This is a genomic window from Streptomyces sp. NPDC006326, from assembly GCF_040612915.1.
In the GTDB taxonomy this organism is placed as follows: domain Bacteria; phylum Actinomycetota; class Actinomycetes; order Streptomycetales; family Streptomycetaceae; genus Streptomyces.
Genome location: NZ_JBEXRC010000059.1, coordinates 1 through 40,937 on the forward strand (window position 1 = coordinate 1; position 40,937 = coordinate 40,937).

Consider the following 40,937-nt stretch of genomic DNA (forward strand, 5'->3'; position numbering starts at 1 on the left):
CGCCGCCTCCCCGGAACACCCCGCGTCCCCCGGGGACGCCGGGCTTTCCGGGGAGGCGGCGCCTGCGCGGCCCCCGGCCGTCGCGGGTCCGCCCGCCGCCGGGCACGAGGGTGGCCGGTGGCCCCTGCACGCCGAGGTCACCGGTTTCAACCGGCTCAGCCTGTCCGCCGAGCCGGGCACCACCATCGCGGTCGTCGGGGAGAACGGCGCGGGCAAGACCACCCTGCTGCGCGCCCTGCTCGGCCTGACTCCCCGCGCCCACGCCGTGCTCCGCCTGGGCGACACCGACGTCACCGCACTGCCCCCGCACCGGCGCCAGGTCGCCTGGGTCCCGCAGGACGGGGCGCTGTTCCCGCACCTGACGGCCCTGGCCAACACCGCGTACGGGCTGCGCGCCCGCCGGGTGCCGCGCGCCGAGGCCTGCCGCGAGGCGCAGCTCTGGCTGGACCGGCTCGGGGTCGGCCACCTCGCCGCGCGCAAGCCCGCCCAGTTGTCCGGCGGACAGGCCCAGCGGGTGGCGCTCGCCCGGGCGCTCGCCGCCCGGCCGCGGCTGCTGCTGCTCGACGAGCCGCTCGCCGCCCTCGACCAGACCACCCGGGCCCACGTGCGGCACACCCTGCGCACCCATCTGGCGGGCTTCGGCGGGGTCTGCCTCGTCGTCACCCACGATCCGGTCGAGGCCGTGTCCCTGGCCGACCGGGTGCTCGTGCTCTGTGACGGGCGGGCCCTGCAGGACGCCCCGCCCGCGGAGGTCAGCCGTCACCCGCGCTCTCCGTGGGTGGCCCGGATGCTGGGCCGCAACGCCTGGCCCGGTACCGCTTCGGCCGACGGGCTGGCGCTGGCCTCCGGGGGGAGGCTCGTGGTGGCCGAGGCACTGCCCGAGGGGGCCGAGGCTCTCGCGATCATCGCGCCCGAGGCGGTGTCCCTGCACCGGGACCGCCCGGCGGGCAGTCCGCGCAACGTCTGGCCCGGTGCGGTACGGGAGATCACCGCGGTCGGCAGCCGGCTGCGGGTGCTGGTGGGCTCGCCCGAGGCGCCCGACCTCGTTGCGGAGATCACGCCGGAGGCCGCCGCCGAGCTGGGCCTGGCCGACGGCACGAAGGTGTGGACGAGCGTGAAGGCCACCGAGGTCACCCTCGTACGGCTGTAGCGGCTCCATTTGGCCGACGGGCGGCGGGCTGACATGGTTCGACCAGGCTCCGCCGCAGGTCAGCGGGCCGCAGATCCAGTGTCGTCCGTTCCCTGGGGGGTAGCTCCGCATGGCCTTCGCCGCACCACCGAACCAGCCCGCACCACCGCACCGGCCCGCACCCGTACCGCAGCCCGCGCAGGTGCCGCAGCCGGGGCAGCCCGCTCAGCCGGCGTACCCCGGCTGGTCGCCCGACGGTCTGCGCCCCGCCGCGGACGTGCTGCGGTCCCCGCACGCTCTGGCCCTCGCGCTGGTCCTGCTGCTCGCCCTGGCGGCGCTCGTCAACCTGTTCTCCGCCGGTGTCAGCGCCTGCCTCTTCTCGCTCACGCGGGACGCCGCCGCGGCCCCGGCCGCGGCGGCCGACGGCACGCCGCTCGCGGACGTCCTCGCCTCCGTCGCAGGCATCCTCCAGACGCTGAGCCTGCTCGCCACCATGGTCGTCTTCATCCTCTGGTTCCACCGGGTGCGCGTGAACGGCGAGGTCATGCGCCCCGATGCGTTCACCAGGACCCGGGGCTGGGCGATCGGCGGCTGGTTCATCCCCGTCGGCAACCTGTTCATCCCGTTCCGGATCGCCAAGGAGATCTGGGCGGCCAGCACCCAGCTCGGACCGGACGGCTCCTACCGCCACGTCTCCACCGCGCCCGTCACCGCCTGGTGGACGGCATGGGTCGCCTCCCTGTTCGCCGACCGCGTGTTCGACCAGATGTTCAAGCGGGCCGACACCGCCGCATCGCTGCGCGACGCCTGGGCCGTGGGGCTCGTCTGCGACCTGCTCACGGTGGCCGCGGCCGTGCTCGCCGCCATCTTCGTCCGCAAGCTGACGTCCCTGCAGCACACCAAGGCGATGCAGGGCTTGTACGCCCGGGCCTGAGCCTTCACCGGGCGGCCCCGACCGGCGGGACCGCCGCCCGGGCCGCCGGGACGGGCACGGTGAACTCGCACCACACGCACTTCCCGCCGCCCCGGGGCTCCACCCCCCACTCCTCCGCCAGCTGTTCCACCAGCAGCAGGCCCCGCCCCGACAGCGACCAGTCGTCGGCCTCGCGCCGGTGCGGCAGGGCACTGCTGGAATCCTCGACCTCGATCCGGATCCGGCCCTCCGCGGTCATCCGCATGCCGACATGACCGCCGCCCTCGGTGTGCACGAGGGCGTTGGTCATCAGCTCGTCCGCGGCCAGTTCGATCTCGTCGGCCCGCTCCCGCGCGCCCCAGGCGGCCACCGCCGCCCGGATCAAGTGGCGGGCCGTCCTGGGGCCCTGGGGGTCGCCGGGTGCGAGCCGCAGGCGCAGCGGGCCGCCACCGCGCGGGGAGGGGGTGCCCCGGCGGCGGATCAGGAGCAGGGCCATGTCGTCGCCGCCACCCACGTCCCCGACCAGGTCGCACAGGACGTCGGCGAGTTCCTCGACGTCGACCGGGCCGGCACAGACGGCGTCCATCAGCTCCCGCATGCCGGTCTCGGAGTCGCCCCGGGGCCGTTCGATCAGCCCGTCCGTGCAGAGCACCAGGGTGTCGCCCGGATGCAGTTCGAGGCTGGTGACGGGGTAGCCGGCGCCCGGGTGTTCCCGCTGGGCCAGCCCCAGGGGCAGCCCGCCGGCCACGTGGAGGCGGTGGCAGCTGCCGTCGCCGCGGCGGACCACCGGGTCGAGGTGGCCGGCCCGGACCATCTGCACCGCGCCGGTGTTCAGGTCGAGCTCCGCATAGGTGCAGGTGGCGAAGCGGTCCGTCTGCAGTTCGCGCAGGAAGTCGCAGGCCCGCGCCATGGCGGTGCCGGGGGTGTGCCCCTCGGTGACGTAGGCGCGCAGCACGATCCGCAGCTGGCCCATGACGGCGGCGGCGTCCGTGTCGTGTCCCTCGACGTCTCCGATCATCACCCCGACCCGGCCCTCGCCGAGCGGAACGACGTCGTACCAGTCCCCTCCGATGTCCCGGCCCATACGGGCGGCCCGGTACCGTACGGCGATCCGGGCGCCCGGGATGTCCGGGATCCGGCGCGGCAGCATGGCGCGCTGGAGTCCCTCGGCGAGGTCGTGCTCCTGCTCGAAGAGGATCGCGCGCTGGAGGCTCTGGGCGATCCCGCTGCCGAGGGCCATCAGCAGGTTGCGCTCCTCGGCGGTGAAGTCGCCGTCCCGCCGGTAGAGCAGTCCGAGCGCACCGATGGCCCGGCCCTGGGCGATCAGCGGCAGGTAGACACCGCTGCGCACGGCGAGCGGTTCGATGTACGGCCACAACTCGGGGTAGCCCAGCTCGAACTCCTCGCGCGAGGCGATGAACACCGGCTGGAGGGTGCGCACGGCCTCGCTCATCGGCAGCCGGGCATCGATGCGGGTGTATTCGATCTCCGGGACGTACGTGCCCAGCTGTCCCTCGGCGACGAGGTGGATCCGGCCGCCGTCGACGACGCCGAGCATCACGCTGACCGCGCCGAGGTGGCCGAGGGCCTCGGGGTCCTTGAGGACGTCGGTGACGTCGTTGACGGTGCGGGCGTGGGCGAGGATGGCGGTGGTCCGCTCGACGACGCCGGTCATCCTGCGGCGGCCCTCGCTCTGCTCCCCGGTGGCCCCGGGCTCGTCGGGGTCGTGGGCGGCGTCGCGGACGATCCCGATGATCCGGTGCGGGCGTCCGTTCGCGTCCCGGAGGATGTGGCCCTGGATGTGGGTCCAGGCCGGGGTGCCGTCCCGGCGGCGGCGCCGGAAGTACGCCCCGTAGTGGCTGCGGCCGTCCTTGAGGGCCTGGGCGACGCGGGTGTCGAGCCGGGCCTCCTCGGAGGGCGGGACGCGGTCGCGCAGCCCTTCCGGGGTGCCGCTGAACTCCTCGGGGAGCAGGTCGAAGACCTCAAGGGCGGTGGGGTCCAGATGCATCTGGCCGCCCTCAAGGTCCCAGTCGAAAGTGCCCATGCGGTTGAGCGCGAGGCTCGTGTCGGGCCGCGCGGGCCACTGGACCTCTGGGCTTCCCCGTTCGGCCATGCAGCCAGGGTCTCACCGATCGGCGCCGCGCGCGGCGGTGGCGGGCGCGGGCCGCCCAGGGTGCGGGCGGGTGACGGAGCCGACGCGTCGGTACGGTGCCTCGCCGGGAGGGCCCCGCGACGCCGGTCAGTTCACACGGGCGGCGCTGAGTACGGCGGGGACGACGGCGGAGAGGACGGCGGAGAGGAGGGCGGGGACAAGGGCGGCGCCAAGGGCCGATAAGGCTCCTCCGAAGACGGGGGCGGGGACGGCGGTGCGGACGACGGCGGGGACGGGGGCGGGGGTGGCGGGGACGACGGCGGGGACTCCGCCGGCGAGACGGACCCTGCGCCCGTGTGCTTGTCCGTGGGGGGCACGGCGGGTGCCTGCACGGGCTGGTCGGGCTTCTTCTGGCCGGTCTCGCGTGCGTACCAGCGGCCCTTGGTGTGGTCGTAGATGGTGATCCTGGTGAGGGAGTCGACCGACGGCTGGATCACCACGACGTTCTGCGGCCGGTACTCCGCCCACGTTTCGCCCCGCCGTTCGTAACCGGGCTTCAGCGCCTTCGGCTCCCCCAGCGGGTTGCCGCACGCGCAGCGCACCCGGGGCACCCCGTGGTTGTCCACCATCACGGCCGTCCCGGCCTGGAGGACCGCCTGGTACGCCGTCGGGCGGCCGTCCCGGTAGCCGTGGTTGGTGACGCGGGTGTCCTTGCGCAGCGTGACGGAGGTCAGGGACTGCAGATAGCCCTGCACCATCGTGGCCTGGATGCCCAGCGCCTCGGCGAAGGCCCGGTTCACGTCCGGCTCGGCGGCCAGGAAGCGCGCCTGCTTCTCGCTGTCGCAGCCGGCGACGTCCGCGGTTCCTCCGTACAGGGTGGGGGACGAGCCGGGGACGGCCTGGGTCGTGATGGTGCCGGTCGCCGGTGCCGGGGGCAGGGCGGAGGGCGCGGGCGGCGGGGCGGCGGGTTGATTGGCGGTGGACTCGGTGAAGGGGTCCCGGCCCTGGGCGGCGGCCGGCTGGAGGAACACCTCCCCGCCCCCGGTCGTGCCGGTGGGCCGGGTGAGCACCATCGCGAGGACCACGGCTGCGGCCAGGGCCGTCACGGCGGCGGCCACCCGGGGTACGGAGCGCCACCACCGCCTGGCAGGCGCGCCGGACGGCCCCGAGGGCTTCGACGGCTCGCCGCCGGGTTCCCCGGGGCCTTGGGGCGGCGGCCCTTGCGAAGGCGGACCTTGGGGAGGCGGCCCCTGTGAGGGCGGGCCCTGGGGAGGGCCCGGGGGCGGCGGTGGCGGAGTGCGTCCCGGCCGGCCGCCCGAGAGCGGCCCGGCGGGCGGTCCGGTGGGGCGCCCCGACGACGGTGTCCCGGGTGGCTGCGTGGTCACGGGCGCTCCTGTTCCGCTTCCGCTGTCCGCATTCCCTCTGCGTTTAGTAAGTCTTGGCCCCTCCCGGCCCATGTGCCGATCCCGGTCACTCTCCCGGGCCATGGCGTGCGCCCGTCCGGCGGTGCCCGCGAGCCGGGTCGCGAGGGACGCCGCGAGCCGGGTCGCGAGGGGCGAGGAGCCCGGCCTCGCCGGGCAGCCGCCGGCGGTGACCGGCCGCGGCTACCGGTCCAGGGGGCGGAACACCGGCTCGGCCCAGCGCGGGGGCGGCGGGGCGGGACCGGGATCCGCCGTCGACGTGCGGCTCGGCCGGCGCGGGCCGGCGCCCGCCCCGGCCCGGGTGCCGGCCCGGCGCAGCGCGCCGGTGAACTCCAGGCAGCTGCTCCACCGGTCCTCCGGCGACTTCGCCAGCGCCTTGGCCAGCACCTCGTCCACCGCCTGCGGCAGATCCGGGCGGTGCGAGGTCAGCGGGGGCGGCGGATCGTACTGGTGGGCCCACAGCAGCGCCATGTCGTCGTCGCGCTGGAACGGCGGGCCCCCGGCCAGGGTTTCGTACACGACACAGCCCAGGCTGTAGACGTCGCAGCGTCCGTCGACGGGCTTGCCCGCGATCTGCTCCGGAGCCACGTAGTCGAGGGTGCCCACGAACTGGCCGACGCTCGTGAATCCCGTCAGCGACAGGGATTTCTTCGTCAGCCCGAAGTCCGTGAGGTAGACGTGCTCGGGGTGGTCGCTGTCCGTGCCCTCCGCGACCAGGATGTTGCCCGGTTTGACGTCGCGGTGCACCAGGTCGTGCGCGTGGGCCGCGTCGAGCGCCGAGGCGACCTGTCCCGCGATCCGGGCCGCCGAGTCGACCGGCAGCGGGCCAGTGCGGTCCAGCAGGGCCCGCAGGTCCTGCCCGGCGACGTACCGCATGGCGATGTAGAGCAGCCCCTCCGTCTCCCCCGCCTCGAAGACCGGCACGATGTGCGGGTGGTCGATCGCCGCCGCCACCCGCGACTCGTGGGCGAAACGCTGCCGGAAGGTGTCGTTGCGGGCGAGCTCCGGCGCCAGCAGCTTCAGTGCCACGGTCCGGTCCAGCCGCAGGTCCCGCGCCCGGTAGACGACCGCCATTCCGCCGCGCCCGATCTCGCACTCCATCAGGTATCCGGCGATCTGCTTCCCGCTGAGGTCGGTGGGGCGGCCGCCCAGGGACTCCGAGGACATCAGCCCTCCCTGGCTTCGGGCGGCATGACGACCCTGGTCGGCTCACGGTCGTCCACCTGGGCTGCGCGGCCCGCCCGGTCCGCCCCTTCGGTCCCGGCCGGCCCGCCGGCGGCCGCCCCGCGTTCCGGTTCCGCCGCCGGGGACTGCCCGGAGCCGCCGGGTCCCGTGACCACGGCGTAGGTCACCAGGTGCCCGCCGTCCCCGTACATCCACCGGCCGGTGGACTCGTCGTAGAGCCAGACGGACTCCCCGTCGATCACCACCCCGGCCCGCAGCCCCCTGGTGCCGTCGCGGAACCTGCCGGGGTCCACGAGACCCGAGGCGAGCTCTTCCGCGGCCTGCCGGTAGCGGGCCAGCACGTCGGTGCTGCGGGCGAGCAGCGGGCGCGGGTCCTCGGCCCGGGTCGGCTGCCCCCCGCCGGCGGGCGGCGGCTGCGGTACGGAGACCAGCAGGCGGCCGTCCACCCAGGCGGACCACCCGTTGGAGCAGAGGATCTCCGCCCAGGCGCCTTGCCGGGACAGCAGCTGGACGGGCAGGAAGGGATCGAGGGGCGCGGTGGGCCGGGACACGTCGGGCGCCTCCCACGCGGGCAGTCCCTCCTGCGGGACCACGTGCGTGGGGTGGAAGTCGGTGCCGGACTCCGTGGGACTGGTCATCGCGTCCACTTCCGCCGTTTCCGCTGTTTCCGCTGTTTCGGCACGATCGCGGGCTTGTGGCGGCGCAGCAGCCGCACGGTCGGCACAGCGGAGCGCTGGACCATGAGCAGATTTTCCCACGATCCGACCGGGCGGGCATAGCCGCAGGTCAGGGCCGTCTTATGGGGAATGACAACGGTCCCCGTTGCAGCCTTTGCCCATTGCGCCGCGGTGCGCTTCACTTCACGCGTCGGAACCGAACAAACGGGGGAAAGTGATGGCTGTGCACGACCACGATCACGATCACGACGACAGCCGGGCCCTCGACCACGACCACGGCCACTCCCACGGCGGTCACAGCCACGGGGTCGCCGCGGACGCGGACCGCCGCTGGCTGGCGATCGCTCTCGGTCTGATCGGCGCCTTCATGGCGGTCGAGGTGACCATCGGCATCCTGGCCCACTCCCTGGCGCTGATCTCCGACGCCGCCCACATGCTCACCGACGCCGTCTCGATCGTCCTGGCGCTGATCGCGATGCGGCTCGCGGCCCGGCCCGCGCGCGGCGGCTTCACGTACGGCCTCAAGCGCGCGGAGATACTCTCGGCGCAGGCCAACGGGCTCACCCTGCTCCTGCTCGCGGTCTGGCTAGCCTACGAGGCGGTCCGGCGGCTGGTCGAGCCGCCGCCGGTGGCGGGCGGGGCGGTCCTGGTGACCGCGCTCGCGGGCATCGTGGTCAACGTGGCCGCGGCCTGGTGCATCTCCAGGGCCAACCGCTCCTCCCTCGCCGTCGAGGGCGCCTACCAGCACATCCTCAACGACCTGTTCGCCTTCGTCGGCACCGCCGTGGCCGGTCTGATCGTGCTCACCACCGGTTTCGTGCAGGCCGACGCCATCGCCACGCTCGTGGTCGTCGTCCTGATGGTCAAGGCGGGCTACGGCCTGGTCCGCGAGTCCGGCCGGATCTTCCTGGAGGCCTCCCCGGCCCACCTGGACCCGGACGCGGTGGGCGACCGGCTCGTCGGGCACCCGCCCGTCACCGAGGTCCACGACCTGCACATCTGGACCATCACCTCCGGGCAGGCGGCGCTGTCGGCGCACGTGCTGGTCGAGCCGGCCGGGGACTGCCACGCCGTACGCCGCGATCTGGAGCGGCTGCTCTCCAAGGAGTACGGCATCACGCACACCACCCTCCAGGTGGACCACGAGCAGGAGGCCCTGCTCACGGTCGGCCGTCCGGGCGAGGAGGCGGCCGACGACCCGCACTGCGCGGACGCGCACGGCCCGGTCCACCGCCAAGGCCCGCACGCCCACTAGCCGGCCCCGCCCCGGCGGGGGCCGCCCCCGGGCCGGCGGCCCGGCGGCCCGGCCTGCCTAGGAGGCGTTCCGGCGGGGCAGGGATCCCCCATGACACAGAAGCGCAGCGCCGGACTGCTCCTGTTCCGCCGTACGGGCGGGCCCGCCCCCGGTGTCGAGGTCCTGCTCGGGCACCTGGGCGGGCCCCTGTGGAGTGCACGGGACGCCGGCGGCTGGGGCATCCCGAAGGGGGAGTACGGCCCGGACGAGTCCCCTCGGGACGCGGCGCGCCGGGAGTTCACCGAGGAGATCGGGCTGCCGCCGCCGGACGGCGAGCACCTGCCGCTCGGCGAGGTGGTGCTGAGCAGCGGCAAGCTGGTGACGGTCTGGGCGGTGGAGGCGGACCTCGACCCGGGGCTGATGGTGCCCGGCACCTTTTCCATGGAGTGGCCGCCGCACTCGGGGAACGTGCAGGAGTTCCCCGAGCTGGACCGGGTGGCCTGGTTCACCCCGCAGGTGGCCGAAACCAAGCTGATCAAGTCTCAAGTTCCCTTTCTGGAGAGGCTGTTGGGGCTCCTGGAGGGTTGACCCGACCTTGACTTGCCAACGAACCCCAGCTGCGTGGACATTGCACCTATGACGAACGTCGTGCTGGTGGGAACCCTGGACACCAAGGGTGTCGAGTACGGCTGGCTGCGCGAGAGGCTGCTGCGGGCCGGCGTCGAAGTGATCACGGTCGACACAGGAATCATGGGCGAACCCCGGGTGCCCGCGGACGTCCCCCGGGAAGCGGTGGCCCGGGCGGCGGGAGCGGAACTGTCCGCACTGCGGGCGGCCGCCGACCGGGGCGCGGCCGTCACCACGATGGCCGGCGGCGCGGAGGCCGTCCTCTTACGCCTGCACGCGGAGGGCAGGCTGCACGGGGTGCTCGCGATCGGCGGCAGCGGCGGCACCTCCATCGCCACGCGGGCGATGCGCGCCCTGCCGCTGGGCGTGCCCAAACTGATGGTCTCGTCGATGGCGTCCGGCGACGTGGCCCCGTACGTCGGCTCCTCGGACGTCACGATGATGTACAGCGTCGTGGACATAGCGGGGATCAACAGCATCTCCGCTCCCGTGCTGGCGAACGCGGCGGAGGCGATCGCCGGGATGGCCAAGGCCTTCCAGCGGTCCTCGACGGACCTGCACCGCCCGGTCCGGCTGGGTGCGGGCTCCCGCCCGCTGATCGCGGCGAGCATGGCCGGGGTGACCACGGCCGGGGTGGACGCCGCCCGTGAGCGGCTGACCGAACTGGGCTACGAGGTGCTCGTCTTCCACGTCAGCGGCACCGGCGGCCGCACCCTGGAGACCCTCGCCGGGCAGGGGGTCTTCGCGGGCGTGCTCGACCTCACGCTCAGCGAGATCGCCGACGACCTGTGCGGGGGCATACTCACCGCCGGCCCGGACCGGCTCAGCGCGGCGGGCCGGGCCGGGGTTCCGCAGGTGGTGAGCCTGGGGGCGCTGGACATGGTGAAGTTCGGGCCGCCGCAGACCCTGCCCGAGCGGGTCCGCTACCGGCGGGTCCGGGTCCACAACCCGTCCATCACGGTGATCCGTACGACCGAGGCCGAGTGCGCCGAGCTCGGCCGCCGGGTCGCCGCCAAACTCCGTCGCGCGACCGGCCCCACCGCGGTGTGCGTGCCTTTGCGGGGACTCTCCACACTCGGCGCGCCCGGCGGCCCGTACCATGACCCCGTCGCAGACCGGGCCCTGTTCTCGGCTCTGCGCGAGGGGCTGCGGGGCAGCGCCGCCGTACTGCACGAGTACGACACCCACATCAACGACCCGGTCTTCGGCCGGTCGGCGGCCGACCGGCTGCACGCCATGATCGGCGCGGTGCGGGCAGCGGCCTGAGACACGCCGGGGTGGGGAACCAGCCGTGGCGGAAACCGTGTCCCTGGGGTTGGCCGGTCGTGCAGCACGACCGGTGCCGGTGCCGCGAGGCCCGGGACACGGCGACGCCACGGAGGGGGCAGGCGATGGGTAAAGCATGGGCGGTGCCCGGCTACACGGAGGTCCGGGAACTCGGCTCGGGCGCCAGCGGCCGCGTGGTCCTCGCCGTGCACGAGGCGACGGGCACGGCGGTCGCCGTCAAGTACCTCGCCGAGCGGCTGCGTGAGGACCCCGCGTTCGTCGGCGAGTTCCGTGCCGAGGCCCGGCTGCTCGGCGGACTCGACTCGCCGTACGTGGTGCGGCTGTACGAGTACTGCGAGTACACCGCAGGGCCGGGCGGCGCCGCCATCGTGATGGAGCTGGTCGACGGGATCTCCCTGCGCGCGCTGCTCAAGCAGGCCGGGCAGACCGGCCCCGAGGCCGCGCTGGTGGTACTCAAGGGATCCCTGCTGGGCCTGGCCGCCGCGCACCGGGCGGGCGTCGTCCACCGCGACTACAAGCCGGAGAACGTCCTCGTCGCCGCGGACGGCTCCTCCCGGCTCGTGGACTTCGGGATCGCGGCACGCCGCGGTACGACGCCCGGGGTGGCCGGCACCCCCGCGTACATGGCCCCCGAGCAGTGGCAGGGCCGGCCGGCCTCGCCCGCGGCCGACGTGTACGCGGCGACGGCGACCTTCTTCGAGTGCCTGACCGGGCGCAAGCCCTTCGCCGGGGAGAACTTCGCGGAGCTCGCGGTGCAGCACATCGAGGCTCCGGTGCCGGAGACCGAGGCCCCGGAGCCGGTACGTCCGCTGATCCGGCGGGGCCTGGCGAAGGCCCCGGATCAACGGCCGGAGAACGCCGAGGCCTTCGTCGCGGAGCTGGAGGGCGTGGCGCGCAGCGCGTACGGGCCGGACTGGGAGGAGCGCGGTCAGCGCAAGCTCGCGGCGCTGGCCGCGCTGCTGCCGCTGCTGTTCCCCTCCTCGGGCGGCGCGGCGGCGGGCACGACCGCGGTGGCGACGACGGTACTGAAGCCGCCGCCCACGGGCTGGCTGCCGGGCCGGCGCGGAGCGGTGGCCGCCGGCCTCGCGCTGGTGCTCGGGGCCATGCTGGTGTTCGCCTCGCAGGCGGCCGGTGAGCAGCCGGACGGGGCAGCGGCGGTGAGCGCGTTCGCCACGACGAGCCCCGCCCCGGGCGGCGGCTTCCCGGCACCCGGGCCGAGCTCCTCGGCCTCGCCGTCGCCATCCGTGTCGGCGTCGGTTTCGCCGTCGGCCTCGCCGTCCGCGTCCGGGAGCGCGTCCCCGTCGCCCTCGTCGAGCCCGGGATCCTCCCCGACGCCGACGCCCACGGTGATCCCGCCGACCACTGCGCCGCCGGTCACGCCGTCCCCGAGGCCGACGGTGGTGGTCGGGGCGGTCAAGGTGGACCTGCGGCAGGCGGACTTCACGGTGGGGGTGGCGAGCATCTCGATCGACGCGAAGGGAACCGCCCCGGTGGCCGTCACCGTGGAATGGTTCAGCAGCAACCAGTCCGGCGTGCTCGGCGCGGCGGACGGCCGCGCGGACACCCTGACGTACCAGCCGGGCGGCGGCGCGCTCGTGCGGCGGCACACCTTCTCCGGCCAGGGCTGCTACTGGGGCGTGCGCGTCACCACCAGGCCGGCCGCAGGCAACGGCTCCCAGACCGCCCAGGTCTGGCTCACGAAGTGCATGATCCGATGAGCGAAGACGAATACAGCGCCACTGTCCTCGGCAGCCACTGGTTCAGCGGTCCCCCGCAGCCCGAGGACGCCGTGCCCGACCGGGTCGAGGGGTCGGTCCTGCGGTTCGGGCCGGGCGTCACCGCGGCCATGCCGGCGCCGTTCCCGGTGACCGCCCCGCCGGCCGTGCAGCGCCGCGGATCCGGCGGGTGGCGCCGGTACACGCTGGCTGCGGTCGTGCTGCTCGCGGTCCTCGCCTACCTCGGCTGGCAGCGGTACGGTCCGTCCCTCGGCGTGCGGGACGTGGCCGTGTCCGTCGCGGACCCGAAGGGTCCGGGCTGCGACGCGACCGCCGATGTGGTGGCCGTCGTACGGACCGACGGGCGCCCCGGAACCCTGGTGTACCGGTGGGTCCGCAGCGACGGCACGCAGTCGCAGGAGCTCACCGAGCGGGTGCCGCGCGGCAGGAAGGAGGCCCGGCTGCACCTGCTGTGGACCTTCCACGGCACGGGCGGCTACGACGCCTCGGCCAGGCTCCAGGTGCTCTCGCCAGGCGGGCAGTCGGCCGCCACGCAGTTCACGTACCGCTGCGATCGGTAGGGCGCGTGTGTCCGCGTGGGTGGCCCGCAGCCGCTTCGGGGAGGGGCTGCGGGCCACCGCGGCGACCTGTCCGTGGCAGGTCGGTCAGAAGCGGGCGTGGGCGGTGATGTCCGCCTCGAACTCGCCCGTCATCGCGGGGGTCACGGTCGGCCTGCACTGTGCGATCGCCGACAGGTAGTCCTGCGTGGAGGCGCCCAGCTGCGCGGCCGCGGCGCCCCGCGCACCCACCGCCTCCAGGTCGCGTTCGAAGGACACCTGCGCCGCGATCCGCGCCGCGTGCTCGATGTCGGCCGGGGTGAACAACTCGCTCGCCGCCACCAGGGCCGCCACGTCGACGTCCGCGCGCCCCGCCGTGTAGCGGGACCAGATCGCGGCGCGCGCCCCGGCGTCCGGGGTGCCGATCGGAATCAGGTAGTCGAAGCGCCCCGGCCGCAGGAAGGCCGGGTCCAGGGAGCGGATGGAGTTGGTGGCGCACACCAGCAGCCGTTCGCCGCCCTCCCGGAAACCGGGGATCAGCTTGAGCAGCTCGTTGGTCACCCCGTGGATCCCGCCGGGCTGTGCCGGCTCGGTGCGCACCGGCGCGATCTCCTCGACCTCGTCGATGAAGACCAGCACCCGCTCCAGTTCGGCGATCCGGGCGAACGCGTCGCGCAGTGCGGCGGCGAGGTTGCCCTCGTCGGCGAGGCGGGACGGCAGCAGTTCCACGAACGGCCAGCCGAGCCGGGAGGCGATGGCGCGGGCGAAGGTGGTCTTGCCGGTGCCGGGCGGCCCGAAGAGCGTGATGGCGCGCGGCGGCTGCACACCGTGCGAGGCGGCCCGTTCGGGCTCGGCGAGCGGCAGCACGACCCGCCGCTCTATGAGGTCCTTCTCCTTCTCCATGCCGGCGACCTTGGCCCACAGGTCGTTGGGCAGGAAGCGGCCGCCGAGGTCGTCGAGGAGTCCGGCCGCAGGGCCGTGCAGCGGCTCGGTCTTCTCGAAGTAGGCGACGGCGGGCTGGCGGGTGTAGCCGGCGTTGAGCAGGCCCTCGCCGAGCAGGTCCTCCTCGGGCAGCACGTACGCGATCCGGCCGACGCGGGCGGCGATGAGCCGCCGCTCCAGCTCGACGAGGAGGGCGCTGGCCAGTCCCCGGCCCCGCCAGCCGGCGGCGATGGCGATCCGCATCACCCAGGCCCGCTCGCCGGTGACGCAGGCGAGGGCGGCGCCGATCGGGACGCCCTGGTGGACGGCGACCACGCACGGCTGCCGGTCGGTGAGGGCGCTGATGCACTCGGCGAGCGAGAAGACCGACTCCTGGCCGAGTTCGGCCGTGCTGTCGATCAGGTGGACGACAGCGGCGAGATCGCTCTCGCGGTAGTCGTGGATGAGCCAGTTCACCGGGTACCGCCCCTCGTTCGTGCTCCTGCGGCGAGGCTAGGGGCGGCGGGGCCCGGCGCTCACGCTCCGCGGTGCACAACAGCCGCTCGGGAACCCCTCCGTGTCGTCCATAGACTGGTGCCTTCCGCCCGAACCGCCCGCCGACGACCCGACCCGCTTCGTGGTTTCCGACACACCGGGCTGCACCGGATGCCGGTGCACGGCCTGTTCGAGGTCCTCTGGGCGCGTACGACCACGCTGCGGCTGCCGTCGGTGCCGGCGGCGGCCGCCGCGGCCGGCGTACGCGCTCGCGGGTGTGCGCACCGCTGAAGGGCCGGGGGGCGGCGCGGCGCCGGTGAGGGCCAGGTGGGAGGGCCCGTGGAAGCGCCCGCGCGAACGGTTCACAGCAGGTCCACGATTCACAGCGGATTCACACGGAATTTCTGGCTCCGGACACAGTTTCGGCGGGCAGGCTCGGTGCATGATCCCGCCCATGCCTCCCCGACCCCGCCCGGCGCACCGCACCCGCGCCGCCCGGCGCACGTCCCGGATCCTGCTGGCGGTGGCCGCCATGGCCACGCTGGTGAGCGTGGACCTGCCCGCCGCCGAGGCGGCACCGCCCCTGGGCGTCACCGCGCAGGCGCAGCCCGGCGCACCGGCGAACCGGGTCGGCGCCCTCTTCGCCGGCAACCTGGACGGCGGCCACTTCTGCACCGCCGCGGTGGTCCACAGCGACGGCCGCGACGTGATCGCCACCGCCGCGCACTGCGTGGGCGACCCGCAGAACACGGTGTTCGCCCCCGCCTACCGCGACGGCCGGGCCCCGTACGGCCTGTGGCGGATCACCAGCGTGTACGTGGCGCCGGGCTGGACGGACGGCCGGGACCCGGACGCCGACATCGCCTTCGCGACGGTGACCCCGGTCGCCGGCGGGCAGCCCGGCTACGTCGAGGACGTGGTCGGCGGCTTCCGCGTGGCGGCCGACCAGCCGGCCGATGCGACGGTCACCGTCCTCGGCTACCCGAGCAGCCTGGAGGCCCCGCTGCGCTGCGCCAACGCCACCACGCTGTTCTCCGCCACCCAGCGCCGGATCGACTGCCCCGACCTCAGCAGCGGCACGAGCGGCAGCCCGTGGCTGGTGGACGGAGCCCTCGCGGGCGTACTCGGCGGCCACGAGGACGGCGGCAGCGTGCCCGAGGTCTCGTACAGCGCGGTGATGGACGACCAGGCGGTGGAGCTGTACCGGGAGGCGGCCGAGGCAGGCTGAGCCGCCGCCGGGGCCCCTGGCCTCCTACCGGCCCTGGCCCGGGACCGGACACGGCGCCTCGGCCGCGTCGCCGTCAGGGAGCGCGGCCGGGGCCTCGAACCAGGTCGGCTCGTCCCGCAGCGCCCGGTGGATCCGGTCGACGGCGAACGGCTCCAGCGGGGGCAGCGCGTCCACCTCGAACCAGGCAACCTCCAGCGACTCGTGATCGTTGGCCCGGGCCTCCCCACCGACCGCCCGGCAGCGGAAGGTGATGTCCTGGAACTGGCACACGTCCCCGTTGGGGTAGGTGATCGGCGCGAGCATCTGCACGAGCACCACCCGCTCCGGGACGCAGCGCACCGCCGTCTCCTCGTACACCTCGCGCACCGCGGTGTCGGCGGGCTGCTCCCCCGGTTCGGCGATCCCGCCGACCACGGACCACCGTCCGGTGTCGGAGCGGCGGCCGAGCAGCACCCGCCCCCGGTCGTCGAGGACGATGGCGGTGACACCGGGCAGCAGGAGCAGCTGGTTCCCGGCCGTGGCGCGGATTGCGCGGATGAACTCAGGCGTGGTCATCCTCCGACCCTACGAGGCGTGGCGTACGCCTCCCGTCAGGCGGCCCGGCGGGCACGCGTCCGGCGTACGAGCACCCAGCCGAGCCCGGCTGCGGCGAGCGCGAGCAGCCCGTACTCCGGCAGCGGCCCGAAGCGGGTCGCAGGGGTCTGCGTGGAACGCAGGGGGATCTCGGCGACCAGCGCGTCGGCCGTGAACATCTCGGTGTGCCGGACGACCCTGCCGTCGGGGCGGATGACCGCGCTGACCCCGCTGGTGACGGGGACGAGGACGGTGCGGCTGTGCTCGACGGCGCGGACCCGGTCCATGGCGAGCTGCTGGTAGGTCATCTCGGTCCGGCCGAAGGTGGCGTTGTTGCTCGGTACGGCGATCACCTGCGCGCCGTCGCGGACGGTGGAGCGGACGGCGTCGTCGAAGGCGGCCTCGAAGCAGGTGACCATGCCGACGCCGCTGCCGGCCATGTCGAAGACGCCCGGCTCCTTGCCGGGCCCGAAGTCGCGGCTGACCCGGTCCACGTCGGCGCTGAAGATCCGGACGAAGGAACGCATGGGGATGCGCTCGCCGAAGGGCTGGATCTTGCGCTTGTCGTACGTGCTGGTCGGGCCCTTGACCGGGTCCCAGAGGATCATGGTGTTGCGCAGCGGGCCGGTCTCGGGGACCAGGACGGAGCCGATCGCGACGGGGACGCCGATGGCCTTGACCGCGCGGTCGATGACGCCGTAGGCGTCGGGCTCGTTGTACGGGTCGATGTCGGAGGAGTTCTCCGGCCAGACGACGAAGTCCGGCTTGGGCACCCGGCCGGCCCGGACGTCCTCGGCGAGCTGCAGGGTGCGGTTGGCGTGGTTGTCGAGCACCGCGCGGCGCTGGGCGTTGAAGTCGAAGCCGGCCCTCGGCACGTTGCCCTGGACCACGGCGGCGACCGCGGTGCCGTCCTCGGCGGCGTCGGAGACCAGCGGGCGGGCGGCGAGGGCCGCGCCGAGCGGGGCGGCGACGCTGAGGGCGGCGAGGGCGGCGGTGGTCCGGCGCGGGTGGTTCAGGGCGGTGCGCAGGGCCTCGTACAGCCCGAAGCCGCACAGGGCCACGGCGAAGGAGAGCAGCGGTGTCCCGCCGAGGGCGGCCAGCGGCAGGAAGAAGCCGTCGGCCTGCCCGAAGGCGAGCTTGCCCCACGGGAAGCCGCCGAAGGGGGCGCGGGCGCGCAGCGCCTCGCCGGCGATCCAGACGGCGGCGCCCCACAGCGGCCACAGGGGCAGCCTGGAGACGAGGGCGATACCGAGGGCGGTCAGCCCCACGAGGAGGGCTTCGACGGTGGCGAGGGCCAGCCACGGCACGGGGCCGACGCCCTCACCGGTCCAGACGAGCAGGGGCAGCAGGAATCCCAGGCCGTGCAGGAGACCGAGGCCGAAGCCGGCGCGGGCCCGGCGGCCGTGGAGGACCCCGCCGAGCACGGCGAGGGCGAGGGGGGCCAGCCACCACAGGGTGCGGGGCGGGAAGCCGGTGTAGAGCAGCACACCGGAGCCGACGGCCAGCGCGGGGCGCAGGAGCCGGGCGGCGGGTCCGCGCAGGCGCTTCCCGTCGCCGTCCGCCGGGGCGTGCGGGGCGGCTTCCGGCCCGGGGTGCGGTGCGGTGGCGTCGGGCTCTCGGATGACACTGCTGCTCATCTGGCGGAGTGTACGTCCCCCGTCCGCACGCCCCCACATGCAAGACCCCGGCCCGGGGTCAGCGGGCGAGGGCACGCAGGTGGGTGCGGATGACCCGGACGGCGTTCTCGGCGTCGTCGACGGTGACCGTGAACACCTTGCCGTCCCCGAGCCGGAGCTCCAGCCCCTCACCGCGCCGGACGATGACGGCGGTGCCCTTCTCGGGGCGCCAGCGGTAACCCCAGCCACCCCACTGCTGGGGGGTGATCCGGGGGACGAACTCGGCGGAGGACACGTCCGCGAGCCGGATCGTCCGCCGGGGCAGCCCTATGTGGCCGCAGCGGACCACCAGGGTCTCGGAGTCGACGGTGACGGCGACGTGCACGAAGGCGAGGGTGCCGTAGAGGATCAGCAGCCCGGCGGCGAGGCAGCCGATCACGGACATGAGGAGCGGGGCGATTCCGGCGGTCCAGGAACCGTGGACGGCGAGCTCGATGCCGAGCGCGAGACAGGCCGCACCGGCCGCCGCGAGCAGCCACTGCCCGCGGTTGGAGGCTCTGCCCGTCCACAGCGGACCCGGGGGGTGAACCGTCATGTGCAGCAGCGTACTCACGTACCGCATGCGTGCCACCAACCTCTCGTCCACTCGGCCCCTACCCGTCCTTGACCTCAAGTGAACTTGAGGTCCTACGGTCGCGGACATGACTTACGACACGAGGTCCGACATGACGTACGACGAGGCAGTGAAGACGGTCCCGGAGCGCTACCGCACCGCGGTGGTGCCGCACATCATGGTGACCGACGCGGCCGCCGCGCTCTCCTTCTACGGGCGGGCCTTCGGAGCGGTCGAGGAGTTCCGGCTCGACCACCCGCAGGGCGGGGTGATGCACGCCGAGGTGCGGATCGGCGCGGCCGTGCTGATGCTCGGCGACGTTTCCGAGGGCCCCTTCACCGCCCCGCCCGCCCTGGGCGGAACCTCGGCCGCCCTGCACGTGTTCGTACCGGACGTGGACGCTCTCGTCCGGACGGCCGCGGCCGAGGGCGCGGAGGTGGTACAGGCGCCGGCCGACCAGTTCCACGGCGACCGGACGGCCATCCTCCGGGACCCTTACGGGCACCTGTGGGTGTTCCTGACCCACCTGGAGGACCTTTCCGGGGAGGAACTGGAGCGCCGGCTCCGGCAGAGCACGGCCGGATAGGCGCACGGGGAGGCAGGACGGGCGCACGCCGGGGCCGGGTCGACGGGGGTGACCCGGCCCCGGGCGGCCGCGCCGGGGCCCGTTCAGCCCGGCAGCAGGCCGAGCAGCGCGTCGCGCAGGGCCGGGCGGCGGGTGGTCGCGAACCGGTGCAGGGTCCGGGACCCGAAGGCGACGCGCTGCGCGCTGCGGCGGCGCTCCCGGTCGTAGGCCCGCAGGGCGGAGGGCAGGGCGGACCGGCCGTGGGCGGCGACCGCGCGGCTCAGCGCCTCGGCGTCGAGGAGTGCGGTGCAGGCTCCCTGGCCCAGGTTCGGGGTCATGGCGTGGCCGTGGAACGCGGCGCGGAGCTCTTCGGCGGTGGTGGCCTCGGGCGCGGTCGCGTACCAGTTGGTGCGGCCCGGCTCGATGGGGGTCATGCCGAAGAAGCGGCCCGCGCCCCAGGTCTCCCCGTACACGCCGGTCTCGAATCCGGCGATTCCGATCCAGGCGACGGTGCCGACCGGGCGCGGGGCGCTCGCGGCGGCGAAACGTACGGTGCGGACGGCGCTGTTGATGCCGTCGGCGCCGACGACGAGGTCGGCGTCCAGAGAGTCGAGCTCGTGGCGACCGCCGAGCCGCCGCCCGTAACCGATCCGCGTGCCGCCGAGCCGGTCGAGTGCGGCGAGCAAGGCGTCGATCAAGTACGGCCGGGAGACGAGCAGTTCGGGCCGACCGGCCTTGCGTTCGATCCGTTCGAGCGGCAGGGAGGCCAGGACGGCGCCGTCGGGGCGGCGGATCTGCCCGCCGCGGTACGGGACCGCGCGGGCCCGGAGGGCGTCGCCGAGGCCGAGCCGGTCCAGGGCGGCTTGCGCGGTGGGGTGGATGCCGAAGGCGGTCCCGTACCGCTCGGGGGTGTGGCGCCGCTCCAGGACGTCGACCGACCAGCCGGCCCGGCGCAGCCCGAGGGCGGTGGCGAGCCCGCCGACCCCCGCTCCGACGACGACGGCCCGGCCGGCGCCGCGCCCGCACCCTTGCCCCGGCCCGTGATCGCCCATCTGGTAACCACCACAACCGTGGTACTACATTTGTGGTACCACGACCGTGGTTAAGCTGTCACGGTGAATCAGGACCGGAGGAACCGGCTGCGCGATGCGGCCGTCTCCGTGCTGGCGGACGCCGGAGGTCGGGGGCTGACGCACCGGGCCGTCGACGCGGCGGCCGAGGTACCGCTGGGCACGGCCAAGAACTACTTCCCCACCCGCGACGCCCTGCTGCGGGCCGTGGCCGAGCGCTGCCTGGAGCAGTACCGGGCACTGGCCGCCGCCCTGGCCGGAGCCGGCCCCGGCCCCGGTGACCGGGACGGGCTCGCGGCCCTGCTGGCCGGGCTGCTGCGGGACGTGGCCGGGCCGGGGCGACCGCGCGTCCTCGCCTATCTGGAACTGCAGGCCGAGGCGGCCCGGCGGCCCTGGCTCGCGGCGCTCCTCGACCCCATCGGGGCGGCCGACTTCGCCGCGTACGGGCACCTTCTGCACGGCGCCGGGCTGGACGGCGGGCCGGCACGGGCCCGCGCCCTGACGCTCGCGCTGCACGGCGCGATCCCCCACCTGCTGACCGGCGCCCCGGACACCCTGGCCGCCGCCGGCCTCGACGACCTGGACGCCTTCACCCGGGGGGTCCTGGCCTTCGTGTGCCCCGAACCACCCGAGCAGGAACGGTGACCACCCGACTCGACCGCGCCGTGGGCGCCGTCCTGGGCTCGGCCGCCGGTGACGCGCTCGGTGCGCCCTACGAGTTCGGCCCCGCAGGGGAGTTGAGTGCGCGCGGCCGCGAAATGCTCGGGGGCGGGGGCTGGGATCCGGGCGAGGCCACCGACGACACCCAGATGGCGGTCCTGGTCGGCGAGGCCCTGCTGGAGCACCACGGCCAGGAACTCCTCGACGTCCTCCCGGACGTCTTCGACCGCTTCCGGCGCTGGGCGGCGGCCGCACCCAAGGACATCGGTCTCCAGACCGAGGACGTCCTGACCAACGGCCATCCCTGGGACCTGGCCGCGGCCCGGCACTTCCAGCTCAACGCGCGGGCGGCGGGCAACGGTTCCCTGATGCGGGCCTCCACCTCGGCGGTGTACTTCGCCCCGGCCGGACGGGAGGCGACGATGGACGCCGCCCGGCGCCTCGCGGCGCTGACGCACGGCGACCGGGCCGCCTGGGAGGGCACCGCGATCCTGCACGAGCTCGTACGGGTGGCGCTGGAGGGATCCGACCCGCTCGCCGCCCTCCCCGGGACCCTGGGGGCGGTGCATCCGGACCACCGCGAACGGTACGCCCGCGTCCTCGCCCCCGACTGGGAGCCCGGCCTGGCCACCGAGTTCAACGGCGCGGTGTGGCCCTGCCTCGGCTCGGCGGTCTGGGCCCTGCGGACGACCACGGGGTTCGCCGAGGCCGTACGGGCCGCCGTGGACCTCGGCGGGGACACCGACACGGTGGCGGCGGTCACCGGCACACTGGCCGGCGCCCGCTACGGGCAGGCGGCGATCCCGCCGGAGTGGACGGCGCCGCTGCACGTGCCCCTGCCCGGGTTCGGGGAGCGGGTGCTCGACGCGGAGGGGCTGCGGGAGCTCGCTCAGCGGCTCGCAGAGGGAACGTAGCCCTCGGCGGACAGTTCCCCGCCCGCCAGCAGCCGACCCTCGGCGTACCCGAACGCGGCGGGCAGGAGCGCGCCTTCCCGGCCGCTGAGCAGGACGGTCAGGGTGCCGGTCGCCGGCAGGTCCGGCTCGGGCCGGGCGCCGATGCGGCGCAGCGCCTGAAGGGCGACGGGCTCGGCGGAGCCGTGGAAGGTGAACGCGTCCGACCCGGTCCGCTCGTTCAGGGCGGCCCGGATGGCCTCCTCGACCAGCTCGTAGTGGGTGCAGCCGAGCACCACGTCGGTGACGTCGGCCGGGGTCAGGGCGGCGGCGGCCGCAACCGCCGCGGCGACGGCCGTCTCGTCGGCCGCCTCAACGGCGTCGGCGAGTCCCGGGCAGGGCACCTCGGTGACGCGGACCCCGGCGGCGAAGTCGCGGATCAGCCCGCGCTGGTAGGAGCTGCCGGTGGTGGCGGGCGTGGCCCAGATCGCCACGCGCCCGCCGACGGCAGCGGCGGGCTTGATCGCCGGGACGGTCCCGATGACGGGGATCACCGGTTCCAGCTCCGCGCGGAGGGTGGGCAGGGCATGCACGGAGGCGGTGTTGCAGGCCACGATCAGCGCGTCCGGGCGCTGCGCGGCGGCGGCCCGGGCGACTCCGAGCGCCCGCTCGGTGAGGTCGGCGGGGGTCCGGGGCCCCCACGGCATCCCGTCGGGGTCCGAGGACAGGACGAGGTCCGCGTCCGGCCGCAGCCGGCGCATCGTGGCGGCAGCCGCGAGGAGGCCGATTCCCGAGTCCATGAGCGCGATCTTCACCCGGCCACTTTAGTCGACGCCCCTCCGACGGCGGCCCCCGGCGGGCCGGGCGGGGGTGTGAGCGGGGGGCCGGCCGGGCCGAGGGGTGGGCGGAGGGCCTGCGCGGTGCTCCGCCGCACCGGGCCGCACCGGCACCGGGCCACTCCGGCACCCCGGCCCGCCGCCCGCCACCCCGCCGAAATCCGCGACAGGCCCCGCAGGTTTCGGCACACTGCCCGCATGGGCCTTCTCAGCGCCGCCTGCCTCTCCCTCGCCGTATGGCTCTGGCTCACGCTCGCCCAGGGGATGTTCTGGCGGACCGATGTACGGCTGCCCCCGCGGAGCGCGCCCGCCCGCTGGCCGTCCGTCGCCATCGTGGTCCCGGCCCGGGACGAGGCCGGGGTGCTGCCGTACAGCCTGCCCTCCCTCCTGGCCCAGGACTATCCGGGCGAGGCCGAGGTCATCCTGGTCGACGACGGGAGCACCGACGGCACCGCCGCCCTCGCGCTGCGGCTCGCTCGGGAGCAGCCGGGGCTGCCCCTGTCCGTCGTCTCGCCCGGCGATCCCGACCCGGGCTGGACCGGCAAGCTCTGGGCGCTGCGCCACGGCATCCGGATCGCCCGCACCTCCCACCCGACCGAGCCCGACTACCTGCTCCTGACCGACGCGGACATCGCGCACGAGCCCGACAGCCTGCGGGAGCTGGTCTGCGCCGCGACCTCCGGCGGGCTGGACCTCGTATCGCAGATGGCACGGCTGCGGGTCGCCTGCTTCTGGGAACGGCTCGTCGTACCGGCGTTCGTCTACTTCTTCGCCCAGCTCTACCCCTTCCGCCGGGTCAACCGCCCCACCGGCCGGACCGCCGCCGCGGCCGGCGGCTGCGTCCTGCTGCGGACGGAGGCCGCCGTGCGGGCGGGCGTGCCCGAATCGATCCGGCAGGCCGTCATCGACGACGTCTCGCTGGCGCGCGCCGTGCAGCGCTCCGGCGGCCGGATCTGGCTGGGGCTCGCCGAGCGGGTGGACAGCGTGCGCCCCTACCCCGCCCTCGCCGACCTCTGGCGGATGGTTTCGCGCAGCGCCTACGCGCAACTGCGCCACCGGCCACTGCTGCTGGCCGCGGCGGTGGCCGGGCTCGTGCTCGTCTATCTCGTCCCCCCGGCCGCCCTGTGCGCGGGGCTCGCAACCGGGCGGCCGGCCACTGCCTGGGCCGGCGCGCTCGCCTGGCTGCTGATGGCGGCCACGTACCTGCCGATGCTGCGGTACTACCGGCAGTCGGCGCTGTTCGCGCCGCTGCTTCCGCTCACGGCGCTGCTGTACCTGCTGATGACCGTCGACTCGGCCGTGCAGCACCACCGGGGCCGGGGGGCGGCGTGGAAGGGCCGTACCTATGCCCGTCCGAGCGACGCCTGAAACGGCAAACTGCCGTCCGGGACAACGTCATCCGAGGTCACCGCGTTGTGACGGTGCGTCAACACCAAGTCGGTGCAACAGCCAACCGTCCGGCACGAGTAGGAACAAGCCGGGGTGGAAGTGGCGAATCGTGCACCTGAACGTGAAGTGAAAGCTGTGGCGCTGACCTGCGAATATGCAGGTCAGCGGGGGGTTCGTCACACCTCGCTATGGACCCGGTGAAGTCGTGGGCTTAACTTAGGTCCCATGACCTCCCCCCGCTCCACTTATGGCGGCGGTTACTACTCCGCGCCCTCCTTCCCGGACACCCCCATCTACGACTCCCTCGTCGCCGAACGCGGCACTCCGCAGATCGCTCCGATCCGCGTTCCGGCCGCGTACGACTCCCCGAGCGCGGGCTACCAGAGCGGTGGGTACCTCCCGGCCCTTCCTTCCGCTTTGCCCGCGCTGCCCCCGGCCTCGCCGCAGCAGCAGCCGGCGTACGGGTACCCCCCGTACCAGCAGCAGGCCGCCCAGCCGATGCCGCTGCAGAACGCGCCCGCGCCGTTCATCCCGCAGCAGCAGCCGGCCGGGGCCCGGGCGGGGTACGCCCCGCAGCTCCAGCCGCAGCAGCCCCGCCCGGTCGCCACGGCCACCGGGTACGAGTCCATGCGCCCGGCGGCGCCGCGTCCGATGCAGGTTCCGGCTCCGGTGCCGGCCGCCTCGTACGAGGACCCGTACGGCCGCCCCTACCAGGGGCGCGGCTACTGAGCGGGCGCTGACGCCCGCTGGGGTGGCGGTGGGAGCGCCTGGCAGGATGCTCCCATGGCGAACTTGTATGTCCAGGCACTCCACGTACATCCCGTCAAGTCGGTAGCGGGGACAGCTCCCGACGAGGTGGCCGTGGAGCCCTGGGGCCTGTCCGGTGACCGGCGGTGGGCCCTGGTGGATGCCGAGGGCACGGTCCTCACCCAGCGCCAGCAGCCGCGTCTGGCTCTGGCGCACGCCCGGCCGCTGGGGGGCGGCGGGGTGGCGCTGGGGGCGCCCGGTATGGCCGATCTGGTGGTGGAGGTTCCCGAGCCGGGGCCGCTGGAGCCGGTCGTGCTGTTCGGCAAGAAGATCGAAGCCGTGGTCGCCGCGGGAGCCGCGGCCGACTGGTTCAGCGCGTACCTCGGGACCGGGGTGCGCCTGGTGCACATGGACGACCCTGCCGTACGGCGGCCCGTGGACCCGGATTACGCACGGCCGGGCGAGACGGTGAGCCTGGCCGACGCCTATCCCGTGCTCCTCACCACGCTCGCGTCGCTGGACGCGCTCAACTCCCTGATCGCGCAGGGGGACCATCCCGAGGAGGGTCCGCTGCCGATGAACCGGTTCCGGCCCAATGTGGTGGTCGCCGGGGCGCAGCCCTGGGCGGAGGACGGCTGGCGGCGCATCGCGATCGGCGACGCCGTCTTCCGCGGGGTGCGGGAGTGCGGGCGGTGCATCGTGACGACGACCGACCAGCGGACGGCCGAGCGGGGCAAGGAGCCCCTCAAGACGCTCGCCAAGCACCGGAGGATCGGCAAGTCGCTGGCCTTCGGCCGGCAGCTGGTGCCGGTCCGGACGGGCACAGTACGGGTCGGCGACGAGGTCCGCGTCCTGGAATGAGCCGACGCGTGAGCCCCGCGGAATGACACCTTCGAGGGGCTCTGGGGGAACTGTGGAACCGGGCGGTGCCGCCGGGCCGTTGGATCAGACGACACGTACGACGAGAAGGTGCAGTGACCGTGCACCGGATCGGGTGGCGTGATCCCGTACGTCCCGGAATGCGAGCAGCCGGAGTCTGCGGGAGTCTTGGACGGCAGGCAGGCGGAGGCTGGCACAAGTTGGGGGAGCCGGACCGTGTGGACAGCAATGGGTGTGTGGCGCTGGCGGCGCAATCCGCTGCGCCGCCCGACCGATCTCTTCGAGGCGTGGGTGGCGCTCACCGCGCTGGTGTGCGTCCTGCTGGTGGCCCCGGCCGTCGGATGGATCGCGGGCCTGAGGGTCGACGGGACGCTGCAGCGCGCTGCGCGCGAGCAGCGGCAGGAGCGGTATCTGGTTCCGGCTGTGGTGCTCCGGCCGGCCCAGGATCCGATCGCGGGAGCGGGCGCCGACCCGTCGGCGCAGCGGCAGACCCCGCAGCGCACGCAGATCGTGGCGGCGTGGACGGCCCCGGACGGCAGCAGCCATCAGGGCACGGTGCCGGCCGCGGAGGAACCGCCGCAGGCCGGCGACCGGTTCCGGATATGGACCGATACGCAGGGCCGGCTGGTGGGGCGTCCGCTCGACCCGACGTCCGCCAGCAGCAATGCGGCGGTCGTGGGACTGGCCGCGGGCGTGGGCGTGGCGGCACTGGCGGAGACGGTCCGCCGGCTGGTCGTACGGCGGCTGGTGCATCGGAGGTACGCGTCCCTGGACCGCGCGTGGGCCGCGGTGGGACCGGACTGGGGCCGGGCGGGCGCGGGCAGCTGACCTGGCGCCCTGGCCGCCCCGCGCGCGCTACGGTGGACCGGCCGGAGCAGCCCGTTCACCGCTGTGAGCGGCTCAGCGGGTTCGGTGGGTTCGGTCGGTTCGACAGCGCGTAGAACGAGGGCGGGGGCACGGCAGCACGATGGCACAGGGCACGGTCCAGGTGACGCACAGCGGGTCTTCGCGGTGGCGGCGCCGCTCCGCCGAGTATCCGACGTTGGCCGCCGCGCTCGCCGCCGCGGGCGACGGGGACGTCCTGTCCATCGCTCCCGGCACCTACCGGGAGAACCTGGTGCTGCACCATGCCGTCACCCTGCGCGGACCCGAGGGCGCGGTGGGCTCGGTGCGGATCGCCCCGCCCGACGGGGTGGCCCTGACCCTGCGCGCCTCGGCCGTGATCCAGGACCTCCATGTGGAGGGGCAGGACCGGGCGGCGCCCGCACTGCTCGTCGAGGAGGGCTCCCCCGAGCTCACCGAGCTGCGGGTGAGCACCCGGTCGGCGGCCGGCATCGAGGTGCGCGGCGGGGCGCGGCCCCTGGTGCGCCGGTGCACCGTCGAGAACCCGGCGGGCGTCGGGATCGCCGTGGTGGACGGTGGCGGCGGGGTGTTCGAGGAGTGCGAGGTGGTGGCCGCCGGGCAGAGCGGCGTCGTCGTGCGCGGCGGCGGCCGTCCCCGGCTGGAGCGGTGCCGGATCCACCACACCTCCGGCGCGGGCATCGCGGTCACCGGCGAGGGTTCGGCCCTGGAGGCCCTGGGCTGCGAGGTGTACGAGGTCCAGGGTGCCGGCGTGCAGATCGCCGCCCGCGCGGCGGCCCGCCTCACCGACTGTGCGGTGCACCGCACCTCGGCCGACGGGGTCACCCTCGACACCGACGCGGTGCTGTCGCTGTCGGGCTGCGACATCCACGACATCCCGGAGAACGCGGTGGACCTCCGCTCGCGTTCGGTACTCACCCTCAGCCGCACCACGGTCCGGCGCTTCGGCCGCAACGGTCTGTCGGTGTGGGACCCGGGCACCCGGGTCGATGCCGAATCCTGCGAGATCCACGACAGTACGGGCGACTACCCGGCGGTGTGGATCAGTGACGGGGCGACCGTGTCCCTGGAGTCCTGCCGGGTCCACGACGTTCCCGACGCCGTCTTCGTGCTGGACCGCGGTTCCCGCGCGGACGTGGTCGACAGCGATCTGTCGCAGGTGCGCAACACGGCCGTGTCGGTGAGCGACGGGGCGACGGCGCAGCTGGACGACTGCCGGATCCGGGAGGCGGCGACGGGAGCCTGGTTCCGCGACCACGGCAGCGGCGGCACCTTGGCCAACTGCACCATCGACGACGTGCAGACCGGGGTGATCGTCACCAAGGGCGCCGATCCCACACTGGAGCGCTGCACCGTCGACTCCCCCACCGAAGCCGGTTTCTACGTGTCCGCGGGCGGCCGGGGGAACTTCCACTCCTGCCGGGTCACCGGCAGCGCCGGCTTCGGCTTCCACGTCCTCGACGGCTGCCGCACCCTGCTGACCCGCTGTCACACCGAGCGCTGCGCCCGCGGCGGGTACGAGTTCGCGGAGGACGGCCCGGTCGCCGAGGACTGCACCGGCGACGCCTCCGGCCCCCGGCTCGCCGCCCACGCGGGAGCGGGCGGTGCCCAGACCGGCGGGCGGGCGGGAATCCGTACGGTCACCGCCGCGCAGGGCCCCGTACCGCAGGGGGCGCAAGCGGCGGGGCAGGTGCCCGCGGCGCGCCCCGCGGACGAGGCGGGGGAGGTGCCTGCGGCGCGCGCCTCGGGCGAGGTGCTGGGCCAGCTCGATGCGCTGGTGGGCCTGGAGAGCGTCAAACGCGAGGTGCGCGCGCTCACGGACATGATCGAGGTGGGGCGGCGACGGCAGCAGGCCGGCCTGAAGGCTGCCTCGGTGCGCCGGCACCTGGTGTTCACGGGCTCTCCGGGCACCGGCAAGACCACGGTGGCCCGGCTCTACGGGGAGATCCTCGCCTCCCTGGGAGTGCTGGAGCGCGGGCACCTGGTCGAGGTGTCCCGGGTGGACCTGGTCGGGGAGCACATCGGCTCGACGGCGATCCGGACCCAGGAGGCCTTCGAGCGTGCGCGCGGCGGGGTGCTGTTCATCGACGAGGCGTACGCGCTGGCACCGGAGGACTCGGGCCGGGACTTCGGGCGCGAGGCGATCGACACCCTGGTGAAGCTGATGGAGGACCACCGGGACGCGGTGGTGGTGATCGTCGCCGGGTACACGGCGGAGATGGAGCGCTTCTTGACGGTCAATCCGGGCGTCGCCTCCCGCTTCTCGCGGACCATCACCTTCGGCGACTACGGGCCGCAGGAGCTGCTGCGGATCGTGGAGCAGCAGGCGGAGGAGCACGAGTACCGGCTCGGCGAGGGCACGGCCGGAGCGCTGCTGAGGTACTTCACGGAGCTGCCCAAGGGCCCTGCCTTCGGCAACGGCCGCACGGCGCGCCAGACCTTCGAGTCGATGGTCGAGCGGCACGCGGGCCGGGTGGCCCAGCTGGCGGATCCGGGGACGGACGAGCTCACCCTGCTGTTTCCGGAGGATCTGCCGGTGCTGCCGGCTCCCTGCTGATCCGGGGGCCCGGTACGGCGGCCCGCGGGGGCTTGCCCAGGCGGGCGATCAGTGCGTCGCGTTCGACGGCGAAGGCGGGGTCGGCCTGGTAGTCGAAGTGGCCGAGGATCGGCGCGGGCAGGGGGTGACGGGCGCTGCGCCCGTAGGCGACCGGGTCAGGGAGCGGCCCCCGGTCCACGGATCCGGCGGCGCCGGTGAGCACCGGGCCTCCGATGGGGTCGGTGGCCCGCCACAGGTTGCGCCAGCAGTCGACCTCCCCGTGCAGGGCGGTGAGCGGCCCCGCCCCGAAGTAGGCCGGGAACCACCGTCCGTAGAGCCGGGCGAGCGGCGAGCCGTAGGTCAGGAGGCCGACGCGGCGGCGGACGTGCGGCGGCAGCTGCCAGACGGCGGCGGCCGCGAGGACGCTGCCCTGGGAGTGGCCGGAGATCACCAGGCGGCGGCCGGTGCGGGCGGTCCAGCCGGCCATCCGCCAGGTGAGGTCGGGCACGGCCCGTTCGGCGTAGCAGGGCGGTGCGAAGGGGTGGGCGGCGCGCGGCCAGAAGGTGCCCACGTCCCAGAGCACGCCGATGGTGCGGCGGGCGGCGGGGTCGCGGTAGGCGCGCCGGCCCCAGGTGACGAAGAGGACGAAGCCGAGCCCGACCAGCCAGGACCCGGCGTCCTGGGCGGCGCGGGCCGCGGCGGCCGGCAGCGGGTGCGCCCCGCGGGCGGCCTCGCCGGGGACCTGCCCGGTGAGCCAGGCTCCGGCGAGGGCGCCCGCGCCGAGGAGCAGGGTGGTCCCGGCGACGGCCGCCACGAGCCAGGGCGCCTCGTCGGTGAGCGCGGCGGCGGCCCGGACGCCGGCGATCCGGCGGCTGCGGTCGGCATCGGGCCGCTCCCCCGGGTACTCGGCGGCCACGGTGGCGGCGAGACGCCGCCGGACGCGGGCCGCGCGCACCGCGAACCAGGCGGCGAGCAGGGCCAGTACGAGCAGCAGCGGCGGCAGGACGGCGGCCTGCCAGGAGAGCAGTACGGGCGGGCCGGCCAGCGGGGAGCCGGCGAGGCCGGGCGTCGCGCCGCCGTCGAGCCAGTCGGCGACGCGCTGGGCGACGCCCGCGGACATCACCCCGCCGAGGGCGCAGCCGAGGACGGCGACGGCGGGCCCGCCGAGCCCGTACAGGGCGGCCGAGGGGTCGGGCGCGAACCGGTACAGGCGGACGGCGACGGCGGCGAGGACGAGCACGCAGCAGCCCTGGCCGAGCATCAGCGCGCCGAAGGCGAGGTCGCCGGGGAGCCGCCCGGCGGAGCTCCACCCGGGGCGCGACCAGCCGGCGTGGAGGAGGACGGCGGCCAGGAGGGCAAGGGCCGCGCCGGGCAGGGCGGTGACGGCGGCGCGGTCGAGGCGGTGGTCGGCGCGTGCCTCGGTACGGCCGCGCCGGCAGACCACCCAGACCACGGCGAGCGCACCGGCGGCGAGGAGCAGTTCCAGGACCCAGCCGAGGGCTTCGAGGACGGGGGCGCCGGCGCGGCGGTCGTACCGGGCGGTGGGTACGGCGACGGCGACCGCGACGGTGAGCAGCCCGGCGGCGGTGTGCGCGGCGCGCAGCCGGGCCACCAGCCGCCGCCCGTACCAGAATCCGGGACGGCCGAGCGGGGGCGGCACACCGGGGGCCGCGGGGGTGGGGGCGGGTGCGGGGCCGCCGGCAGCGGCTTCGAGCGGGGCTTCGCCGCCCGCGCTGTCCGCGGCGGCTTCGGCGGTGGTCTCGGCGGCGGTCTCGGCGGGGGTCTCGGCGGGGGGCGACTGGGACTCGTACGCGCTCCACGTGCGGTTCGACAGGAACCACAGCAGCCAGGTCAGCGCGGCGGGCACCAGCGCGCCGAGCGCGAGCCGCCGCCCGGGCTGCCCCCACCACCCGCCGGGTGCCAGGAAGCCGAGCCAGGAGCGGCGGCCGGTGCACTGCGCGGACCCCGCGCACTGCCAGGCGAACAGGTCGAGCGCGACCTCGCAGGCGGCGGCGATGAGCAGGACGGTGAGGCTCAGCGCGAGGACGCGTACGAGGAGCCCGTACGTCCGCGCCGCACGCGGCGGGGCGTCCGCGGCGGGCGGGGCGGGCCGGGCCCAGTGCGCGAGGTTGACCACCATGAAGGGCAGGAGCAGCAGCCACAGGGCGCGGGCTCCGTTGCCGGAGGTGAGCCGGGACCAGCAGTACGCCTCGATCACGGGCCGGCCGGCGTACCTCTCGGGGTGGGCCTCGGCGTCGGCGTCCTCGGCACGGCGGAAGACGGCGGCGGTGGAGTCGCCGGTGACGCGTACGGTGCGCGGATCGCCGAGCAGCTCGTCGGGGGACGCGCCGTGGACTCCGTGGACGCGGAGTTCGAGGGCCAGGGGTCGGGGGGCTGGGGGAATGTCCGGCACGGCGGCCTCCGCTCACGGTGGCGGGATCAGCGCAGGTCCAGCATCCCGCGCGGGCGGGCGCGTGCCTAGGGGTTGTCCCCCGTAAGAGGAGCCCGGCCGCAGACATCTGACGACGCGACAGGTAGGGTTCGCCCGCAACGCCCGCGTGCCCGCAACCCCCGCACACCCATACGCCCGCACAGCCGCCGCACACCCGCAGACGCTTCCCCGTCGCACCCGCAGGAGGGACCGACATGGCTCGCCGACTCCGCCCGGTGGGGCTGGACTTCACCGAGTACGCCCCGGTACGTCTGACCTTCGCCGCCCGGACGGCCGCCGCGCCGGAGGCCGTGTACCGGGCACTGGCCGAGGAGGTCGAGGGCTGGCCGCGCTGGTTCCGGGCGGTGACCCTCGCCCGGCCGACGCACGGCGGGGCGGGCCGGGAGATCAGACTGCTGGGCGGTGTCCGCTTCCAGGAGACGATCATGGCCGCGGACCCCGAGCAGCGCTATGCGTACCGCGTCGACGAGACCAACGTGCCGGGCGTCCGGGCCCTGTTGGAGGAATGGCGGCTGACCCCCGCCGATGCGGGCTGCGGCACCCACGTCCGCTGGACCTTCGCCGCGGACGGCTCGGCGGCGTTCCGCATCGCCCTGAGCGCCTCCCGCCCGGGCCTCGGACACTCCTTCCGCGCGGCCGTCCAGGCGCTGGACGCCCGGCTGCCGGCCCAGCGCCGGGCGGACCGCGGGCAGTGAGGCCGGGGCGGTGGGACCCGCGGGGGCCCGGTCAGGCCGCGGGTTCCCGCCAGACGCCCGTGGTCAGCAGGGTCTCGATCGTCTTCGCGTACGGGGCGACGTCCAGGCCCTGCGCGGCCAGCCACTCGTCCGAGTAGTACTTGTCGAGGTACCGCTCGCCCCCGTCGCACAGCAGCGTGACCACGCTGCCGGTGCGGCCCTCCGCCACCATCTCCGAGATGATCTTCAGCGCGCTCCACACCCCCGTGCCGGTCGATCCGCCCGCCTTGCGCCCGATGGCCCGTTCCAGCGCACGGCACGCGGCGACGCTGGCCGCGTCCGGGACCTTCATCATCCGGTCGATGGCGCCCGGCACGAAGCTCGGCTCCATCCGCGGGCGTCCGATGCCCTCGATGCGCGAGCCGCAATCGCTGCTCGCGTCCGGGTCGTTGCCCGTCCAGCCGTCGAAGAAGCAGGAGTTCTCCGGGTCGGGGACGCACACCCGGGTGTCGTGCTGCATGTAGTGCACGTAGCGCGCGATGGTCGCGGAGGTGCCGCCGGTCCCGGCGGTCGCCACGATCCAGGCGGGCTCGGGGTAGCGCTCCAAGCGGAGCTGCTGGTACATCGATTCGGCGATGTTGTTGTTGCCGCGCCAGTCCGTCGCCCGCTCCGCGTACGTGAACTGGTCCATGTAGTGACCGCCGGTGCGCGCCGCGAGGTCCGCCGACTCCTCGTACATCTTCATCGGGTCGTCCACGAAGTGGCATTCCCCGCCGTGGAATTCGATCAGACGGCACTTCTCGGGGCTGGTGGTGCGCGGCATGACGGCGATGAACGGGACGCCGATGAGCTTGGCGAAGTACGCCTCGGAGACCGCCGTCGAGCCGGAGGAGGCCTCGATGACGGGACGGCCGGGGCGGATCCAGCCGTTGCAGAGCGCGTAGAGGAACAGCGAGCGCGCGAGGCGGTGCTTGAGGGAGCCCGTCGGGTGCGTGGACTCGTCCTTGAGGTAGAGGTCGATGCCCCACGCCTCGGGGAGCGGGAAGCGCAGCAGGTGCGTGTCGGCGGAGCGGTTGGCGTCGGCCTGGACCTTGCGCACGGCCTCTTTCAGCCAGTCGCGGTAGTCCGCGTCGCTGCGGTCGACGTCGATCGTCGTGACCGCGGTACCGGTGGTGCCGGTGGTAGCTGTGGTGCTCATGCGCCGTGCTCCTTCGTGCGTTTCTTCGCCCCCTGCTTTCGCAATGTACCTCCCTCACCTGCACAAACGGTCACTTTGGGTATCCATGCGGATCGCTTTCGATCGCGTTCGGTTGCATACATGGGCACCGTGGGTGACCCTGGGGTATTACCGAGGGTGCAGCACCCGTAACACTCATGTCGGGGAGTCGCAGCCGTGATCAGTCATTCCCGCAGGCACTGCGTCGTCGAACTGCAGGCCCTGCCGTCCCGGATCGGACAGATCCGCCGGATCGTATCCGCGCAATTGCGCCACTGGCAGCTCGACCCGCTCATAGACCGGGCTGCGCTCGGCGTGACGGAGCTGCTCAGCAACGTCCACCGGCATGCGCAGCCGGACAAGACCTGCACGGTCGAGATCGAACTCCGCCTCGGGCGCCTGACGGTCTCGGTGATCGACAGCGATCCGCGGCTCCCGGTCCTGCGCGAGGCGGCCGCCGACGCACTGGAGACCTGCGGGCGCGGGCTCGCGCTCGTGGCGGCGGTCAGCGAGGCCTGGGGCGCCCGCCACCAGGACGACGGCCCGGGCAAGGTGGTGTGGTTCTCCCTCCGCGCCGCCCCCGCACCGGCGGCGCCGCAGCGTCCGGTGCGCATCGGTTCGAAGCCCGTACGAGAGCCCGCCCCGGCCGCGATCGTCGCCGTGGACCCGGGAGGCGTCCCGGCCGGCCTGTCGGTGGCGGCGTCGGTCGGCGCCAGGCCCGGGTAGCGGTTCCGCCGCCGCAGCCGCGACCGGCCGAGGTCAGGCAGCCGCGCCGAGGGTGCCCAGCGGGTCGTCGAGCACCGGCTGCCACGCCAGCTCCGCCGCCCCCACCAGGCTGTTGTGGTCGAGCGTGCAGGGCAGGATCGGCACTCCCCCGCTGCGCCCCCACAGACTGCGGTCCGCGACCACCGCGCGCAGCCGCTCTGGGTCGGCCTGGAGCAGATCGCGGTGCAGGCCGCCGAGGATGATCCGGTCCGGGTTGAGGATGTTCACCAGGCCCGCCAGGCCCAGCCCGAGCCGGTCGATGAGCTCTTCGGCAGCCGCCCGTACCGAGGGCTGCGCGTACTCCTCGCGCAGCAGGTCGCGGGCCTGCTGGAGCAGGGAGACCCGGGGGCCGGGGGTGCGGCCCGCCGCGGTGAGGAAGGCCAGCGGGTCCGCCTCCACGTCGAGACAGCCGCGGCCGCCGCAGTGGCAGGCCCTCCCCTCGGGGTTCACGGTGAGGTGGCCCACCTCCAGGGCGAGGCCGGAACTCCCGCTGTGCAGGCGGCCGTCGAGGACCAGCGCCCCGCCGACCCCGCGGTGCCCGGTGGCCACGCACAGCAGGTGCTGGGCGCTGCGGCCCGCACCGTGGCGGTGCTCGGCGAGGGCGGCCAGGTTGACGTCGTTCCCGGTGAGCGCCGGGCCGTCGATCCCCGCCGCCTTCACGCAGTCGGCGAAGATCGCCCGTACGGGAGAACCGGCCGGCCAGGCCAGGTGCAGCGGGTTGAGGGCCGTGCCCTCCGGCTCCGCGACCGCCGACGGGACGGCGAGTCCGGCGCCGACGCAGCGCCGGCCGGTCTCGGCGAGCAGCGTCGCGCCCGCTTCGACGACGGCGCCGAGGACCTGTGCCGGATCGGCGGAGACGGTGACCTTGCCGGGGGCGGTGGCGACGATCCGGCCGCCGAGTCCGACGAGCGCGGCCCGGAACCCGTCGGCGTGCACCTGTGCGGCCAGGGCCACGGGGCCGTTCTCCTCGATGGAGAGCCGGTGCGAGGGCCGGCCCTGCCCGCCGCCCGCGCCGCCGGGGCGGGAGTCGACGCGGATCAGGCCGAGGGCCTCCAGTTCGGCGGCGACGGCCCCGGCGGTCGCCCGGGTGACGCCCAGCTCGGCGGTCAGGACGGCGCGGGTCGGTGCCCGGCCGGTGTGGACGAGCTCCAGCGCCGGGCCGAGGGCGCCGCGGCCCCGCTCCAGTTTGGTCCTGCCGGACGCGGTGGTCGCGGAGGTCGCGGAGGTCGCGGTGGTCGCGGTGGTCACTTCCCCCACCCGCTGCGGGGCCCCGTTGCCGTTCATGACAGCGATCCTCGCATGATCGGTGGGGTGCACGGCGCCGTGGATCAGCGGGGCGGCAGTCAGGGCAGGTCCAGGCCGCTGACCCGCAGGGTGAGGTTCAGCCGCCCGGTCAGCCCGAGCCAGGCCGGGCCGGTGCCCGGCATGACCTTCGGCACCCCGTGGTACGCGAGGCGGGCCGGGCCGCCGAAGACGAACAGATCCCCGCTGCGCAGCTCCACGTCCGTGTAGGGGCGGCCCCGTGAGGCGGTGGTGCCGAAGCGGAACACGCAGCTGTCGCCGAGGCTGAGCGAGACGACCGGCGCGCCGGACTTCTCGTCGGAGTCGCGGTGCATGCCCATGCGGGAGTCACCGCCGTAGAAGTTGATCAGGGCGATGTCGTAGGCCGCCTCGGCCGCCGGGCCCGTGTCGCCGCGGCCGTATGCGCAGGCCACCGCTTCCCGCCCCAGCTGCGCGAGCCAGTCGGGCATCGGCTTGACCGGCGCCCCGTCGCCGTCGACGGCGGTGCGGGCGTACCCGTACGGATACCAGTGCAGTCCGAGGCACACCTGGCGGGCGGTCATCGTCCCGCCGCCCGGGGTGTGCACCGTCCGCAGCCCCGCTGGCGGGCGGGCCCAGGTCCGGCAGGCGGCGAGCAGCTCGCGCTGGCGCTCGGGGGCGAGCCAGTCGGGCACGTGCACCGCGCCCGGGGCGATCTCGGTCCGCTCGCGCGGGAAGAGTTCCCCATTCATGCTCCCCATTGTCATAGGCGGCTGCGACACTGCCCGCATGAAGATCATTGAGCATGTGGAAACCCTGACGCGGGAAGGCGAGTTGCTCGCCGACGTGGCGGAGCGGGCGGGTACGGACGCTCCGGTGCCCACCTGTCCGCAGTGGCGTGTCGCCGATCTGCTGCGGCACACGGGGGCGGTGCACCGGTGGGCGGCCGGTTTCGTACGGGACGCGGCCGTGGAGCCCGCGCCGTTCCCGGACGCGCCGGAACTGGCCGGAGCGGAGCTGCTGGCCTGGTTCCGCGAGGGTCACCGGGCGCTGGTGCGCACGCTGACCGACGCCCCGGCCGATGTCCAGTGCTGGACCTTCCTGCCGACGGCCGCGCCCTCCCCGCTGGCGTTCTGGGCACGGCGCCAGGCGCACGAGACGACGGTGCACCGGATGGACGCGGAGGCGGCGCTCGGTACGGGGTACGGGCCGGTGACCGCGGAGTTCGCGGAGGACGGGGTGGACGAGCTGCTGGTCGGCTTCCACGCCCGCCCGCGCAGCCGGGTCCGGACGGAGCAGCCGCGGGTCCTGCGGATCCGCGCCGCCGACACGGGCGCGGTGTGGACCGTCCACCTGTCCCAGGAGCCGCCCCGCACGGTGCTCGGCGACGCGGGCCCCGCGGACTGCGAGGTGACCGGCGAGGCGTCCTGGCTGTACGCGGCCCTCTGGAACCGCCTCCCACTGGCCGGGCCGAAGGTCACCGGCGACGAGACGCTGGCCCGCCTGTGGACGGAAACCGCCGGCATCTGACGACCAGCGTCACCAAAGCACCGGATCCGACCGCCCGCAGCGACGAACCGGCGGAAGCGGGGCGGGCCCCGACCACCCGCCAAGGGGGCAACCGGGGCCCTCACCCCGACCGTCCGGGCACGCCCGGCGGCGCGCGGAGACCTACGCGAGCAAGCCGCACGGGGGCGGCACCGGGGGCAGCTTCTGGGCGAGACCGCTCCCCACCGTGACCACGGTCAGCCACGGCAGCCTGCGGTACGGCGCCCGCAGGGCGAGAACCCCGGCTCCGGACGCGTCCAACGGCCGCGTGCCCCGCCCGGCGGGCAAGTACGCGGGGCACGTCGGGGACCGGCACCCGGCAGGCGGCCAGGCACCGGGCAGGGCTGCGGAGCCTCCACCACCCACCCACCCACCCAGCCAACGCCGACCGCGGGGGCGGGAGCCCTGGGCGCCCGCCCGACAGAGGGCGGCTACCGCGCCGCCGGACCACGCCCGGCGCGTCAGGAAACGGCACCAACCACAGGCCCGCCACCACTCGGCGGACGAGACCGTCCAGCCGACGCCGACCACCGGCGGCACGGCACCCCAGCGGACCGGGACCGGACCCGGAGCGCCGTGGGGCGGCGCGCCGGGCCCATTGGGGAACCGGCAGCCGGCAGAACGCCGGGTGGGGACGCTCAGGCTCCAGCCCTCGGACCGCTGGGCCGAGGGCTGAACGCCCGGCGGCGCAGCTGCCAGCGCTCCGGACACCCGGCTCCGACCGCCCCGCCCCCGACGCGAGCACGCCGTAGTGCCGGACCGGCCGACGGGCAGCAGCGCACCCGGCCGCCAAGGGCTCACACAGGCACCGCCGCCCGTCGGCGGGGCAGCGGGCCCGTGACCGGGTAAGGGCGGCACGGCACCTCCCGGTCACGCCACCCGGCAAGCACGGCATCTGTGGGCCCGGCACCCCGGCCGGCACGATCCCTGCCGGTCAGGCCACCCGACGGGCGAGGCCGCGGCCGCCCACCGGACGCGCCCCACCGCCGCGCCTGGCCGACCCAGGTGCGGCCGCGGGGGCTCGGCAGGGCGACCGCGTCATGGGTGAAGGTGGGGACGGTGGCTCCCGGAGAGCGGGCGGGAGCCGGCCCGGACCGGGTCAGGAGGTGGGGAGGCCGATGCCGTGGGCCAGTTGGGTCGCGGCGTGGGCGAAGAAGGTGTCGCGGTCTTCGACGACGCGGTCGAACTGGCCGAACAGCTCGAAGGAGATCAGGCCCACCAGCTGCGCCCAGGCCGCCACCAGGGCGGGCGTGACCTCGGGGGGCAGGCCCTCGGCGAAGTCCGCCGTCATGCGGAGGGCCTCGGGGCGCAGCGCGGCGGGCAGCGGCGGGAGGGCGAGGCCTCGGCCCTCATAGGCGGCCCGGACGATGCCGATGAGGGTGTTGCCGACGCGGGACGCGGGGCCGACGGTGTCCACGGGGGCGCTGTACCCGGGGACCGGGGAGCCGTAGATGAGGGAGTACTCGTGCGGGTGCTCCAGCGCCCAGGCCCGTACGGCCTCGCAGACCGCGACCCAGCGCGCGCGGGGCGGGGCGGCTGCCGCGAGGGCACGGGCGTCCGCCTCCTCGGCGGCGGCGCCGACGCTGTCGTAGGCGTCGACGATCAGCGCGGTGAGGAGCTCGTCGCGGCTGGGGAAGTAGCGGTACAGGGCGGAGGAGACCATGCCCAGCTCTCTGGCGACCGCACGCAGCGAGAGTTTGGCTGCGCCCTCGGCCGCGAGCATGCGGCGGGCCTCGTCCTTGATGGCGGCGGTCACCTCGATGCGGGCCCGTTCTCGGGCCCCTCGCACGGTACTCATGCGCTCAGTGTGCCACGCGGAGAGAGCAGTGCCCACAATGGGCAGCGCCGATCCATTTAGAGAGCACTGCTCTTGCTTTGGTGCATCGATCCGTGCACACTGATCTCAAGCGAGAGCACCGCTCTCCAAAACGCTTCCGGAGGTCGTCATGACTGCGCGCACCCCCTACTACGTCCAGGCCGGCCCGCTCGCCACCCGCTTCAACGCCCTCTTCGGCAAACTCGCCCGCTTCGGCGTCAGCCTCGCCGGCTCCGCCGAGCTGTCGGTGCGCGGACGCACGTCCGGCCGGATGCAGCGGATCCCGGTGAACCCGCACACCTACGAAGGACAGCAGTACCTGGTCTCGGCGCGCGGCCACTCCCAGTGGGTCCGCAACATGCGGGCGGCGGGCGGCGGTGAGCTCCGCGTGGGCCGCAAGCTGCGTACGTTCACGGTCGTCGAACTCACCGACCCCGCCCAGAAGGCGCCGGTGATCCGCGCCTACCTGGAGAGGTGGGGCTGGCAGGTCAACCAGTTCTTCCAGGGCGTCACGGCGCAATCCTCAGACGCGGAACTGCAGGCCGTGGCCGACGACCACCCGGTCTTCGCCCTCACGGTGTCCAACTGACCGCCCGCCACACCACGCGCCCGCCGACCAACTGGCTGGCGGCGGGCCGGCCGGCGGCTCCACCGGAAGCATCCCGGCCAAGAACCACCGCCCGCCCCCGATGGGATCCAGCTCGCGAATCGGGGCGTTCTTCGAGGTTGGCAGTGGAGCAGCGAGCCCCAAGTCATGGAGCCGGACCGCTGCGACGGCATGGCCTGGTGCCCGCCCGACGCCCTCCCCACGCCGACGGTGGTACTGCCGGGCCGGGCTGGACGTCTACCGCGCTCACCTTCCCGCCGCCGTGCACTTCCAGCAGCAGGGCGACACCGTTCGCACACACCCCGCACGGCCCCGACCGCACCCGACTCCTGCCTGGCCCGCCGACCGATGCAGTCGAGCTTCCCCACCAGCTTGGCGTGTTCGCGGAGAAGGCCGCGGGCCGGACCGCGGAGGCGACGGAGGTGTCTTGGATGCGCACCGGCAGCCGGGTGTGGCGGCTCACCGGGGCGGGTGGCGGCACCTGGTACCTCAAGCGGCACCGCGGGCGGAAGTTCCACGAGAGGGAAGTCACCGCGCACCAGTCGTGGGTGCCGGCGCTCGGCCGCCAGGCTCCGCGTCTCATTGCGGCTGATACCGATGCGCAGACCGTCGTTTCAAGGGCGCCGGGCAGGCCGGCAACTTCACCGTCACCCCGCCCACCTCCGACCACAACTGGCGCGAGTGGTCCCTGGACAGCGTGACTTGGACGAAGGTCGTCACCGGCGGCGTCAACGGCGCCAAGACCATCAGCATCACCCCGCCCAAGGACGGCACCCACACCCTCCAGGTGCGCACGGTCGACAAGGCCGACAACAAGTCCGAGCCGGTCTCGTACACCTTCCACGCCGGCCCGGGCGGCTTCGTCCAGCCCGCCGAGGGCGAGCGCACCGCCCGCCGCCTCCCGCTGGTCGCGGAGGCCGACGGCGCCAAGTGCAACAACGTCTCCTTCTCCTGGCGGCGCTCCGAGGCCGACGCCTGGGTGACCATCCCGGCCGGTGACGTCACCTCCGGCGGCACCCCGCTGACCGCCTGGCCCGCCCCGCTGGTCAACGGCAAGAACGCCGCACTGGTCTGGAACGCCACCGACACCGTCAACCCCGACGGCACCGTGCAGAGCCGGGCGCCGGCGCTGCCGTCTGGGCCTACCGCATCGTCCGTGTCGCGCGTGCCGCGAAGGGCATGGACGGTGGCCTCCGCGCCGGCCGCGCCACGTCCTGGCCGGCGGGCCGCATGTGGGTGGGCCGGGGCTCCAGCCGGTTCGGCGGCAACCTCGGCCGGATCTCCCGCGACAAGCTCCGCCAGTGGCGTCGTCCGACGCACAAGTCGGACGGCCACTGGAAGTCCAACTTCCAGTGGCGCAACAAGTCGTCGCAGAAGTGAAGAATAACTACCATGTCTACCACCGCCGCCCGTGGTGGCGCCGGTGGCGGTAAGGAAGGCACGAGGATGAGCCAGGACTACTCCGCCCTGGACGGACTCCTGGGCATCGGCGCCGATGCCGAGGGCCGCGCCTTCTACCTGCGCGTGGCCGCAGGCAAGATGGCGTACGACCGCAGCGGCGAGACCTTCGACTACATCCAGGTCATCCGCCACGACACCGAGGCCCCCTGCAGGCCGGCGGACGCGAACGACATGTTCGAGACCGACTGCCTGGAGGAGATCGCCGACGAGCTGCGCCGCGGCGTGCTCGACTGGTACGACGAGCTGCTCGAGTTTTGTACGCCCACCGCCGAGGAGCTGGAGACGATCCGCTCCGCGACCGGCTGGACGCAGTAGCCCGGCGGCCCGGCTGCTCTGAAAGACGACGGCATGCTGCTTGATCAGCAGGGTCTGGATGTCCTGGTAGTTGCGGGGGTCGAGGACGCCGCCGAGCCCGATCAGGG

General features: G+C 74.7%; 36 protein-coding genes and 1 pseudogene. 22 read left to right on the plus strand and 15 right to left on the minus strand.

Annotated elements, in window-relative coordinates; genetic code table 11:
• Window positions 1-1,150: ABC transporter ATP-binding protein (locus ABZ128_RS31600; RefSeq protein ID WP_356852840.1), on the plus strand; the 1,150-nt coding region annotated here is incomplete at its 5' end.
• Window positions 1,151-1,259: 109 nt separating this feature from the next.
• Complete coding sequence (locus tag ABZ128_RS31605) at window positions 1,260-2,063, plus strand: DUF4328 domain-containing protein (RefSeq protein WP_356852842.1); 804 nt, start codon at window positions 1,260-1,262, stop codon at window positions 2,061-2,063.
• A gap of 4 nt (window positions 2,064-2,067) precedes the next feature.
• Here ABZ128_RS31605 and ABZ128_RS31610 read toward each other — a convergent pair whose 3' ends face one another.
• The 4 genes from ABZ128_RS31610 to ABZ128_RS31625 form a co-directional block, all read right to left on the minus strand.
• On the minus strand, window positions 2,068-4,155 hold the full coding sequence (locus ABZ128_RS31610) for a SpoIIE family protein phosphatase (protein WP_356852844.1): 2,088 nt from the start codon (window positions 4,153-4,155) through the stop codon (window positions 2,068-2,070).
• A gap of 131 nt (window positions 4,156-4,286) precedes the next feature.
• Window positions 4,287-5,252, minus strand: coding sequence for a DUF6777 domain-containing protein (locus ABZ128_RS31615; protein ID WP_356852846.1), 966 nt, complete (start codon window positions 5,250-5,252; stop codon window positions 4,287-4,289).
• 486 nt (window positions 5,253-5,738) lie between these two features.
• Window positions 5,739-6,722 (minus strand): serine/threonine-protein kinase, encoded by a 984-nt coding sequence (locus ABZ128_RS31620; RefSeq protein WP_356852847.1) that lies wholly within the window; start codon window positions 6,720-6,722, stop codon window positions 5,739-5,741.
• Entirely contained in the window at window positions 6,722-7,378 is a 657-nt protein-coding gene (locus ABZ128_RS31625; protein ID WP_356852848.1) for a hypothetical protein, read from the minus strand. The genes ABZ128_RS31620 and ABZ128_RS31625 overlap by 1 nt, the downstream gene beginning before the upstream one ends.
• A 256-nt stretch (window positions 7,379-7,634) precedes the next feature.
• On the opposite strand from ABZ128_RS31625, the gene ABZ128_RS31630 reads away from it, so the two are divergent.
• The 5 genes from ABZ128_RS31630 (at window position 7,635) to ABZ128_RS31650 (ending at window position 12,861) form a co-directional block, all read left to right on the plus strand.
• Window positions 7,635-8,672: a cation diffusion facilitator family transporter gene (locus ABZ128_RS31630; RefSeq protein WP_356852849.1), complete on the plus strand. Its 1,038-nt coding sequence runs from the start codon at window positions 7,635-7,637 to the stop codon at window positions 8,670-8,672.
• 90 nt (window positions 8,673-8,762) lie between these two features.
• Window positions 8,763-9,239 carry an NUDIX domain-containing protein gene (locus ABZ128_RS31635; protein WP_356852850.1) on the plus strand — a complete coding sequence of 159 codons (477 nt, stop codon included), beginning with the start codon at window positions 8,763-8,765 and terminating at the stop codon, window positions 9,237-9,239.
• A 48-nt stretch (window positions 9,240-9,287) separates the two neighbouring features.
• Window positions 9,288-10,544, plus strand: a complete 1,257-nt coding sequence (locus ABZ128_RS31640; RefSeq protein ID WP_356852852.1) for a Tm-1-like ATP-binding domain-containing protein — start codon at window positions 9,288-9,290, stop codon at window positions 10,542-10,544.
• Window positions 10,545-10,669: 125 nt separating this feature from the next.
• Complete coding sequence (locus ABZ128_RS31645; RefSeq protein WP_356852854.1) at window positions 10,670-12,283, plus strand: serine/threonine-protein kinase; 1,614 nt, start codon at window positions 10,670-10,672, stop codon at window positions 12,281-12,283.
• A complete protein-coding gene (locus tag ABZ128_RS31650) occupies window positions 12,280-12,861 on the plus strand; it encodes a hypothetical protein (RefSeq protein ID WP_356852856.1) in 582 nt (193 codons plus the stop codon). Before ABZ128_RS31645 ends, ABZ128_RS31650 begins: the two co-directional genes overlap by 4 nt.
• An 84-nt stretch (window positions 12,862-12,945) precedes the next feature.
• Here ABZ128_RS31650 and ABZ128_RS31655 read toward each other — a convergent pair whose 3' ends face one another.
• The gene (locus ABZ128_RS31655; RefSeq protein WP_356852858.1) at window positions 12,946-14,235 is read right to left on the minus strand and encodes a bifunctional GNAT family N-acetyltransferase/ATP-binding protein; all 1,290 of its coding nucleotides are present in this window, start codon (window positions 14,233-14,235) and stop codon (window positions 12,946-12,948) included.
• A gap of 472 nt (window positions 14,236-14,707) precedes the next feature.
• Here ABZ128_RS31655 and ABZ128_RS31660 point away from each other — a divergent pair, with 472 nt between their 5' ends.
• A complete protein-coding gene (locus ABZ128_RS31660; protein ID WP_356852860.1) occupies window positions 14,708-15,481 on the plus strand; it encodes a trypsin-like peptidase domain-containing protein in 774 nt (257 codons plus the stop codon).
• A gap of 24 nt (window positions 15,482-15,505) precedes the next feature.
• Here ABZ128_RS31660 and ABZ128_RS31665 read toward each other — a convergent pair whose 3' ends face one another.
• The 3 genes from ABZ128_RS31665 to ABZ128_RS31675 are packed head-to-tail and all read right to left on the minus strand — an operon-like array spanning window position 15,506 to window position 18,265.
• The gene (locus ABZ128_RS31665) at window positions 15,506-16,036 is read right to left on the minus strand and encodes an NUDIX domain-containing protein (RefSeq protein WP_356852862.1); all 531 of its coding nucleotides are present in this window, start codon (window positions 16,034-16,036) and stop codon (window positions 15,506-15,508) included.
• 35 nt (window positions 16,037-16,071) lie between these two features.
• Entirely contained in the window at window positions 16,072-17,691 is a 1,620-nt protein-coding gene (gene lnt, locus ABZ128_RS31670; RefSeq protein ID WP_356852863.1) for an apolipoprotein N-acyltransferase, read from the minus strand.
• Window positions 17,692-17,749: 58 nt separating this feature from the next.
• Window positions 17,750-18,265 (minus strand): hypothetical protein, encoded by a 516-nt coding sequence (locus ABZ128_RS31675; RefSeq protein WP_356852865.1) that lies wholly within the window; start codon window positions 18,263-18,265, stop codon window positions 17,750-17,752.
• A gap of 106 nt (window positions 18,266-18,371) precedes the next feature.
• Here ABZ128_RS31675 and ABZ128_RS31680 point away from each other — a divergent pair, with 106 nt between their 5' ends.
• Entirely contained in the window at window positions 18,372-18,869 is a 498-nt protein-coding gene (locus tag ABZ128_RS31680) for a VOC family protein (protein WP_356852866.1), read from the plus strand.
• Window positions 18,870-18,952: 83 nt separating this feature from the next.
• Here the strand turns inward: ABZ128_RS31680 and ABZ128_RS31685 are convergent, their stop codons facing one another.
• On the minus strand, window positions 18,953-19,900 hold the full coding sequence (locus tag ABZ128_RS31685; RefSeq protein ID WP_356852868.1) for an NAD(P)/FAD-dependent oxidoreductase: 948 nt from the start codon (window positions 19,898-19,900) through the stop codon (window positions 18,953-18,955).
• Window positions 19,901-19,963: 63 nt separating this feature from the next.
• Here ABZ128_RS31685 and ABZ128_RS31690 point away from each other — a divergent pair, with 63 nt between their 5' ends.
• Window positions 19,964-20,563, plus strand: a complete 600-nt coding sequence (locus ABZ128_RS31690) for a TetR/AcrR family transcriptional regulator (RefSeq protein WP_356852869.1) — start codon at window positions 19,964-19,966, stop codon at window positions 20,561-20,563.
• Window positions 20,560-21,492: an ADP-ribosylglycohydrolase family protein gene (locus tag ABZ128_RS31695; protein ID WP_356852871.1), complete on the plus strand. Its 933-nt coding sequence runs from the start codon at window positions 20,560-20,562 to the stop codon at window positions 21,490-21,492. Before ABZ128_RS31690 ends, ABZ128_RS31695 begins: the two co-directional genes overlap by 4 nt.
• On the opposite strand, the gene ABZ128_RS31700 is transcribed toward ABZ128_RS31695, so the two are convergent.
• Window positions 21,468-22,283, minus strand: coding sequence for an aspartate/glutamate racemase family protein (locus tag ABZ128_RS31700; RefSeq protein WP_356852873.1), 816 nt, complete (start codon window positions 22,281-22,283; stop codon window positions 21,468-21,470). The two genes, ABZ128_RS31695 and ABZ128_RS31700, sit on opposite strands and share 25 nt — an antisense overlap.
• A 219-nt stretch (window positions 22,284-22,502) precedes the next feature.
• Between ABZ128_RS31700 and ABZ128_RS31705 the strand changes: the two genes are divergently transcribed.
• The 5 genes from ABZ128_RS31705 to ABZ128_RS31725 all read left to right on the plus strand — a co-directional run bounded on the left by ABZ128_RS31705 (window position 22,503) and on the right by ABZ128_RS31725 (window position 28,737).
• The gene (locus ABZ128_RS31705) at window positions 22,503-23,672 is read left to right on the plus strand and encodes a glycosyltransferase (protein ID WP_356852874.1); all 1,170 of its coding nucleotides are present in this window, start codon (window positions 22,503-22,505) and stop codon (window positions 23,670-23,672) included.
• Window positions 23,673-23,918: 246 nt separating this feature from the next.
• Window positions 23,919-24,422, plus strand: coding sequence for a DUF6643 family protein (locus tag ABZ128_RS31710; protein WP_356852876.1), 504 nt, complete (start codon window positions 23,919-23,921; stop codon window positions 24,420-24,422).
• A gap of 54 nt (window positions 24,423-24,476) precedes the next feature.
• Window positions 24,477-25,301 (plus strand): MOSC N-terminal beta barrel domain-containing protein, encoded by an 825-nt coding sequence (locus ABZ128_RS31715; protein WP_356852877.1) that lies wholly within the window; start codon window positions 24,477-24,479, stop codon window positions 25,299-25,301.
• Between the two features lie 234 nt (window positions 25,302-25,535).
• A complete protein-coding gene (locus ABZ128_RS31720) occupies window positions 25,536-26,147 on the plus strand; it encodes a hypothetical protein (RefSeq protein ID WP_356852879.1) in 612 nt (203 codons plus the stop codon).
• A 139-nt stretch (window positions 26,148-26,286) separates the two neighbouring features.
• On the plus strand, window positions 26,287-28,737 hold the full coding sequence (locus ABZ128_RS31725) for a right-handed parallel beta-helix repeat-containing protein (protein ID WP_356852881.1): 2,451 nt from the start codon (window positions 26,287-26,289) through the stop codon (window positions 28,735-28,737).
• On the opposite strand, the gene ABZ128_RS31730 is transcribed toward ABZ128_RS31725, so the two are convergent.
• Window positions 28,688-31,129, minus strand: coding sequence for a hypothetical protein (locus ABZ128_RS31730; RefSeq protein WP_356852883.1), 2,442 nt, complete (start codon window positions 31,127-31,129; stop codon window positions 28,688-28,690). The two genes, ABZ128_RS31725 and ABZ128_RS31730, sit on opposite strands and share 50 nt — an antisense overlap.
• 233 nt (window positions 31,130-31,362) lie before the next feature.
• On the opposite strand from ABZ128_RS31730, the gene ABZ128_RS31735 reads away from it, so the two are divergent.
• The gene (locus tag ABZ128_RS31735) at window positions 31,363-31,863 is read left to right on the plus strand and encodes an SRPBCC family protein (protein ID WP_356852884.1); all 501 of its coding nucleotides are present in this window, start codon (window positions 31,363-31,365) and stop codon (window positions 31,861-31,863) included.
• Window positions 31,864-31,894: 31 nt separating this feature from the next.
• On the opposite strand, the gene ABZ128_RS31740 is transcribed toward ABZ128_RS31735, so the two are convergent.
• Window positions 31,895-33,040 carry a PLP-dependent cysteine synthase family protein gene (locus ABZ128_RS31740; protein ID WP_356852886.1) on the minus strand — a complete coding sequence of 382 codons (1,146 nt, stop codon included), beginning with the start codon at window positions 33,038-33,040 and terminating at the stop codon, window positions 31,895-31,897.
• Window positions 33,041-33,235: 195 nt separating this feature from the next.
• Between ABZ128_RS31740 and ABZ128_RS31745 the strand changes: the two genes are divergently transcribed.
• A complete protein-coding gene (locus tag ABZ128_RS31745) occupies window positions 33,236-33,784 on the plus strand; it encodes an ATP-binding protein (protein ID WP_356852887.1) in 549 nt (182 codons plus the stop codon).
• 33 nt (window positions 33,785-33,817) lie between these two features.
• On the opposite strand, the gene ABZ128_RS31750 is transcribed toward ABZ128_RS31745, so the two are convergent.
• Both ABZ128_RS31750 and ABZ128_RS31755 read right to left on the minus strand, forming a co-directional pair.
• Window positions 33,818-35,107, minus strand: a complete 1,290-nt coding sequence (locus ABZ128_RS31750; protein WP_356852888.1) for an ROK family protein — start codon at window positions 35,105-35,107, stop codon at window positions 33,818-33,820.
• A gap of 59 nt (window positions 35,108-35,166) precedes the next feature.
• Window positions 35,167-35,835: an alpha-ketoglutarate-dependent dioxygenase AlkB gene (locus tag ABZ128_RS31755; RefSeq protein ID WP_356852889.1), complete on the minus strand. Its 669-nt coding sequence runs from the start codon at window positions 35,833-35,835 to the stop codon at window positions 35,167-35,169.
• Window positions 35,836-35,872: 37 nt separating this feature from the next.
• On the opposite strand from ABZ128_RS31755, the gene ABZ128_RS31760 reads away from it, so the two are divergent.
• On the plus strand, window positions 35,873-36,613 hold the full coding sequence (locus ABZ128_RS31760; RefSeq protein WP_356852891.1) for a maleylpyruvate isomerase family mycothiol-dependent enzyme: 741 nt from the start codon (window positions 35,873-35,875) through the stop codon (window positions 36,611-36,613).
• A 1,117-nt stretch (window positions 36,614-37,730) separates the two neighbouring features.
• Here ABZ128_RS31760 and ABZ128_RS31765 read toward each other — a convergent pair.
• Window positions 37,731-38,429, minus strand: a complete 699-nt coding sequence (locus tag ABZ128_RS31765; protein WP_356852892.1) for a TetR/AcrR family transcriptional regulator — start codon at window positions 38,427-38,429, stop codon at window positions 37,731-37,733.
• A 148-nt stretch (window positions 38,430-38,577) separates the two neighbouring features.
• On the opposite strand from ABZ128_RS31765, the gene ABZ128_RS31770 reads away from it, so the two are divergent.
• From ABZ128_RS31770 to ABZ128_RS31780, 3 genes and pseudogenes are all read left to right on the plus strand, one after another.
• Window positions 38,578-39,036 (plus strand): nitroreductase/quinone reductase family protein, encoded by a 459-nt coding sequence (locus ABZ128_RS31770; RefSeq protein WP_356852894.1) that lies wholly within the window; start codon window positions 38,578-38,580, stop codon window positions 39,034-39,036.
• A 622-nt stretch (window positions 39,037-39,658) separates the two neighbouring features.
• A pseudogene (locus ABZ128_RS31775) lies at window positions 39,659-40,216 on the plus strand (hypothetical protein); the annotation flags it as partial.
• 230 nt (window positions 40,217-40,446) lie between these two features.
• On the plus strand, window positions 40,447-40,830 hold the full coding sequence (locus ABZ128_RS31780; RefSeq protein WP_356852895.1) for a hypothetical protein: 384 nt from the start codon (window positions 40,447-40,449) through the stop codon (window positions 40,828-40,830).
• Window positions 40,831-40,937: the final 107 nt, after the last annotated feature.

Bases quoted from the DNA above. Each gene is read 5' to 3' on its own strand.
- ABZ128_RS31765 (WP_356852892.1), bottom strand. From the start codon at position 38,429: ATGAGTACCGTGCGAGGGGCCCGAGAACGGGCCCGCATCGAGGTGACC.
- ABZ128_RS31750 (WP_356852888.1), bottom strand. From the start codon at position 35,107: ATGAACGGCAACGGGGCCCCGCAGCGGGTGGGGGAAGTGACCACCGCG.
- ABZ128_RS31705 (WP_356852874.1), top strand. From the start codon at position 22,503: ATGGGCCTTCTCAGCGCCGCCTGCCTCTCCCTCGCCGTATGGCTCTGG.
- ABZ128_RS31710 (WP_356852876.1), top strand. From the start codon at position 23,919: ATGACCTCCCCCCGCTCCACTTATGGCGGCGGTTACTACTCCGCGCCC.
- ABZ128_RS31610 (WP_356852844.1), bottom strand. From the start codon at position 4,155: ATGGCCGAACGGGGAAGCCCAGAGGTCCAGTGGCCCGCGCGGCCCGAC.
- ABZ128_RS31620 (WP_356852847.1), bottom strand. From the start codon at position 6,722: ATGTCCTCGGAGTCCCTGGGCGGCCGCCCCACCGACCTCAGCGGGAAG.
- ABZ128_RS31665 (WP_356852862.1), bottom strand. From the start codon at position 16,036: ATGACCACGCCTGAGTTCATCCGCGCAATCCGCGCCACGGCCGGGAAC.
- ABZ128_RS31680 (WP_356852866.1), top strand. From the start codon at position 18,372: ATGACTTACGACACGAGGTCCGACATGACGTACGACGAGGCAGTGAAG.
- ABZ128_RS31755 (WP_356852889.1), bottom strand. From the start codon at position 35,835: ATGAATGGGGAACTCTTCCCGCGCGAGCGGACCGAGATCGCCCCGGGC.
- ABZ128_RS31770 (WP_356852894.1), top strand. From the start codon at position 38,578: ATGACTGCGCGCACCCCCTACTACGTCCAGGCCGGCCCGCTCGCCACC.
- ABZ128_RS31650 (WP_356852856.1), top strand. From the start codon at position 12,280: ATGAGCGAAGACGAATACAGCGCCACTGTCCTCGGCAGCCACTGGTTC.
- ABZ128_RS31630 (WP_356852849.1), top strand. From the start codon at position 7,635: ATGGCTGTGCACGACCACGATCACGATCACGACGACAGCCGGGCCCTC.
- ABZ128_RS31635 (WP_356852850.1), top strand. From the start codon at position 8,763: ATGACACAGAAGCGCAGCGCCGGACTGCTCCTGTTCCGCCGTACGGGC.
- ABZ128_RS31715 (WP_356852877.1), top strand. From the start codon at position 24,477: ATGGCGAACTTGTATGTCCAGGCACTCCACGTACATCCCGTCAAGTCG.
- ABZ128_RS31740 (WP_356852886.1), bottom strand. From the start codon at position 33,040: ATGAGCACCACAGCTACCACCGGCACCACCGGTACCGCGGTCACGACG.
- ABZ128_RS31735 (WP_356852884.1), top strand. From the start codon at position 31,363: ATGGCTCGCCGACTCCGCCCGGTGGGGCTGGACTTCACCGAGTACGCC.
- ABZ128_RS31660 (WP_356852860.1), top strand. From the start codon at position 14,708: ATGCCTCCCCGACCCCGCCCGGCGCACCGCACCCGCGCCGCCCGGCGC.
- ABZ128_RS31645 (WP_356852854.1), top strand. From the start codon at position 10,670: ATGGGTAAAGCATGGGCGGTGCCCGGCTACACGGAGGTCCGGGAACTC.
- ABZ128_RS31760 (WP_356852891.1), top strand. From the start codon at position 35,873: ATGAAGATCATTGAGCATGTGGAAACCCTGACGCGGGAAGGCGAGTTG.
- ABZ128_RS31640 (WP_356852852.1), top strand. From the start codon at position 9,288: ATGACGAACGTCGTGCTGGTGGGAACCCTGGACACCAAGGGTGTCGAG.
- ABZ128_RS31675 (WP_356852865.1), bottom strand. From the start codon at position 18,265: ATGACGGTTCACCCCCCGGGTCCGCTGTGGACGGGCAGAGCCTCCAAC.
- lnt (WP_356852863.1), bottom strand. From the start codon at position 17,691: ATGAGCAGCAGTGTCATCCGAGAGCCCGACGCCACCGCACCGCACCCC.
- ABZ128_RS31625 (WP_356852848.1), bottom strand. From the start codon at position 7,378: ATGACCAGTCCCACGGAGTCCGGCACCGACTTCCACCCCACGCACGTG.
- ABZ128_RS31780 (WP_356852895.1), top strand. From the start codon at position 40,447: ATGTCTACCACCGCCGCCCGTGGTGGCGCCGGTGGCGGTAAGGAAGGC.
- ABZ128_RS31725 (WP_356852881.1), top strand. From the start codon at position 26,287: ATGGCACAGGGCACGGTCCAGGTGACGCACAGCGGGTCTTCGCGGTGG.
- ABZ128_RS31605 (WP_356852842.1), top strand. From the start codon at position 1,260: ATGGCCTTCGCCGCACCACCGAACCAGCCCGCACCACCGCACCGGCCC.
- ABZ128_RS31685 (WP_356852868.1), bottom strand. From the start codon at position 19,900: ATGGGCGATCACGGGCCGGGGCAAGGGTGCGGGCGCGGCGCCGGCCGG.